This window comes from Kitasatospora sp. NPDC088351 (genome assembly GCF_040685575.1).
GTDB lineage: Bacteria > Actinomycetota > Actinomycetes > Streptomycetales > Streptomycetaceae > Kitasatospora.
Genome location: NZ_JBFBIL010000001.1, coordinates 285,545 through 342,642, shown reverse-complemented (window position 1 = coordinate 342,642; position 57,098 = coordinate 285,545). Strand labels below are relative to the sequence as shown.

45 protein-coding genes, 1 tRNA gene and 3 pseudogenes (2 of these 49 running past the window's edge) are annotated in these 57,098 nt (G+C 72.3%); 17 read left to right on the top strand and 32 right to left on the bottom strand.

Annotation, left to right across the window (positions count from 1 at the left end; translation table 11 throughout):
* The 3 genes from AB0P06_RS01480 to AB0P06_RS01470 form a co-directional block, all read right to left on the bottom strand.
* Positions 1-1,287, bottom strand: partial view of a protein kinase gene (locus AB0P06_RS01480; RefSeq protein WP_363604170.1) — the 5' portion only. It extends 333 nt beyond the left edge of the window; only the first 1,287 of its 1,620 coding nucleotides appear in the window; it begins with the start codon at positions 1,285-1,287; the stop codon falls past the left edge of the window.
* A 399-nt stretch (positions 1,288-1,686) separates the two neighbouring features.
* On the bottom strand, positions 1,687-2,907 hold the full coding sequence (locus tag AB0P06_RS01475) for a hypothetical protein (protein ID WP_363604168.1): 1,221 nt from the start codon (positions 2,905-2,907) through the stop codon (positions 1,687-1,689).
* Positions 2,904-3,746 (bottom strand): RNA polymerase sigma factor, encoded by an 843-nt coding sequence (locus AB0P06_RS01470; RefSeq protein ID WP_363604206.1) that lies wholly within the window; start codon positions 3,744-3,746, stop codon positions 2,904-2,906. The genes AB0P06_RS01475 and AB0P06_RS01470 overlap by 4 nt, the downstream gene beginning before the upstream one ends.
* 392 nt (positions 3,747-4,138) lie before the next feature.
* On the opposite strand from AB0P06_RS01470, the gene AB0P06_RS01465 reads away from it, so the two are divergent.
* The 3 genes from AB0P06_RS01465 (at position 4,139) to AB0P06_RS01455 (ending at position 6,593) form a co-directional block, all read left to right on the top strand.
* Positions 4,139-4,822 carry a hypothetical protein gene (locus AB0P06_RS01465; RefSeq protein WP_363604166.1) on the top strand — a complete coding sequence of 228 codons (684 nt, stop codon included), beginning with the start codon at positions 4,139-4,141 and terminating at the stop codon, positions 4,820-4,822.
* Between the two features lie 161 nt (positions 4,823-4,983).
* Positions 4,984-5,739: a VC0807 family protein gene (locus AB0P06_RS01460; protein WP_363604165.1), complete on the top strand. Its 756-nt coding sequence runs from the start codon at positions 4,984-4,986 to the stop codon at positions 5,737-5,739.
* A gap of 113 nt (positions 5,740-5,852) precedes the next feature.
* Positions 5,853-6,593, top strand: a complete 741-nt coding sequence (locus tag AB0P06_RS01455) for a tyrosine-protein phosphatase (RefSeq protein WP_363604164.1) — start codon at positions 5,853-5,855, stop codon at positions 6,591-6,593.
* A 21-nt stretch (positions 6,594-6,614) separates the two neighbouring features.
* Here AB0P06_RS01455 and AB0P06_RS01450 read toward each other — a convergent pair whose 3' ends face one another.
* Complete coding sequence (locus AB0P06_RS01450; RefSeq protein WP_363604163.1) at positions 6,615-7,187, bottom strand: GNAT family N-acetyltransferase; 573 nt, start codon at positions 7,185-7,187, stop codon at positions 6,615-6,617.
* Positions 7,188-7,217: 30 nt separating this feature from the next.
* Here AB0P06_RS01450 and AB0P06_RS01445 point away from each other — a divergent pair, with 30 nt between their 5' ends.
* From AB0P06_RS01445 to AB0P06_RS01435, 3 genes are all read left to right on the top strand, one after another.
* Positions 7,218-7,664 (top strand): GNAT family N-acetyltransferase, encoded by a 447-nt coding sequence (locus tag AB0P06_RS01445; protein ID WP_363604162.1) that lies wholly within the window; start codon positions 7,218-7,220, stop codon positions 7,662-7,664.
* 63 nt (positions 7,665-7,727) lie between these two features.
* A complete protein-coding gene (locus AB0P06_RS01440; RefSeq protein WP_363604161.1) occupies positions 7,728-8,435 on the top strand; it encodes a class I SAM-dependent methyltransferase in 708 nt (235 codons plus the stop codon).
* 80 nt (positions 8,436-8,515) lie between these two features.
* A complete protein-coding gene (locus AB0P06_RS01435) occupies positions 8,516-9,265 on the top strand; it encodes a Clp protease N-terminal domain-containing protein (RefSeq protein ID WP_363604159.1) in 750 nt (249 codons plus the stop codon).
* A gap of 78 nt (positions 9,266-9,343) precedes the next feature.
* On the opposite strand, the gene AB0P06_RS01430 is transcribed toward AB0P06_RS01435, so the two are convergent.
* From AB0P06_RS01430 to AB0P06_RS01410, 5 genes are all read right to left on the bottom strand, one after another.
* Positions 9,344-9,820 (bottom strand): NUDIX hydrolase, encoded by a 477-nt coding sequence (locus tag AB0P06_RS01430; protein ID WP_363604158.1) that lies wholly within the window; start codon positions 9,818-9,820, stop codon positions 9,344-9,346.
* 99 nt (positions 9,821-9,919) lie between these two features.
* Complete coding sequence (locus AB0P06_RS01425) at positions 9,920-10,351, bottom strand: SRPBCC domain-containing protein (protein ID WP_363604156.1); 432 nt, start codon at positions 10,349-10,351, stop codon at positions 9,920-9,922.
* A 69-nt stretch (positions 10,352-10,420) separates the two neighbouring features.
* Positions 10,421-11,434: a sigma-70 family RNA polymerase sigma factor gene (locus tag AB0P06_RS01420; protein WP_363604155.1), complete on the bottom strand. Its 1,014-nt coding sequence runs from the start codon at positions 11,432-11,434 to the stop codon at positions 10,421-10,423.
* Positions 11,435-11,581: 147 nt separating this feature from the next.
* Positions 11,582-11,854, bottom strand: coding sequence for a hypothetical protein (locus tag AB0P06_RS01415; protein WP_363604154.1), 273 nt, complete (start codon positions 11,852-11,854; stop codon positions 11,582-11,584).
* A 127-nt stretch (positions 11,855-11,981) separates the two neighbouring features.
* Positions 11,982-12,248, bottom strand: coding sequence for a UBP-type zinc finger domain-containing protein (locus AB0P06_RS01410; protein ID WP_363604152.1), 267 nt, complete (start codon positions 12,246-12,248; stop codon positions 11,982-11,984).
* A 243-nt stretch (positions 12,249-12,491) separates the two neighbouring features.
* On the opposite strand from AB0P06_RS01410, the gene AB0P06_RS01405 reads away from it, so the two are divergent.
* Both AB0P06_RS01405 and AB0P06_RS01400 read left to right on the top strand, forming a co-directional pair.
* Positions 12,492-13,253 carry an SDR family oxidoreductase gene (locus tag AB0P06_RS01405; protein ID WP_363604151.1) on the top strand — a complete coding sequence of 254 codons (762 nt, stop codon included), beginning with the start codon at positions 12,492-12,494 and terminating at the stop codon, positions 13,251-13,253.
* 83 nt (positions 13,254-13,336) lie between these two features.
* Positions 13,337-15,916: a lysylphosphatidylglycerol synthase transmembrane domain-containing protein gene (locus tag AB0P06_RS01400; protein WP_363604149.1), complete on the top strand. Its 2,580-nt coding sequence runs from the start codon at positions 13,337-13,339 to the stop codon at positions 15,914-15,916.
* Positions 15,917-15,976: 60 nt separating this feature from the next.
* Here AB0P06_RS01400 and AB0P06_RS01395 read toward each other — a convergent pair whose 3' ends face one another.
* A complete protein-coding gene (locus AB0P06_RS01395) occupies positions 15,977-16,171 on the bottom strand; it encodes a hypothetical protein (RefSeq protein ID WP_363604148.1) in 195 nt (64 codons plus the stop codon).
* A 198-nt stretch (positions 16,172-16,369) separates the two neighbouring features.
* On the opposite strand from AB0P06_RS01395, the gene AB0P06_RS01390 reads away from it, so the two are divergent.
* The 3 genes from AB0P06_RS01390 to AB0P06_RS01380 all read left to right on the top strand — a co-directional run bounded on the left by AB0P06_RS01390 (position 16,370) and on the right by AB0P06_RS01380 (position 18,184).
* Positions 16,370-16,837, top strand: coding sequence for a carboxymuconolactone decarboxylase family protein (locus AB0P06_RS01390; RefSeq protein WP_363604147.1), 468 nt, complete (start codon positions 16,370-16,372; stop codon positions 16,835-16,837).
* 124 nt (positions 16,838-16,961) lie between these two features.
* On the top strand, positions 16,962-17,603 hold the full coding sequence (locus AB0P06_RS01385; protein WP_363604146.1) for a methyltransferase: 642 nt from the start codon (positions 16,962-16,964) through the stop codon (positions 17,601-17,603).
* Positions 17,600-18,184 carry a TrmH family RNA methyltransferase gene (locus tag AB0P06_RS01380; RefSeq protein WP_363604145.1) on the top strand — a complete coding sequence of 195 codons (585 nt, stop codon included), beginning with the start codon at positions 17,600-17,602 and terminating at the stop codon, positions 18,182-18,184. Before AB0P06_RS01385 ends, AB0P06_RS01380 begins: the two co-directional genes overlap by 4 nt.
* A 68-nt stretch (positions 18,185-18,252) precedes the next feature.
* Here AB0P06_RS01380 and AB0P06_RS01375 read toward each other — a convergent pair whose 3' ends face one another.
* The 5 genes from AB0P06_RS01375 to AB0P06_RS01355 form a co-directional block, all read right to left on the bottom strand.
* Positions 18,253-19,311: an NADP-dependent oxidoreductase gene (locus AB0P06_RS01375; RefSeq protein ID WP_363604143.1), complete on the bottom strand. Its 1,059-nt coding sequence runs from the start codon at positions 19,309-19,311 to the stop codon at positions 18,253-18,255.
* Positions 19,308-21,065 carry an NAD(P)/FAD-dependent oxidoreductase gene (locus tag AB0P06_RS01370; RefSeq protein WP_363604142.1) on the bottom strand — a complete coding sequence of 586 codons (1,758 nt, stop codon included), beginning with the start codon at positions 21,063-21,065 and terminating at the stop codon, positions 19,308-19,310. The genes AB0P06_RS01375 and AB0P06_RS01370 overlap by 4 nt, the downstream gene beginning before the upstream one ends.
* Before the next feature lie 76 nt (positions 21,066-21,141).
* Complete coding sequence (locus AB0P06_RS01365) at positions 21,142-22,332, bottom strand: cytochrome P450 (RefSeq protein ID WP_363604141.1); 1,191 nt, start codon at positions 22,330-22,332, stop codon at positions 21,142-21,144.
* A gap of 127 nt (positions 22,333-22,459) precedes the next feature.
* A complete protein-coding gene (locus tag AB0P06_RS01360) occupies positions 22,460-32,038 on the bottom strand; it encodes an amino acid adenylation domain-containing protein (protein ID WP_363604140.1) in 9,579 nt (3,192 codons plus the stop codon).
* Positions 32,039-32,237: 199 nt separating this feature from the next.
* On the bottom strand, positions 32,238-33,107 hold the full coding sequence (locus AB0P06_RS01355; protein ID WP_363604139.1) for a sterol desaturase family protein: 870 nt from the start codon (positions 33,105-33,107) through the stop codon (positions 32,238-32,240).
* A 308-nt stretch (positions 33,108-33,415) separates the two neighbouring features.
* Between AB0P06_RS01355 and AB0P06_RS01350 the strand changes: the two genes are divergently transcribed.
* Complete coding sequence (locus tag AB0P06_RS01350; protein ID WP_363604138.1) at positions 33,416-34,180, top strand: DUF4097 family beta strand repeat-containing protein; 765 nt, start codon at positions 33,416-33,418, stop codon at positions 34,178-34,180.
* Positions 34,181-34,205: 25 nt separating this feature from the next.
* On the opposite strand, the gene AB0P06_RS01345 is transcribed toward AB0P06_RS01350, so the two are convergent.
* Positions 34,206-35,105 carry a phosphorothioated DNA-binding restriction endonuclease gene (locus AB0P06_RS01345; RefSeq protein WP_363604136.1) on the bottom strand — a complete coding sequence of 300 codons (900 nt, stop codon included), beginning with the start codon at positions 35,103-35,105 and terminating at the stop codon, positions 34,206-34,208.
* A 115-nt stretch (positions 35,106-35,220) separates the two neighbouring features.
* Between AB0P06_RS01345 and AB0P06_RS01340 the strand changes: the two genes are divergently transcribed.
* On the top strand, positions 35,221-37,446 hold the full coding sequence (locus AB0P06_RS01340; RefSeq protein WP_363604135.1) for a hypothetical protein: 2,226 nt from the start codon (positions 35,221-35,223) through the stop codon (positions 37,444-37,446).
* Between the two features lie 443 nt (positions 37,447-37,889).
* On the opposite strand, the gene AB0P06_RS01335 is transcribed toward AB0P06_RS01340, so the two are convergent.
* A complete protein-coding gene (locus AB0P06_RS01335) occupies positions 37,890-38,684 on the bottom strand; it encodes a hypothetical protein (RefSeq protein ID WP_363604133.1) in 795 nt (264 codons plus the stop codon).
* Between the two features lie 235 nt (positions 38,685-38,919).
* Positions 38,920-39,191: pseudogene (locus tag AB0P06_RS01330) on the bottom strand (integrase core domain-containing protein); the annotation flags it as partial.
* Positions 39,192-39,354: 163 nt separating this feature from the next.
* Between AB0P06_RS01330 and AB0P06_RS01325 the strand changes: the two are divergent.
* Positions 39,355-39,955, top strand: a pseudogene (locus AB0P06_RS01325) (helix-turn-helix domain-containing protein); the annotation flags it as partial.
* A 28-nt stretch (positions 39,956-39,983) separates the two neighbouring features.
* Here AB0P06_RS01325 and AB0P06_RS01320 read toward each other — a convergent pair.
* The 8 genes and pseudogenes from AB0P06_RS01320 to AB0P06_RS01285 all read right to left on the bottom strand — a co-directional run.
* A pseudogene (locus AB0P06_RS01320) lies at positions 39,984-40,424 on the bottom strand (integrase core domain-containing protein); the annotation flags it as partial.
* A 271-nt stretch (positions 40,425-40,695) separates the two neighbouring features.
* Positions 40,696-41,466: a PaeR7I family type II restriction endonuclease gene (locus tag AB0P06_RS01315; protein ID WP_363604132.1), complete on the bottom strand. Its 771-nt coding sequence runs from the start codon at positions 41,464-41,466 to the stop codon at positions 40,696-40,698.
* A gap of 12 nt (positions 41,467-41,478) precedes the next feature.
* Positions 41,479-43,155 carry an N-6 DNA methylase gene (locus AB0P06_RS01310; RefSeq protein ID WP_363604131.1) on the bottom strand — a complete coding sequence of 559 codons (1,677 nt, stop codon included), beginning with the start codon at positions 43,153-43,155 and terminating at the stop codon, positions 41,479-41,481.
* 240 nt (positions 43,156-43,395) lie between these two features.
* Complete coding sequence (locus AB0P06_RS01305; RefSeq protein WP_363604130.1) at positions 43,396-44,532, bottom strand: hypothetical protein; 1,137 nt, start codon at positions 44,530-44,532, stop codon at positions 43,396-43,398.
* A 9-nt stretch (positions 44,533-44,541) separates the two neighbouring features.
* Entirely contained in the window at positions 44,542-45,216 is a 675-nt protein-coding gene (locus AB0P06_RS01300; protein WP_363604129.1) for a histidine phosphatase family protein, read from the bottom strand.
* 10 nt (positions 45,217-45,226) lie between these two features.
* Positions 45,227-46,222 (bottom strand): hypothetical protein, encoded by a 996-nt coding sequence (locus AB0P06_RS01295; RefSeq protein ID WP_363604128.1) that lies wholly within the window; start codon positions 46,220-46,222, stop codon positions 45,227-45,229.
* Between the two features lie 34 nt (positions 46,223-46,256).
* Complete coding sequence (locus AB0P06_RS01290; protein ID WP_363604127.1) at positions 46,257-47,159, bottom strand: phosphotransferase; 903 nt, start codon at positions 47,157-47,159, stop codon at positions 46,257-46,259.
* A 59-nt stretch (positions 47,160-47,218) separates the two neighbouring features.
* Positions 47,219-47,869 carry an ATP-binding protein gene (locus tag AB0P06_RS01285; protein WP_363604125.1) on the bottom strand — a complete coding sequence of 217 codons (651 nt, stop codon included), beginning with the start codon at positions 47,867-47,869 and terminating at the stop codon, positions 47,219-47,221.
* A gap of 527 nt (positions 47,870-48,396) precedes the next feature.
* Between AB0P06_RS01285 and AB0P06_RS01280 the strand changes: the two genes are divergently transcribed.
* Genes AB0P06_RS01280 through AB0P06_RS01270 form a run of 3 tightly spaced genes read left to right on the top strand, consistent with a single transcriptional unit; the run spans position 48,397 to position 50,633 of the window.
* Complete coding sequence (locus tag AB0P06_RS01280; RefSeq protein WP_363604124.1) at positions 48,397-49,671, top strand: helix-turn-helix transcriptional regulator; 1,275 nt, start codon at positions 48,397-48,399, stop codon at positions 49,669-49,671.
* Positions 49,668-50,219: a flavoprotein gene (locus AB0P06_RS01275; RefSeq protein ID WP_363604123.1), complete on the top strand. Its 552-nt coding sequence runs from the start codon at positions 49,668-49,670 to the stop codon at positions 50,217-50,219. The genes AB0P06_RS01280 and AB0P06_RS01275 overlap by 4 nt, the downstream gene beginning before the upstream one ends.
* 3 nt (positions 50,220-50,222) lie before the next feature.
* Complete coding sequence (locus AB0P06_RS01270) at positions 50,223-50,633, top strand: NUDIX hydrolase (protein ID WP_363604122.1); 411 nt, start codon at positions 50,223-50,225, stop codon at positions 50,631-50,633.
* Between the two features lie 709 nt (positions 50,634-51,342).
* On the opposite strand, the gene AB0P06_RS01265 is transcribed toward AB0P06_RS01270, so the two are convergent.
* From AB0P06_RS01265 to tmk, 6 genes are all read right to left on the bottom strand, one after another.
* Positions 51,343-51,416: transfer RNA gene (locus AB0P06_RS01265), tRNA-Thr, on the bottom strand.
* Positions 51,417-51,497: 81 nt separating this feature from the next.
* Entirely contained in the window at positions 51,498-52,154 is a 657-nt protein-coding gene (leuE, locus tag AB0P06_RS01260) for a leucine efflux protein LeuE (RefSeq protein ID WP_363604120.1), read from the bottom strand.
* A gap of 86 nt (positions 52,155-52,240) precedes the next feature.
* Positions 52,241-53,869, bottom strand: a complete 1,629-nt coding sequence (locus tag AB0P06_RS01255; protein ID WP_363604205.1) for an alpha/beta hydrolase — start codon at positions 53,867-53,869, stop codon at positions 52,241-52,243.
* Positions 53,870-54,087: 218 nt separating this feature from the next.
* The gene (locus AB0P06_RS01250; protein WP_363604118.1) at positions 54,088-55,254 is read right to left on the bottom strand and encodes a hypothetical protein; all 1,167 of its coding nucleotides are present in this window, start codon (positions 55,252-55,254) and stop codon (positions 54,088-54,090) included.
* 254 nt (positions 55,255-55,508) lie between these two features.
* A complete protein-coding gene (locus tag AB0P06_RS01245) occupies positions 55,509-56,720 on the bottom strand; it encodes a DNA polymerase III subunit delta' (protein WP_363604117.1) in 1,212 nt (403 codons plus the stop codon).
* 158 nt (positions 56,721-56,878) lie between these two features.
* Positions 56,879-57,098, bottom strand: partial view of a dTMP kinase gene (tmk, locus tag AB0P06_RS01240; protein ID WP_363604116.1) — the final stretch only. It continues 3,122 nt past the right edge of the window; only the last 220 of its 3,342 coding nucleotides appear in the window; its start codon lies off the right edge, out of view — the gene reads right to left on this strand; the stop codon is at positions 56,879-56,881.

Here is a 57,098-nt window from a genome sequence, read left to right as displayed (position 1 = left end):
GCTCGGCGTCGGCGTCGGTGTCCGGGGCGGGAGCGTCGTGGGGGTGGTGGGCGGCGGGGTCGTCACGGTGGGCGTGGGCGTGGGTGTGGGCGTGGGAGGCGGAGTGGTGACGGACGTCGCGACCGGGTGCGCCACCTTGTTGCCGGTGGTGTCGTTCGCGGGCCCGTCGAAGGCGGTGAGAGCGAGGACGGAGGCCCCGGCGACACCGGCCAGGCCGAGGGCGCCCAGCAGCAGGGGCTTGCGGCGGCTCTCCCGCACGGGCGGCCCGGCCGGGACGGGCGCGCCCGGCGCGACGGCCGGGGGCTGCGCCGGAACGGCCGCCATCACCGAGGTGGCGGCCTGCTGGGGCGGCAGGAAGGTGGTGTGCTGCTGGTCGGAGAAGCCGGCGGGTACCGGCGGCAGCACCTGGGTGTGCTGAGCGGCGGCAGCGGCGGCCAGCAGTTCTCCGGTCGGGTCGCCGACGGCCAACCCGGGTATGGTCGCCAGCAGTTCGGCCCGCGCCAGCGCGGCGTGCGCCGGCCGGTCGGCCGGGTTCTTGGCGAGCAGCCGCAGCACCGCGCCGTCCACCGCCGACGGCAGCCCGGGGCGCAGCGCGGACGGCGGCAGCGGCTGCTCGCTGACGTGCTTGAAGGCGATCGCCACCGGTGTCTCCGCCATGAACGGCGGTGCGCCGGTGAGCATTTCGGTCAGCACGCAGCCCACCGCGTACAGGTCGGTGCGGCCGTCCAGCTGGGAGGCCGTGGCCTGCTCGGGCGAGAGGTACGCCGCCGTGCCGAGCACGGTGGCCGTCTGGGTGAGGTTGCTGGAGGACCCGGCGCGGGCGATGCCGAAGTCCACGACCTTCACGCCGCCGTCGTGCGTGATCATGATGTTGCCGGGTTTGATGTCCCGGTGCACCAGCCCGGCGCCGTGCGCGACCGTCAGCGCCTCGCAGACCGCCGCCGCGATCCCGACCGCCCGCTCGACCGGCATCCCGCCCGGCTGCTGCGCCAGCAGCGCGGCGAGCGAGTAGCCGTGGACCAGTTCCATGACGATGTACGGCGAGCCCTGGTCCACGCCCGAGTCGAAGACCATGACGATCCTCGGGTGCACCAGCATCGCCGCGTGCTGCGCCTCGCGGCTGAAGCGCTCGGCGAAGCGCGGGTCGTCGGCGAGGCCCCCGTTGAGGACCTTGACGGCCACCTGACGGCCCAGCACGTGATCCACCCCGCGCCAGACGGTGGCCATGCCGCCGACGCCGAGTATCTCGACGAGTTCGTAACGCCCGTTCAGCGCCCGTCCGATCACTGGAACCGCTCCCCTCACGTGCCCTGCCCAAGGTCCTGGAGCGCCTCGTGCACCTGTGCACGATAGCCGCCCCGCCGAAACGGACCGCCGGGCGGTGAGGCGGCCGAGGGACCGGGCAGCGATCCCCCGGCCGCCGGCACGGGGTGGTGCGGGTGCGGCCCGCCCGGCTGTGAGCGGGCCGCACCGGCAGGGTCCGGTCCGGGCCGGCGGCGCGTCCGGGGTGCGCCTGCCGATCCGGTCCGGGGCCGACCGGGTGGGCGGCGGGCCCGGGAGGCCGGCCGGCCACCCGGGATCCGCGGGTGGAGAGGGTGGTGCGGGCACTGCGGTGGTGCGGTGGTGCGGTCCGGGTGGGCGGCGAGCCCGGGGGGATTCGCTCGCCGCCCACCCGGAGTTTCGGGGTTACCTCCGGGGTGAGGGATCGTCGGATCGGGGGTGGGGGTCGGAGAGGGGCGGCATCGCCGGCAGCGGGGTTTCCCGGTCCTTGCTTCCGTTGCCTGAGCCGTTGCCAGAGCCGTCGTTGCCTGGGCCGTTGCCGGAACCGCCGTTGCCAGAGCCGCCGTTGCCAGAGCCGCCGTTGCCGGAGCCGTTGCCGGAACCGCCGTTACCGGAGCCGCCGTTCCGGCCGTTGGCCGCGTCGTCCTTCCCGTTCCCCTGTCCACTGCCCTTGTCAATGTCGTTACCGTGGCCGTCACCGCGGCCGTTGCGGTCGTCCTCGCCGCCCCGGCCGTTGCCGTTGCCGTTGCTGTTGCCATTGCTGTTGCCATTGCCGTTGCCGCGCGGCGGTGAGCCGGCGCCCTGGTGGCCGTCGCCGCGCTCGCGCCCGAGCGCCGCCCCGCAGTAGTCCTCCACCCGGTCCGGGCCGCCGGCCGCCTCGACCAGCGCGCCGAACTGCGGGTCGGCGACCAGTTGGCGCGGGCGCTCGCCCTTGCCCACCCGGTCGGCGAACCCCCGGCAGAGGTCAGTCAGCGCGGCCTGGGCCGACAGTCCCCGGGTCTCCGCCGAGGCGGAGGGGGACGGCGAGCCAGCCGACGGCTGCGCCTCGGACGACGGTCCCACGGCCTTCGCCCCACCGCCGGACGACCCGGCGGTGGGCGGCCACGACGCCCCGTCCCCCGGACCGGGCTCGGCGGCGGTGACGGCGGACGCACCGGCGTCGCCCGGTGCGAGCAGCGCGCGGTCCGGCTGGCGGGAGCCACCCCCCAGGGGGGACGGCAGGTTGCCGGTGCCGGCCGCGACCGCGACACCGCCGAGCACGGTGGCGCCGAGCACGACGGCAGCGGCCTTCGTACTGAAGGCCCTGGCCAGCGCGGCGGTCGCCATCGATCGTCTCCGGACGGGTGCGGGTACAGCGGGTACAGCGGCGGATCCGGCGGATCCGGCGGGTACGGGCGCGAGACGGGCCTCCCGGAACGCGGCCAGAGCCGCCTCCTCACCGGCCAGTTCGTCCGCCGTCGCCGGGGCGGCGGCAGCGGCGAGCACCTGGGCAACCCCCGTACGCCCGGTACCGCCGTCCTGTCCGGTGAGCGAGGCGCCCTGCCCGGCCGACGGGCCGCCCACGGCACCGCCGAGCAGGTGCTCAGCAGCATCACGGTCGATCCGACGGGATCGGTTGGTGCTCATCTCATGTCCTTCAGCGTCGCGGCCCGGTGTTCTGTCACACCCTGCGGAGGAATTTTTTTCGCGGCCTGCGCGGCCTGCCCCGCCCCGCCCGACCGCCCGGCACCGGACCGCCCGGCACCCGGCTGGACGACCCGGGGCCCCGACGGCGCGGCGGGGATCCCCACCCCCGCCGCGAACGACTGCTCCAGCAGCTTGGCGAGCCGTCGCAGCCCCCGGTGCGCGGCCATCCGTACGCTGCCGGCCCGCTTGCCCAGCACCCGGGCGGCGCTCTCCGCGTCCAGTTCCATCACCACCCGCAGCAGCACCGCCTCGGCCTGGTCCGGTGGCAGCCGGGAGATCAGCGCCAGCGCGTCCGCGGTGCCGACGGCCGCGAGCGCCGCGCCCGCGGTGTCGTCCCCGGCGGCCAGCTCGGCCAGGTGGTCGAACGGCAGGTCCGCGACCGGACGGCGGCGCCGGGCGCGCAGATGGTCCAGCGCGCGGTTGCGGGCGACGGTGGCGGCCCAGCCGCGGAAGCCGTCCCCGTCACCGGAGAAGGTCCGCAGGTCGCGGGCGATCTGCAGCCAGGCCTCGGAGGCGATGTCCTCGGCGTCCTGGGCGTCCTCCGGGCGGCCCCCGACGAGCACCCGCAGGTAGCGCAGCAGGCCCGGCTGGACGGTCCGGAACAGCAGCCGGAACGCCTCCTCGTCCCCCTCCTGCGCGGCCCGGACGGCCGCCGACAGGTCGACGACCGCGGCCGGGGAGGCCCCGGGAGGCGGGCCCGATGGAGGTACTGGGCCGGACGGGCCGACCGGGCTGCCGGTGCCCGCTCCGGGGCGTTCTGCACTCTGCACCCGCCACATCATGCGCCATCCGGGCGGGCGGGCCGACCTGTCGGGGCGGCTCACCGGACCGGCGTATCGTCCGGCATCCGGAATGCCCCGTACCGGTATGCGGAACGCAGGAGCGGCCGGACCAAGGACCGGCGGGCGCCGGGCAGAAGGTCCCGTCAGCTACTGCCGTTCGCCCGCAGACCCGACTTCCGCCCCCCGCCTACGTTGTCAGTAGGCGAAGCAGTGCACCGGCCCCACCGGCCGAGCCTGATCGGCCGCCCGCCGCCACCCCCCGCCCAGCACGAGGCGCGGCGCCCGTCCGGACGCCGCTCTCCGCACCTCGGACCCGACGGCCCCTGCCCCGACACGACCTCCGGCATGCCCCCGCACGCCGCGTCACGACCCGACCAGGAACGACCGCGATGACGACCGCCCACGAGCTCCACGCACGGGGCCTGCGCGAGCACCTCGCTCCCGCCCTGCGCGGCCTGGGCTTCACCGGGTGGCGCCGGACGTTCAGCCTCCCCGACGAGACCCACTGGGCGCTGCTCGGCGTGGTCGAGAGCCACACCGCCGACCGGGTGCGCTACACCTTCGACCTCGGCGTGATCCGCAAGGCGGACTGGACCGCCGCCTTCCCCGGCCCGCGCCCCGACCCCCGCGCCGTCTACGGCATCGAGACCTGGCGCGCCCGGATCGGCGAGGTGCTGCCGGTCGGCGAGGACGTCTGGTGGGAGGTGCTGCCCGGCCCGCGCTGGCAGGTCGCGCTGGACGACTCGGTCGCCGCCGTCCGCCACTACGGCCTGCCCGAACTGCTGCGCCGGGTCGAGCGGGACCGCGGCGGCACCGGCGAGACCTATCTGTCCCCCGCCGAGCTGGAGCAGGTCAACGGCGTGCTGCTGGCCGCCTCGGTGGCCCGGATCCAGCGCGCCGAACTGTCCGACCGGGTGCTCGTCCTCACCGGCGCCTGGACCAGGGCGGACGCGGTCGCCCTGGCCGTCCTGCGGGGCGTCGCGGACGGGTTCCTCTCGGCGCGGGACGAACGGTTCCGCACGGTGCGCTGCCTGGACACCCTCGGCCGGGAGCTGTGGACCTTCCCGGAGTGAATCCCCAGGTCGGAGGCGTTGTCATGACGCGCACCGTGACAACTGTCATGCGGATCCCGCAGCGGACGACACTGCCCTGACGGAGGGTCGGCTCGGAAGACTGGAGGCACGACGCGGGCACCGGCCCGCAGGCCGAGCACCAGTCCGGGGAGGACCCCACCGTGAGCCAGACCCTCAGCGCCCCCGCTCTCACCAGCACCGCCGTCGCCGCTCCGACCACGACGACGACCACCGCCACCGCCACCACCGCCGCCACCGCGCCGAACCCGGTGGCCGCCGCCCTCCGCCCGCTCGCCCTCGACGTGGCCGCCCCGTTGGCCGGCTACTACCTGCTGCACTCGGCCTTCGGGATGAGCGAGTTCGCCGCCCTCGCCTGGAGCGGCGTGATCCCGGCCGCCCGCACCGTCTTCGGGCTGCTCCGCGAGCGACGGCTCAACCTGTGGGCCTCGATGATGCTGGGCGTCAACCTCGCCGGCCTGGCGCTCACCACCGTCACCGGCGACGCCCGGCTGATGATCGCCAAGGACGGCGCGCTCAGCGGCACCCTCGCGCTGGCCGTCCTGGTCTCCGCGCTGATCGGCCGGCCGCTGATGTCCCCGATGCTGATGCCCTTCGTGACCAGGGGCGACCGCGGCCGCGCCGACGCCTGGGAGCGGCTGGCGGGTGGCCGGGCGGCCCGCTCGCGCTCGTTCCGCCGCTACGAGCGGCTGTTCTCCGGGATCTGGGGCACCGCCCTGCTGACCGAGTGCGCGGCCCGGGTGGTCGGCGCCTTCACCCTGCCGGTCTCGACCATGGCCTGGCTCTCCACCGTGTTCCTGATCGGCGCGATCGCGGCCGGTTCGGTGCTCGGCCAGTCCGCCGCCGAACCGCTGGCGAAGCTGGTGCAGGCCGAGGCCGCGGAGCCGACCACCCGCTGAACCTGCCCGCCCGACCACCCGCACCGCCCGCCGCGCACGGAACCATCCGGGCGCCCCCGGAGTCCTCTTATAACGAGGGGGTAACGGACCCCCGGTCTGAAACGGGGAGCCTGATGAGCCGGACGCACGCGCTGACCACCGCCACCGAGGACCGCACCCTGGTCTGGGACGGTTGCCTCAACGTCCGCGACCTCGGCGGCCTCCCCACCACCTCCGGCGCCCGCACCGCCCGCCGCGCCGTCGTCCGGGCCGACAACCTCGACCGCCTCACCGCCGAGGGCCGGGACACCCTCCTCGACCACGGCGTCCGCACCGTCGTCGACCTGCGCAACGTCGAGGAGTACAAGCCGCTCCTCCCGCTCCCCGCGGGCGTCGAGCTGGTCCGCGTCCCGCTGGACGACCTCGCCGGCCCCGCCTGGTGGAAGACGTACGGGCACCTGGACGGCACCCCGCTCGCGCTGCGCCCCTACCTGGACCACTGCCCGCGCGCCGCCGCCGAACTGATCACCACCATCGCCGGCGCCCGGCCCGGCGGCCTGGTCGTCCACTGCGGCGCCGGCCGCGACCGCACCGGCCTGGCCGCCCTGCTGCTGCTCGCCCTCGCGGGCGTCGAGCCGTCCGAGATCGTCGCCGACTACCTGCTCAGCGCGCCGAACGTCCGCCCGCTGTACGGGATGCTCGGCCTGCCGGACCAGTACCGCCGGATCGACGCCGTGCTCGCCGAGGCCGGTACCACCGCCGAGGCCGCCCTGTACGCGGCCCTCGAAGGCTTCGAACCGGCCGGCTACCTGCTCGCCGCCGGCGTCGACCCGTCCGATCTCACCGCCGTCCGCACCCGCCTGCTCGACTCGTAGCGCCCTACTCGTCGTAGCGCACTACCAGAGCCGGTCGATCTCCCCCGGGTGGAGGGCGATCCGGCTGCCGGGGAAGTCCGCGCGGTGCCGGACGGCGTGCCCGCTGAAGAACCCCGCCATCGTCACCTTGTCGAAGCCGGCGCCGTCGCTGGGGAACGGCTCCTCGGGCGTGCCGCCGACCAGCACCGTGCCCGGCAGCGGCTCCCAGCCGGCGCTCTCGTAGAACCCCTGGAGCCCGCGGTCGCAGGTGAACAGCGCGAGGTCCGCGCCGCTCTCCCGGACGGCGGCGCGGGCCGCCGACACCAGATGCCGCCCGTGGCCCCGGCCGCGCCGCGCCCGGTCGGTGACCACCCCGCTCAGCCCGCTCGCGGCGTACGTCCGTCCGGCGTGGGCCAGTTGCTTGGAGAGCACGTCGAGCGCGGCCACCACCCGGTCGCCGTCCAGCAGCAGCATCGACAGTGGCCGCAGCGCCGGGTCGTGCACCGGGACGGTCGACGGCGCCGGCGGTCCGGGCCAGGCCTGGTCCTGCAACTCGGCGACCTGGAGCTTGAGTTCGCCGGGCACCTCGGCCTCCGGCAGTGCGAGTACGCGCATGCTCCCCCCTCGTCTGCCAGACTCCCGGGCGTGATCTTCCGGACCGCCACCCGTCAGGACCTGCCCGCCATCATCGCGCTGCTCGGCGACGAGGAGCGGGTGATCGACCCGGCCACCGTGCAGGTCGACGAAGCCTACGCCCGTGCGTTCGCCGCCGTGGAGGCGGACGCCCGCAACGAGATGCTCGTCCTCGACGAGGGCGACGGCACCGTGCTCGGCTACCTCCAGCTCACCCGCATCCCCGGCCTCGGCCGGCACGGCCAGGAGCGCGCGCTGATCGAGGCCGTCCGGGTGCGGGCCGACCGCCGGGGCGCCGGGCTCGGGCGCGAGCTGCTGACCAGGGCCGTCGCGCGGGCCCGCGAGCACGGCTGCACCCTCGTCCAGCTCACCAGCGACAAGCGCCGCACCGAGGCCCACCGGTTCTACGCCTCGCTCGGCTTCGCGCGCAGCCACGACGGCTTCAAACTGACGCTCTGAGGCCCGGGTTCGCCGGATTTAATCGCTCGCCCGCCGCCCGGGGCGGCGGCGATACTGCACCGCATGGCGGACTTCTCCGACTTCGACACTCGCGACTACCCGATGGTGGACGTCCGCACCGGCTACGCGCGGTGGGTGGAAACGTACGAACGGACGGTCGAGGACGCGATGGACCTCGCGGTGCTCGACCGGCTCACCGCGCCCGCCTGGGCGGAGGTCGGCCGCGCCGCCGACCTCGGCTGCGGCACCGGCCGGACGGGCGCCTGGCTGCGCGGGAAGGCCTCGGCGGGCCTGGTCCTGGACGGCGTGGACCTGACGCCCGAAATGCTGGCGGTCGCCCGGGAGAAGGCCGTGCACGACAGCCTCGCCGAGGCGGACGTGGCCGACACCGGCCTGCCGGGCGGCGGGTACGACCTGGTGATCTCCTCGCTGATCGACGAACACCTGGCCGACCTCGGCCCGTTCTACCGCGAGGCGTGGCGGCTGGCCCGCCCGGGCGGCCGGTGCGTACTGGTCGGCCTGCACCCGTACTTCATCATGGCGGCCGGCATGCCCACCCACTTCACCAGCGCCGCCGGGGAGTCCATCGCCATCACCACCCATGTCCACCTGGTCAGCGACCACCTCACCGCCGGGCTGGCGGCCGGCTGGACGCTGGTGGAGATGGCCGAGGCGGTCGTGGACGACGCGTGGATCGCCCTGAAGCCCAAGTGGGAGAAGTACCGCAGCCACCCGGTCTCGGCGGCGTACGTCTGGGAGAAGAGGGCCTGAGACGGGGGCGGCCGAACTCAACTCGCCATAGCGTCAACCGATGGTTGACGATCCGGGATCGACAACCTACGGTTGACGCTATGGAGAATCCCGTTGTTCCCAAGACCACTCCGCTGCGCCTCGACGACCTGATCGACGCGATCAAGAAGGTCCACAGCGACGCGCTCGACCAGCTCTCCGACGCGGTCATCGCCGCGGACCACCTCGGCGACCTCGCCGACCACCTCATCGGCCACTTCGTCGACCAGGCCCGCCGCTCCGGCGCCTCCTGGACCGACATCGGCCACAGCATGGGCGTCAGCAAGCAGGCCGCCCAGAAGCGCTTCGTCCCCAAGGACCCGGGCGCCCCCGCCGACCTCGACCCCAACCAGGGCTTCAGCCGGTTCACCGACCGGGCGCGGAACGTCGTGATGGCCTCGCAGGAGGAGGCCAGGGCGGCCGGCAACGCCGAGATCGGCGCCGAGCACCTGCTGCTCGGCCTGCTCGCCGAGCCGAAGGGCCTGGCCGTGAAGGCGCTCGCCGCCCAGGGCGTCACCCCGGAGGCCGTCCGGACCGCGGCGACCGCCGCGCTGCCGGCCGCCGCCGGGGAGGTGCCCCCGCTGATCCCGTACAACGGGCAGGGCAAGAAGGCGCTGGAGCTGACCTTCCGGGAGGCCCTGAAGCTCGGGCACAACTACGTCGGCACCGAGCACATCCTGCTGGCGCTGCTGGAGCTGGAGAACGGCGCGGGCGTGCTGGCCGACCTGAACGTCGACAAGCACGAGGCCGAGACCTTCACGGCGGAGGCCATCGCGGCCTTCGTCGCGGCACAGGCCACCGGACAGCAGTGACCGGCGGATCCGGCCCCGGCGGCGGCGTCCGCCCGGGGCCGGAAGCCGCGGGCCGGACACCGCGCCGGAAGCCGCGGGTCAGAAGCCGGACACCTGCGTGGTGACGATCCGCACCCGCCCGTCGGCGGCCGCCTCGATCGCCGCCCGCAGGCGCAACGACCGCGCGGGACCGAGGAGTTCGATCGCCTCCTGGTCCGTGACCCAGCGGTGGTCGTCGAGTTCACCGGCCGGGACGGTCACGGGGGTGCCGTCCGGGACGGTGCCGAAGTCGAACAGGAAGTGCTGGGCCGGGTGGTCGAGTTCGGCCGACGCGTGGGTCCAGGAGATGGCCAGCAGGTCGCCGGCCTCCCCGACGAGGCCGGTCTCCTCGATCAGTTCCCGCGCGGCGCACTCGGCCGGCCCCTCCCCCAGGTCGATCGTCCCGCCCGGGAACTGCCAGTGCTCCCGGTAGCCGGCCTTCACGATCAGGATCCGCCCGGACTCGTCCCGCAGCACGCACCCCGCGGCGGCGTAGATCCGCGGCAGGGACGCCAGCCACTCTTCACGGGACTTCAAGGGCTCAGCCGACACAGCGGGCCTCCTACGGCGCGGGGGGAATTCCGCGCCCCACTCTGCCACCCCCGCCCGCCAGGACGGGCGGGGGTGGACAGGCCCCTAGGCGGACAGGTGCTCGACCAGCCGGTCGAAGCTGGAGTTGAGGCCGGCCTCCGCCTCCGGGCCGCAGTACATCTGCGGCACGGCGGTCTGGTGCAGCACCACCTCGGTACGGCCCTCGCCGAGGTCCCGGAAGGTCAGGGTGGAGCGCATCCCGGTGCTCCCCTCGGCGATGGCGATCAGCTCGCCCGCCCGGATCTCGGTGATCTCGCTCGTCATCGGGTACCGCTCCCCGGTCGCGTCCATGACCATGGTGCTGTCGTAGCGCCCGCCGACCCTCGGCTCGATGGTCACGGTGTCCAGCGGGACGTGCGTACCGACCGGCCCCCAGAAGCGGACGAACTGCTCGGGCTCGGTGTACGCGCGGAAGACGGCGTCCGGGGTGCCGGGCAGCTCGCGGGTGATGGTCAGTTCGCCGAGGTTCTCGGTCATGGTGTGCTCCTGGTGTTCATGGTGCGGTGGGTCGCTTTCACAGGGGTGGACCGGGGGCGCGCACGAAACTCATCGCCCCTCGGGAAAGTTTTTTCGAGAAGTTTCCCCGGAGCCGGTGAGCCGGGGCGGGAGCCCGAAGAGCGGGAAGAGCGTGTCGGTGTCGAGGAAGTTGGTGAGACCGGTGATCCGCCCCTCCGACACCTCCGGCACGATCAGCGACCACGGCTCGTGACCGCCCGCCGGGCCCGGCCGGTACTGCCCGAACGCCGGGCCGCCGTTGGCCGTCACCGGGACGAGCCGCGAGCCCCGGCAGCCGTGGCCCGGACCGAGCATCCACGCCCGGAGCTCGGCGCGGCCCCGCAGCCACAGCGCGTACGGCGGCATGTTGAGCGTGACGTCCTCGTGCAGCAGCGCGGCCAGCCCGTCCATGTCGTACCGCTCGAAGGCGGTGACGTAGCGGGCGAGCAGCGCGCGGTGGTCGTCGTCCAGGTCCGGGGCCGGGCGGGCCGCGGCGCCGTCCGCGGCGAGCACCGCGCGGGCCCGCTGCAACGCGCTGTTGACGGAGGCCACGGTGACGCCGAGCAGTTCGGCGACCTCGGCGGCCCGCCAGCCCAGCACCTCACGCAGGATCAGCACCGCCCGCTGCCGGGGCGCGAGCCGCTGCAGCACGGCGACGAACGCCAGCCGCACCGAATCCCGCTGGGCGGCCACCTCGGCCGGGTCCCCCGTCTCGGGCAGGATCCGGCCGTCCGGCGCGGGCCCGATCCAGGTCACCTCGGGCAGCTGGGCGTCGGTCGCGGTGGCGACGGTGGAGGGGCCGGCCAGGTCCATCGGGCGGGCGCGGTTCCGGCGGCCGTTCAGCGCGTCCAGGCAGACGTTGGTGGCGATCCGGTACAGCCAGGAGCGCAGCGCGGCCCGGCCCTCGAAGCCCTGGTGGCCGCGCCAGGCGCGGACCATCGTCTCCTGCACCGCGTCCTCGGCCTCGAAGAGCGAACCGAGCATCCGGTAGCAGTAGCCGGTCAGCTCCGTCCGGAACCGCTCCAGCCGGAGCTCGACCGGCTCCTCCGTCATCAGGTCGGTCATCGCACGCCCCCCAGGTCCGCCGCACCACCGGTGATCGGCCCGAACGTACCGCGGCACACTGACAATCACCCCGGGGAACACCGCTGAGCGCGCGTCAGGGGCGGGAACCCGCGGACGGCCCCCGCCCCTGACGCAGGACGCCCTCGCTCAGTGCGCGGAGTGCTTCTCGGCCCCGCGGTGGCGGTGGCCCTTGAGTTCGGCGTGCATCGCGGGGGCGGCGTGCGGGGCCGCCGCGCCGGCCTCGCGTCCGCCGTGCCGGAAGGCACCGCCACCGCCGTCCGCGCCGGTGTCGAGGCGCGGGGCGCTGGTGCGCAGCTGCGGTACGAGCGGCTTGGGGGTCATCGCCATCCCCCGGCGTTCCAGCAGTTCCTGGGTGCCCCGGCGCAGTTTGCCGCTGCTGCTCGGGGTGTGCCTGGTCATCGTCGGCCTCCCGTCGGCGGTCGCCCGCCACCCGGGTGGTGGCCGGGGCGACCACACGGGCGTTATGTCCGCATTTCGATCGGGTTACACCTGAACGGAGCAAGGGCCGCCGCCCGGGCGGGGCCGCTCAGCCCATCAGCTCGTGGACGAAGCACCAGCGCCAGTCCTCCCCCGGCTCGTAGGAGCGGATCACCGGGTGGGAGGTGTCGTGGAAGTGCGCGGTGGCGTGCCGCTGCGGCGAGAAGTCGCAGCAGCCGATGTGGCCGCAGTCCAGACAGAGCCGGAGGTGCACCCAGTCCCGCCGGCCCTGGGCGAGGCACTCGGCACAACCGTCCACGGGCGGGATCGGCGCGATGTCCAGGGGGGCCGCGGTGAGGTCTTCGCAGGCGCTCATGAACGCAGGGTAGTGACGGCGGGCCCGGCCCGCGCTCCAAGACACGCCCCGGGCCGCTCGCTCGGCGGCGGCCGGGGCGCCGGAGGCCGTCCGGCCCGGCCGGGTGGTACCGGCCTTCCCAGGATCCGCCGGCCCAGGACCGGCCTTCCCCGGAACGACACGGCCTGGGCGGGCCGTCCGGGCGCGAGCAGAGTGATCCCCGTCAGCCCCGCCGGAACGATCCGCATACCCCTGGAGCACCCGATGAGCCACCCCGCACTCGCCACCCGTACCGCCGTCGTCACCGGCGCCGCCAGCGGGATGGGCGCGGCCACCGCCCGGCTGCTCGCCGCGAACGGCGCCCGGGTCGCGCTGCTGGCCCGCCGCACCGAGCGGCTGGACGCGCTCGCCGCCGAGATCACCGCCGCCGGCGGGCAGGCGCTCGCCGTCACCGCCGATGTCACCGACCAGGCCTCGGTGGACGCCGCCGCCAAGGCCGTCCACGACGCGTACGGGCCGGTCGACCTGGTGGTCAACAACGCCGGGGTGATGCTGCCCAACCCACTCACCGACGGCCGGATCGACGAGTGGACCCGCATGATCGACACCAACCTGACCGGCGCGCTGCGGATCGTCCGCGCCTTCACCGCCGACCTCGTCGCGGCCGCCGCCGAGAGCCGCACCGCCGACCTGGTCAACGTCTCCTCGATCGCCTCGCACGTCTCCTTCCCCGACTACGCCGTCTACGGGGCCACCAAGGCCGCCGTCACCCAGCTGTCCGCCGCCCTGCGCACCGAGCTGAGCCCGCGCGACGTCCGGGTCAGCGCCGTCGAACCCGGGCTGACCGACACCGAGCTGGCCGGGCACATCGACAACCCGGTCCTGCGCGAGCAGCTCGGCGGGCTGTTCACGATGGTTCCGGCGCTGACCGCCGACGACATCGCCGACCTGATCGTCTACACCGTCAGCCGCCCCCGGCACGTCAACCTGCGCCACCTGGTCGCCCTGCCGACCCGCCAGGCCTGACGGCCGGACGGGGACGACGGGCGGGGAACCCGGCCACCGGGTTCCCCGGCGGCTCCGAACGCGGCCGTGGGAGCATGCCACCCGTGGCGATCGTGACGGGGAGAACAGACAGCGACACCGGTGGTATCCGTACCGCCGGAACCGCCGGGGCGGCCGACCCCGGGGGCCCGCCCGCCCCCGGCATACCCGGTGGCGGCCGGGGCCCCGGGGAAGTGGCGCCCGGCACCGGCCGGATCCGGCAGCCGGCGGCCCTGATCCGGCTGCTGGTCGGCCTCGGCGCGATCGTGCTGACCCTGCTGCTCGCCGACTACGCCCGGGCCACCACCGGCGGTATCGCCGCCGACGTCGCCCAGGCGGCCCGGCTGGTGCCCCGGCCGCTGGCCAGACTCGCCGGCGGGCTGTCCACCGCCGCCGTCCTGCTGGTCCCGGCCTCCTCCGCGATCCGCCGACTGCTCGGCCCGGACCGGCGCCGCGCCCTCCAGCAGGTCGCCGACGGGCTGCTGGCCGCCGTCCTCGCGTTCGGCCTCACCCTCGCCCTGGACCTGTGGGCCGACGGCCTCGCCCCCGTCTCACTGCTCGCCGCGCTCACCCAGGACCTGCCCGGCGGCGTCCTCGGCCACACCGACCCGGTGTACGGCTACCTCGCCCCCGTGCTCGCCTTCATGGCCGCCTCCGGCGCCCGCGAACGGCGGCTGCCGTGGACCGTCCTCGCCGTCTCCGGCCTCGCCGGGCTGGCCGGCGGGTACGCCACCCCGACCGCCCTGCTGCTCGGCCTGCTGATCGGCTGGACGGTCGCCCACGGCACCCTCTACGCCGTCGGCACCCCCGACCCCCGGCCCCGGCCCTCGCAGATCCTGCACAGCCTGCGCGGAGCGGGCCTGCGCCCGGTCACCGCCCGCCCGGACGGCCCCGACCGCTACCTGGTCCGCCAGGAGGCCGGCCGCCCCGACCTCGACGTCCAGGTGCTCGACCGGCAGGCCGTCACCGCCGCCCTCGTCCGGCGCACCTGGCGCCGCCTGCGGCTGCGCACCGCCCCGCACCCCCGGGCCCTGCGCTCGCTGCGCACCGGGCTGGAGCACGAGGCCCTGATCTCGTACGCGGCCCTCGCGGCCGGCGTCCGCACCCGCCGGATCGCCGCCACCGTCGGGCTCGGCCGGGACACCGCCCTGGTCGCCTACGAGCACCTGGCCGGCCGCACCCTGGACCGGCTCGCCGACGACGAGCTCACCGACGAACTGCTCACCGACGCCTGGACCCAGCTCGCGCTGCTCCAGCGGCGGGAGATCTCGCACCGGTCGCTGGTCCCCTCCTCGGTCCTGGTCGACGAGGCGGGCGCGGTGCACCTGGTGGACCTCGCGGACGGCGACATCGCGGCGAGCGAACTGGTGCTCCACTGCGACCTCGTCCAGCTGCTCACCACCTTCGCGCTGCGGACCGGCGCCGAGCGGGCCGTACGCACCGCCGTGGCGGTGCTCGGTCCGGACGCCGTCGGCGCGGCGCTGCCCCTGCTGCAGCCGATCGCCCTGGCCCGTACCACCCGGGACGCCCTCAAGCGGGCCTCCGCCGCCGCCCGGGCCGGTCGCAACGCCGCCACCGCCACCGCCGGGGACGCCGTCGGGCCGGGCGACGCCGCCACCCCCGCCCCGCAGCCCGTCGAACTGCTGGACGAGATCCGGGCCGAGGTGCTGCGCACCCAGCCGCAGGCGCCGGTACGGCCGGTCAGGCTGGAGCGGCTGCGGCCCCGCACCCTGCTGGCGGTGGTCGGCGGGGTGGTGGCCGGGTGGCTGCTGCTGCCCCAGCTGTTCGCGAGCGAGCAGAACCCGATCTCCGCCGTGGCCGACGCCGACCCGGCCTGGCTCGCGCTGGCCCTGGCGGCCGCGGTGGCGAGCCACTTCACGGCCGCACTGGGGTTCATCGGCTTCGTGCCGGAGCGGCTGGTCTTCCGCAACGCCGTGTTCGCCCAGGTCGCCGGGGCCTTTGTGAAGCTGGTCTCGCCGGGCGGGGTCGGCGGGGTCGCGCTCAACACGCGCTTCCTCCAGCGGGCCGGGATCCCGACCGCGCAGGCGCTCTCCAGCGTCGGCGTGGGGCAGCTCTTCGGCCTGGTGCTGCACCTGCTCCAACTGGGCGCCTTCGTCTATCTGATGGACCTGGAACCGGGCGGCTCCGAACTGGACGCGCTGCGGATCGTGGTGGGCGGGCTCGCCGCGGCGGCCGTCCTGCTGGCCGCGGTCTCGGCCGTACCGCCGACCCGCCGCTGGCTGGCCACCCGGCTGCGGCCGCTGACCTCCGAGGTGCTGCCCCGGCTGCTGGAGCTGCTGCGCAGCCCCGGGCGGCTGGCGGTCGGCGTCGCCGGCCAGCTGCTGGTGTCGATCTGCCTGGTCGCCTGCCTCTACTGCTGCACCCGGGCGGTCGGGCGGGAGCCGGCCTTCGCCTCGGTCGCGGTGGTGTTCCTGGTCGGCAACGCGGTCGGCAACGCGGCGCCGACCCCGGGCGGGGCCGGCGCCGTGGACGGTGTGCTGGTCGGAATGCTGGAGCAGACCGCCGCGATGGAGGAGGGCGGCGCGCTGGCCGCCGTCGCGCTCTTCCGGCTGCTGACCCTCGTGCTGCCGGTGCTGCCGGGCTGGGCGGCGTTCGCCTGGCTCCAGCGGCGCGGGGCGCTCTGACCCCGGGGACACTCCGGCCTCAGGGGCACTCCGGCCCCGGGGCGCTCACACCGCCGGCCGCTACGACCGGTACTCGTCCTCGTCCAGCTCGACGATCCGGCTCTGCTCGGCGGCGTCCGCGACCTCGGTGGCCGGATCGGCGCCCAGGGCGCGGCGCTCGACCAGCTCGTCGTACTCGTCGCCCTCGGCGGCCTCGTCCTCCGGCTCCACGGCCTCGGCGACCTCGTCCAGGTAGTCCTCGTGATTCTGCGGCATGGTGTCCGTCCTCACTGCTCGGAGGCTCCCACGGGCCCGTTGGAGGTACTGGAAGTATCCGCCGTCGGTGGCACGGACGCGATGTGCGGCCCGGCGCTCGGCGTGTTGTCCGAGCCCTCCCGCGCCCCGGAATTGACCCATGGATCCCGTCGGGAAATGCACCATGGACGGGGTGCACCGGCCTCCTAGGGTCGAAGCATGACGACGAACGAGACCACCACCGCCACCGCCCGCCTCGACTACGCCCGGACCGCCCCCAAGGCCTTCCGCGCGATGATCGCCCTGGACGCCGCCGCCCGCGAGGGCCTGGACCCGGCCCTGGTCGAGCTGGTGCAGATCCGCTCCTCCCAGCTGAACGGCTGCGCCTACTGCCTGGACATGCACGTCAAGGACGCCCGCAGGGCCGGCGAGAACGACGAGCGGATCTACCTGCTGCCGGTCTGGCACGAGGCCCCGGCCGGCGTGTACAGCGAGCGCGAGCGGGCCGCCCTGGCGCTCGCCGAGGAGATCACCCGGATCAGCGGCGGCGTCTCCGACGAGGTGTACGGGCGGGCCGCCGCGCACTTCGAGGAGAAGGAGCTCGCCCAGCTGATCTCGCTCTGCTTCACCATCAACGCCTGGAACCGGATCAACGTGGCCACCCGCAAGACCCCGGGTACCCGGTAGCACCCCCGCCCAGCTGCGCGGATGCCGGGCCGCAGGCCACCGGGGGTACGATCAGTGCCGTACCAGCAGGGCTTACCCACACCCACCCGGTGGCCCCGAGGCCCTTACGAACGACGGGGAAATCATGTCCGGCTCGCACTACTTCACCGGTGCACCCGAGGTCGCCAGCGAGCGCCGGCCGATCACGGTCACCCTGCCGGACCTCACCCTGGAACTGACCACCGACACCGGGGTGTTCTCCCGCTCCCGGCTGGACCCGGGCACCCGGATCCTGCTGGAGCACGCCCCGCAGCCCCGGGTGCGCGGCCCGATCCTGGACGTCGGCTGCGGCTACGGCCCGATCGCGCTGACCTGGGCGAGCCGGCGCAAGCGGCTGCCGGTCTGGGCGGTGGACGTCAACACCCGTGCGCTGGAGCTGGTCAGGCTCAACGCGGACGCCCTGAAGCTGGGCAATGTGCAGGCCGCGCTGCCGGAGGACGTCCCCGAGGACCTGCGGTTCGCGGCGATCTACTCCAACCCGCCGATCCGGATCGGCAAGGCGGCGCTGCGCCGGCTGCTGCACCAGTGGCTCGGCCGGCTGACCCCGGACGGCTCGGCGTTCCTGGTCGTCCAGCGCAACCTGGGCTCGGACTCGCTGATGCAGTGGCTGAACGACCAGGGATACCCGACCACCCGCGTCACGTCGGTCAACGGGTTCCGGATTCTTGAAGCGCGGCCCCGCCCGGAGGGCGCGGGCCCCGAGAGTGGACGAGGTACGACGTCGTGAAGCAGCTCCGCGGGACCGACCTGAAGCGACTGCACCGCCAGTGGCGGCGCAGCAGCGGGTTCAGGCTGGCGATGATCCTGGAGAACCTGCAGTCGCCGTTCAACGTCGGCTCGATCGTCCGGACCGCCGCCGCGATGGGCGCCGAGAAGCTGTATCTGACGGGCGACACCCCGTCGGTGCGCTCCTCGGGCGCGCAGAAGGCCGCGATGGGCACCGACAAGTACCTCAAGGTCGAGCACTTCCCCACCGTCGCCGAGGCGGTGGCCGCGGCCAGGGCGGACGGCTTCAAGGTCGTCGGCCTGGAGCTGGCGGACGAGGCGGTGCCGCTGTTCGCCGCCGAGCTGACCCCGGCGGTCGCCTTCGTGCTGGGCCACGAGGACCGCGGCATCACCCCGGACGCGCTGGCGCTCTGCGACTCGGTGGTGTTCGTCCCGCAGCTGGGCCGGGTCGGCTCGCTGAACGTCTCGGCGGCCGCGACGGTCGCCTGCTACGAGGCGCGCCGCCAGGGCTACGCGATCACCGGCACCCCGGACGGCAGCGACCCCGACGGCGGCGACCTGGGCGGCCTCGACGAGGACTGACCCGGGGCCGGGCGCCCCGGGTGAAACCCGGGCGGGAGAGGGCCCCGCGCCCTCCCCCGCCCGGGGGTTCACACCTCGACCAGCACCTTGCCCCGGTTGGCCTCCCGGTTCGTGTAGAGGCTCCGGTAGGCCTTCGGGATCTGGTCGAAGCCCTTGTGGACGGTCTGGTGGTAGCGGATCTCCCCGTTCCGGACCAGCCCGCCGAGGTCCTCGTGCATCTCGGCCAGCTTCGGCTCGGTGAACCACTCCTGGGCGAAGATCCCGCGGATGGTGGTGCGCGGGAACATGATGTACGGCAGCAGCCGGGGCCCGGTCAGCTCACCGTTCACCGTGGTCGCCCACTGCCAGCAGACGGCGACCCGGCTGTCCACGTTGAGCATGGTGAACACCGCGTCGGTGACCGTCCCGCCCAGGTTGTCGAAGTAGCGGTCGACGCCGTCGGGCGCGGCCGACAGCAGCGCCGCGCGGACCTTCTCGGCGTCGTCCGCCTGGTCGTAGAGCACCACGTCGTCGAAGCCGAGCGACTTCAGGTACTCGGCCTTGCCCGGCGAGGCGGTGGTGCCGACCACCCGGCCGGCGCCGGAGCGCCTGGCCAGCTGGCCCACCAGCGTGCCGACCGAACCGGAGGCACCGCTGATCACCACGGTGTCGCCGGGCCGGACGTCCAGGAACGTGGTGAGCGTGCCCCAGGCCGTCATGCCGGGCGCGCCCATGATGCCGAGCGCGGTGGAGAGCGGCAGCCGCTCGTCGTAAAGGGCCGGGTCGAGCCGGCGGTAGGCCGGGAAGACCATCGGGAAGATGCCGGTCTGCCACAGCTCCTCGGCGCCGTTGTGGACGACGTGGCTGCGCCAGCCGCCGAACCCCTGGACGAGCTCCCCGACCTCGAAGGCGGCCTCCGGACCGGCCTCCAGCACCTCCATGATCGAGTCCGCGCCCATGTGGTGGCCGATCGGCGTCTCCAGCGCGAGCCCGTTCTGGTACGGGTCGACGGAGACGTACCGCGTCCGGAACAGCATCTCGTCCGGCCGGAGGTCGATGTCGGCCTCCTCGACCACCTTCCGGTAGATCCGGTCGACGTCGGGCACGCCGTCGAGGTGCTCGCGGACCACCCACTTCTCGATCTTCATGCCAGGGCCCCTGTCGATACGGCGTCGGAGGAATCGGTACTGGACGGGATCTTCTCGACCGGCCCGGCCTGGTGCGGCGGCCGGCCGACGGGGAGGATCAGATGGGTGGGCAGCGGTGCGCTGTCGTCGATCTCGGCGGTGAACTCCCGCCCGTCGTCCCGGCAGACGAACTGCATCACGTGCCGGCCGGCGGCGGCGGCCCGGATCAGACCGCCGATGGTGGCCCAGACCCCGGAGAGGTAGAAGTCCGAGAGCCCCGGCAGCACCGGGCCGTTCTTCTTGATCTCCTCCTCGACGGTCTCGCTGCCCTCGACGAACGGGTTCCAGCCCGGGAAGGTGCCGTCGTAGACGCCGGTGTAGCGGACCTGGGTGAGCGGGGTCGAGACGTCCGCGACCGCGACGGCGGCCTTGAAGCCGGGGAAGCGCTCGTCCAGGAAGGAGACGATGCCGTTGCGGACCTTGCGCTTGGCCGCCATGTACTCCCGGCCGTGCTTGACCGGCAGGGTGTGCAGCTCCTCGCCGCGCCGCACCCGGGAGGACTGCTCCGGCCCGTCGTGCAGCGCCCGCCAGGGAGCGATGTCGGAGAAGTAGGTGGCGAACACCACGGTGCTCTCCCGGGGCGCCAGCTCCGGGTAGTGCCGGGTGCGGAACTGCACGTTCATGCTCGGGCAGCGGATTCCGGCGAGCTCGCCCGTCTGCTGCTCCGTCAGCAGGTAGGTGGTGCACGGGTCCCCCTCCGGGAAGGGCTTGCGCAGCCCCAGGAAGAGCGAGACGTATCCGGGCGACAGCTGGCCCGGCTCGTCGATCAGCGAGGTGTAGAGCCGCCGGTAGGTGTCGTTCAGATAGCGGCCCTTGAGCAGCTTCATCACCGTGGTGTGGCCGTCGGCCGCGGAGACCACGATGTCGGAGCGGAACACCCGGCCGTCGCTGAGCCGGACGCCCACCGCCCGGTCGTCCTCGACCAGGATCTCCTCGACCTTGGCGTTGTAGGTGATCTCGCCGCCGAGCTTCCGGTAGCGCTGCTCGATCGAGCGCGCCAGGCCGAGCGAGCCGCCCTCGGGCACCCCGGCGGCCTGGTTGGCGTGCGAGGCCAGCTGGAAGTAGAACGGCAGCACCGGGAAGGCCGGGTGCCTCTCGTAGAGGATGAAGTTGAACGCCTCGCGCAGCAGCGGCTCGCGGAAGCGCTGCGAGTAGTCCGTCATCAGGACGGTGATCGACTTGCGGATGGTGTTGAAGTACGGGAGGAACGAGGCCAGCATCCGCCAGCGCTCGATCCGGCCCATCAGCCCGACCGGCTTGAGGAACGGGTAGACCGCCAGCGCCCTGCGGAAGGTCCGGATGCCGTTGCAGAACTCCCGGATCGGGGCGGCGTCGGCCGGCGAGATACCCAGCAGATGGGCCTCCAGCCGGTCCGGGTCGGAGTAGAAGTACACCGCCCGGCCGTCCCGGCCGCGGACGATGTTGAACACGTCGAAGTGCCGCATCTCCTTGCCCTGGAGGGCGCCGAGCTCCAGCCAGATCTGGTACATCTCATTGCCCGGGCCGTTGCCGAGCAGCCAGCTGATGCACCAGTCGAAGGTGAAGTCGCTGCGGTCCCAGCCGGTGCAGGACCCGCCGGGGATCTCGTGCATCTCGAAGATCTGGGTGCGGTACCCGTTCATCCGGGCGTAGCAGCCGGTGGAGAGCCCGCCGAGGCCGCCACCGATGATGATCATCGTCTCTCTGGTCCGTCTGTTCTCTGTGCCCTTGGGCATTCCGAGGCCTCCTCGTCGTCCTTGCCCCTGCTCGGTGGCGGTCACCGGGGGTTGGTGGTCACCAGACTCACCGGGCTCACCAGGCGACCGGGAGCGCCTGCAGCCCGTTCACCATCGCGTCCGCTTTCCAGCGCAGTTCGTCCTCGGGGACGGCCAGCCGCAGGCCGGGCAGCCGCCGCAGCACCGTCTCGATCGCCACCTGGAGCTCCAGCCGGGCCAGATGGGCGCCGATGCAGTAGTGCACGCCGTGGCCGAAGCCGATGTGCGGGTTGCCGGGGCGGTCCAGGACGAGCCGCTCCGGCTCCTCGAAGACCTCCGGGTCGCGGTTGGCGGCGGCGGTGGCGATCATCACCGCGTCGCCGGCCCTGATCGTCACCCCGCCCAGCTCGACGTCGGCGGTGGCGTACCGGGGCAGGCTGAATCCGGTGAGCAGCGGCACATAGCGCATCAGCTCCTCGACGGCCTTCGGGATCAGCTCCGGCTGCTCCCGGAGGCGCCGCAACTCCTCCGGGTTGACCAGGAGCTGGTAGAAGAAGTTGCCGATCTGGTTGGTGGTGCTGACGAAGCCGGCGATCAGCAGGTCGCAGGCGATCGAGAGCAGTTCCTCCTCGCTGATCAGGCCCTGCTCGCGGCAGGCCCGGACCAGCACGGTGAGCAGGTCCTCGCCGGGCTCCCGGCCGCGCAGGTCCAGCACGCCGGCCATGTACTCGATGAACGCCTGGCCCTCGGCCGCGAGCACCTCGCCGGGCGTGACGGCGGAGAGCACGGTCTCGGCCCAGTCCCAGAGCATCCGGTGGTCCTTGGCCGGGATGCCGAGCACCTCGCAGATGATGGTGGTCGGCATCGGGATCGCGAAGTCCTCCACCAGGTCGGCCGGCTGACCGGCGGCGAGCATGCCGTCGATCAGCTCCCCGGCCAGCTCCCGGGCCCGGGCACGCAGCCGTTCGACCCGGCGGGCGCTGAACTCCCGGGCCACCAGCGAGCGCAGCCGGGTGTGCTCGGGCGGCTCGGTGGAGAACAGGCCGGCGCCGCTGCGGGCGACCGGGCGCATCCGCGGCTGGTCCTGGCCCATCGCCTCGGCGAGGCTGAAACGCGGGTCCGCCAGGACGGTCCGCACGTCCTCGTAGCGGGTGACCAGCCAGGCGCCGTCGCCGTACGGCAGGCTGATCCTGGCGAGCGGCTGGTCGCGCAACTCGGCGTAGCGGGGGTGCAGTTCGAGACCGAGCGGCTCGAACGGGTAGGACAGCGGCTGGTGCTGCCTGGGCATGAGGTGGTCCACCTCTCGTGTGGGACTGCCAGGACTGCCGGAACTTCCGGAACTGCCGGGGATTTCGGGACGGCCGGGGCTTTCAGGGCCGCCGGGGCTTTCGGGACGGCCGGGGGCGCGGGTGGTCTCAGGAGGCATGGACGGCGGCTCCGGTGAGGATGTCGCGGGCCAGACCGGCGTTGCGGCCGATGAACTCGCGGTCCAGCATCTCGGCATGGGCGCCGAAGCCCTTGAACACGGCCGTCCCGGTCGTCGAGCTGCCGTGCCAGGCGCCGCGCTCCCCCGCCGCGTACAGGGCCACCTTCTCGTCGTCGGAGATCACGCTGACCGGCGCGGTGATCACCCCGAGGTTGGGCGTCCGGCTGCAGAACCGCAGGTAGTCCTGGGCCTGTTCGCGGGTTTCCTGGGCGACGATGTCCGAGCCGGTGTGCCGCTGGAGGTGCTCGGCCAGCTCCCGCTCGAAGGCCTGGACGTGCTCGTCACCGAGGGTGAAGGACTCCGGGATCCGGTGCGAGTCCATGATCACCACATTGGGGACGGCCCGGCCGCGCAGCTCCAGCTCCTTGGCCACCTCGAAGGCGAGGTTCCCGCCGAGCGAGTAGCCGAGCAGGGCGCAGGGGCCGTCCGGCTGGACGGCCTCGACCAGGTCGGCGTAGCGGGCGACCTTGTCGTCGCCGGCCACGTAGTTGAAGGCGACCATCCGGTACTCCGGCAGGTGCGCCGCGAACTGGCGGTAGACCAGGCCGTGTCCGCCGGCCGGCGGGAAGCAGAAGAGGGTCTGCTGCTGCTCCTGGTTGAACCAGAGGTAGGGCTGGGCGCCCTCGATCCGGCCGGTGATGATGTGCTCCACCGTCCTGGCCATCCCGTGCAGGGTGGTGACCTTGAAGAGCTGGCTGACCGGGATGCTGATGTTGAACTCGCTCTGCAGGCCGTGGATCAGCTCGATCAGCTTGATCGAGCTGCCGCCGGACTCGAAGAAGTCGTGCTGGAGGCCGACCTCCTCGATCCCGAGCAACGCCCGCCAGTGCTCGGCCATCCGGACCTCGTAGAGGGTGACCGGAGGCTCGGCCGCCTCGGCGCCCGCGTCGGCCCGCGGCGCGGGCAGCGCGGCGACGTCCACCTTGCCGTTGGCGGTGAGCGGCAGGGCGGGCAGCTCGGTGAAGTGGGCGGGGATCATGAAGGTCGGCAGGTAGCCGGCCAGGTGGCGGCGGAGCTCGCGGCGGTCCAGCGTCCGCCCGGGGGCGGGCACGCAGTAGGCGCAGAGCACGTTCTCGCCGCCCGGGTCGGGCCGGACGGTGACCACCGCCTCGGCCAGCTCGGGCCACTCGGCGAGCTGGGTCTCGATCTCGCCCAGCTCGATCCGGTGGCCGCGCACCTTGATCTGCGAGTCGGCCCGGCCGAGCAGGTGCACTCCGCCCTCGGTGTCCCAGCGGGCGAGGTCCCCGGTGCGGTAGAGCCGGACCGGCTCGGTGCCGTCGGCGCCGCCGAGCGGCAGGGTGACGAAGCGGCGGGCGGTCTGCTCCTCGTCGCCGACGTAGCCGAGCGCCACACCGGAGCCGCCGATCCACAGCTCCCCGGGGACCCCGGGCGGGACCGGGCGGCCCTGCTCGTCCAGGAGGTAGAAGGCGCTGTTGGGGAACGGCCGGCCGATCGGGACCATCCGGCTGGGCTCCAGGGTGTCGGCCGGGCCCTCGAACCAGGCGCTGTCGATGGTGGCCTCGGTCAGGCCGTAGGAGTTGACCAGCCTGGTCCGCGGACCGCAGAGCGCCCGCAGCCGCTCGTACTCCTCCACCTTCCAGACGTCCGAGCCGACCACCAGCAGCCGCATGAAGTCCAGCCGCCGGCCGGCCCGCTCGCAGTGGCTGATCAGGGTGCGCACCACGGCCGGGACGAACTCGCCGGCGTCCACCCGCTCGGCGCGCATCACCTCGTACAGCCGGGCGGTGTTGAACAGCAGCTCCCGGCCGACCAGCACCAGGGTGCCCCCCGAGCAGAGCGCCCGGACGACGTCCCCGGTGAAGACGTCGAAGGAGAGGCTGGCCATCTGGAGGTGGACCCGGGCGTCGGTGTCCAGCCGGTACTCGGCACGCCAGGCCTGGTAGGCCGAGGCCAGGTTGCGGTGGCCGACCCGGACGGCCTTGGGGCGGCCGGTGGAGCCGGAGGTGTAGATGACGTAGGCCGGGGCGTCGAGGTCCGCCGGCTGGTTGGTGAAGTCCGGGGCCGGCCCGTCCGGTTCGGCCGTCCGCTCCAGTTCGGCCGTCCCGACCACCCGGGCGGGCAGCCCGCCGAACCGCTCGGTGTCGCCGACCACCAGGGCGGCGCCCGCGTGCTCGACCATGTAGGCCAGCCGGTCGGCCGGGTGGCCCGGGTCCAGCGGCAGATAGGCGGCGCCGGTGCGGAGCACGGCCAGCAGGGCAACGATCTGCCCCGGCGACTTGTCCAGGCAGAGCGCCACCACCGAGCCCGGGCCCGCACCCAGCGCGCGCAGCCGGGCGGCGGCCCGCCGGGAGCGCTCGGCCAGCTCGCCGTAGGTCAGCCGGGCGGTCGGGCCGGACTCGGCGGGGGCGGCCACCGCGAGGGCGCCGGGGTCGGCCGCGGCCGCCCGCAGGATCAGCTCGTGCACCGGCTCGTCGTGGGCGACCTGCCGGTCGGCGCCGCTCCACTGCCGCAGCACCACCGCGCGCTCCGCGCTGCCGAGCAGCTCCAGCCCGGTGGCCGGCTCCCCGGCGCCCGCCCGGGTCAGCCCGTCCAGCAGGTTGACGTAGTGCCCGGCGAGGCGGGCCATCGTCGCGGGCAGGAAGAGGTCGGTGTTGTACTTGAAGACGCAGTGGAAGCGGTGCTCCGCCTCGTCCTCGTAGGCGGACAGGGTGAGGTCGAACTGCCCCTCCTCCTCGGGTAGTTCGATGTACTCCAGGCGGTAGCCGTACTTCTCGGTGGCGACCTTGTGGGTGAGCAGGATGAACATCGCCTGGAAGACCGCCGAGCGGCTCGGGTCGTGCTGCAGACCGAGCTTCTCCACCAGCAGGACGAACGGGTACTCCTGGTTGTCCAGCCCGCCCAGCACGGTGGTGCGCACCTGGGCCAGCAGCTCGGCGACCGTCGGCGAACCGGCCAGACTCGCGTGCAGCGGCAGCGGGTTGACGAAGTAACCGTAGACGCCGGCGAACTCCTCGTCGGTGCGGCCCGTCACCGGGCTGCCGACGATGATGTCCTCCTGGCCCGAGTAGGCGTGCAGCAGCAGGTAGTAGGCGCTGAGCAGCACCATGAAGACGGTGACGTTGTGCTCCCGGGCCAGCGCGTGCACCCGGGCGCTGAGCTCCTCGTCCAGGACGAAGAACTCGGAGGCGCCGTTGTGGGTCTGGACGGCCGGGCGCGGCCTGTCGGTGGGCAGGCTGAGGATCGGCACCTCCGCGGGCAGGTGCGAGCGCCAGTAGTCGAGCATCCTCGGCGCCTCGCGGCCGGCCAGGAACGCGTTCTGCCGGTTGAGGAAGTCCAGGTAGCGGGCGGCGACCGGGGGCAGTTGGGGCGCCCGGCCCTGTCGCAGCCCCTCGTAGACGGCGAGCAGCTCCTCGATGAAGGTGAAGGTGGAGATCGCGTCCGAGATGATGTGGTGAACGGCCTTCATGATCACCCAGCGCTCCGGCCCGCGTTTGAACAGCCGGAACCGCACCAGCGGATCGCGCTCCAGGTCGTACGGCTTGCGGTACTCCCGCACGATCATCGCGTGGATGTCGTCCCACTCCAGGCCCTGCACGTCGAACACGCCGAAGTCCGGCTCGACGGCGGCGGAGACCCGCTGGACGGCCTGGCCGCCGTCGAGCACGAAGTTGGCCCGCAGGCTGGGGTGGCGCTCGACCAGCGTCCGGAAGGCGGTGGCCATCAGCTCCGGCTCCAGCTCCACCCGGACCTCGACCGCCCCGCCGATGTTGTAGGCGAAGCCGTCCGGGTTGAGCTGCTTGAGGAACCAGAGCGCCTTCTGGTTCTGCGTCAGCGGGTGGTTCGACTCGTCCTCGTACCGGACCACCTCACCGCCGGCACCGCCGGTGCCGTCGTCCTCCAGCAGCTCGGCCAGCCCCTCGTAGAGCTGGGCGACCAGCTCCCGCACCGGCGCGTTGCCGAGCAGCGCCACCACCGGCAGGGCGGTGCCGAGTTCGGTGTTGAGCCGGGCCCTCAGCTCCATCGCGAGCAGCGAGTCCAGGCCGAGGCCGCTCAGGCCGGTGGCGGGCTCGATCTGTTCGGCGGGCACCCGGAGCACGGCGGCGGCGAGCGCGGCGAACCGCTCGGTGAGCAGCGCCCGGCGCTCCTCCTCGCCGGCCGCCCGCAGCTCCTCCAGCAGGCTGCTCCGCGGGGCCGGGGCGGCCTCGCGGGCGGCGGCGGCCAGCTCGGCGACCAGCGGCGGCGGGGCCGGGTACCAGGAGAGGAAGGTCGGCCAGTCGACCACGGTGGCGACCAGCAGCTGGGCGCGGTCCTGGCCGAGCACCCGCTCCAGCACCGCCATCCCGGCCTCGGGGGCGAGCGAGCTCATGCCCCGGCTGTTGCGGTAGTGGTCGATCAGGCCGAGTTCCTCGATCATGCCGGTGGCCCACGGCCCCCAGTCCAGACTGAGCGCGGGCAGGCCGAGGGCCCTGCGGTGGTGTGCGAGCGCGTCGAGGAAGGCGTTCCCGGCGGCGTAGTTGGTCTGGCCCGCGGTGGTCAGCAGCGAGGCGATCGAGGCGAACAGCACGAAGTGGTCGAGTGGTTCGTCCGCCAGCTGCCGGTGCAGCGCGAAGGCCCCGAGCACCTTGGGGCCGTGCACGGCGTCGAACACCTCGCGGTCCAGCTCCGGCACCAGGGTGTCGCGGACCTGCCCGGCCAGGTGGAAGACGCCCCGGATCGGCGGCGAGGCCAGCGCCCGGTACCCGGCCAGCCAGGCGGCGAGCGCGCGCTCGTCGGTGACGTCCAGCGCCACCGGGACGGGCTGGGCACCGAGCGCCTCCAGCTCCCGCAGGAAGGCGACACCGCGCCCGGCGGGGCTCTGCGGGTCGAGGTCGCGCCACTGCTCGCGCGGCGGCAGCGGGCTGCGGCCGGCCAGGATCAGCCGACGGGCGCCGCGCCGGACCAGCGTGCGGCAGAGCAGCCGGCCGAGCGCGCCGAAGGCGCCCGTCACCAGGTAGCTGCCGTCCGGGCGCAGGCTGGGCGGCAGCGGCCCGGTCAGCCCCTCGGCCGGGCGCAGCCGGCTGGTCAGCCGGCGGCCGGCGCGCAGCGCGATCTCGTCCTCGTCGGCGCGGGCGAACTCGCGCAGCAGCGCGGCCGCCTCGTCGGCCGGCGCCCCGACCGGGCCGAGGTCGATCAGCTTGCCCGGGTGGCCGGGCAGCTCCTGGTGGCGCAGCACCCGGCCGATGCCCCAGGCGGGGGCGCCCAGCGGTTCGACCGGCTCGCCGGGGGTGGTGGCCTGGGCGGCCCGGGTGACGATGTGCAGCCTGCTGCCGGGCAGTTCGGCGGGCAGCAGGGCGGCGAGCGTGATCAGGCTGTACGCGCCCGCGGCGGTGTGGCCGGCCACGGTGGCGTGGTCGGCGTCGGCCAGGACCGGCCGGTCGAGGTTCCATAGGTGGACGACGGCGGCCGGATCGGGGGCGCCGCCGGCCCGCCGGTCGGCCAGCAGCCGGCCGAGGTCCGCGGCGGAGCCCGGCTCGACGGTGGACTCGTGCCCGTCGGCCGAGCGGTGGTAGCCGGTGCCCGCGCGGACCAGGTGGCAGCTGCCGCCGCGCGCGGTGATCCGGGCGGCCAGCTCGTCCGCGACACCCCCGGCGTCGGCGAACAGCAGCCAGTGGTCGGGGTGTTCGGCGAGCAGGTCGGCGTGGTCGGGCTCGTCCGCGAGCGGTGTCCAGGCCGGTTCGGCGAGCCAGCCGTCGATGGTGGCGAGGCCGACGGCGGTGGAGGCCTTCTCCACGTCGGCGGCCCGGAAGCCGCCGACCCCGCCGAGCGGGGCGCCGTTCCCGTCGTAGACGGCGATGTCGCCGACGATTTCGTCCCCGCTGTCGCGGGTGACGGTGGCGTGCACCCAGAGCGGCTGTTCGCCGACCGCGTCGAGGCGGACCTCCTCGATCGAGAGCGGCAGCTTGATGCCGGTGCCCGCCGGGCCGGCGGTGAGCAGCTGCGGCGTCAGCAGGGTCTGGAAGAAGGCGTCCATCAGCACCGGGTGCACATGGTGGCCGCCGCCCTGCCCGGCGATCGCGGCCGTCGGGCGGACCAGCGCCAGCGCCTCCCCGGGGCCGATCCAGACCTCGGCGATGCCCCGGAACGCCGGGCCGTAGTGGTAGCCGAGGGCGGCCAGCCCGGTGTAGCAGTCGGGGCCGGCCAGCCGGCGGGCGGCCCGGGCGCGGACCAGGTCGGCGTCCAGCCGGTGGGCCGGGCGGCGGCGCTGGCCGGGGCGGATCGTTCCGGCGGCGTGCACGGTGCGCTCCGGCCCGTCCCCGGTGAGGGTGCTGACGGTGAAGCCGCCGTGCTCGGCGGAGACGGTCAGCTGGACGGCGCGGCTCTCGTCGTCGGGCAGGAAGAGCGCCTTGCGCAGCTCGATGCCGGCCAGGGCGGCGTCGGTGCCGCCGGTCAGCGCGCGAACCGCCTGGACGGCCATCTCCAGATAGCCGGCGGCGGGAAAGAGCACATTGCCCTGGATCCGGTGGTCCTCCAGGTAGGGCAGTGCCTCGGCGTCGAACCGGGCCTCCCAGGCCGGTTCGGCACTGGCCAGGCGGCGGCCGAGCAGCGGGTGGTCCAGCAGACCCCGGCGGACCTGCTCGACCGACCGGGGCTCGACCCAGTGGCGGTCCCGCCTGAACGGGTAGCGCGGCAGCGGCACCGGCCGGCCGGCGGGCTGCAGGACGGACCAGTCCACCTCGACGCCGAGATTGTGCAGGGTGGCCAGCGAGGCGGTGAAGCAGGCCCGTTCGTCCTCCTCCCGGCGGATCGAGGGCAGGGTGCGGACCGCCGGCCGGTCGGCGTCGCCGGGGCGGGCCTCCACGGTCTCCTGGATCGCGCGGCCGAGCACGGGGTGCGGCCCGATCTCCAGGAAGAGGCTGTACCCGTCGTCGGCGAGCCGCTCCACGGCCTGCTGGAAGCGGACGCTGTCGCGGACGTTGCGCCACCAGTAGGCGGCGTCCAGCTCGGTGCCGTGCGCGGTGCCCTCCCGGCCGGTGAGGTAGAGCGGCACCTGGGCGGGACGGGCCTTGAGGTCGGCGAGCGCGTCGAGCAGTTCGTCCTTGATCGGGTCCATCTTGGCGCTGTGATAGGGCACTTCGACGGTCAGCGGACGGGCGAAGACCTGCTCCGCGGTGAGCGCGGCGGCCAGCTCGGCCAGCGCGGACTCGTCCCCGGCGAGGGTGAGCGAGGTCGGGCTGTTGATCGCGGCCACCGAGACGGCGCCGCCGTACGGGCGCAGCCGGCGGACCGCCTCGGCCTCCGAGAGGGCGACGGCGAGCATGCCGCCGGTGCCGGCCAGCCGCTGCTGGAGCCGACTGCGGTGCACCACGACCTTGACCGCGTCGGCCAGGTCGTAGACACCGGCCTGGTGGAAGGCGGCGACCTCGCCGGTGCTGTGGCCGACGATGGCGTCCGGGCGGACGCCCCGGCTGCGCCAGAGGGCGGCGAGACCGGTCTGCAGGGCGAAGTTGGCGGGCTGGGCGAGCCAGGTCTCGGCCATCCGGGAGCCGGCCTCGTCGGCGGCGAGCTCGTCGAGCAGCGACCAGCCGGCGAGTTCGGCGAGGTGCTCGGCGCAGCGCTCGACGGCCTCGCGGTAGACCGGCTCGGTCTCGAACAGCCGGCGGCCCATCGCCCACCACTGCGGGCCCATGCCGGTGAAGACCCAGGCGAGTCGGCGGTGCCGGGCCTCACGGCGCTGGTCGGCCAGCACCCGGGGGTGCGGCTCGCCGCGCCGGTAGGCGGCGAGCGCCTCGTCCAGCGACGCGCGGGAGTCGTACACCACGGAGAGCCGGGCGTCGAGGTGCTGGCGGCGGTGGGCCAGGGTGTGGCCGAGGTCGGCCAGGGCGACGGGGGTGCCGCCGTAGCCGCCGGCCAGCTCGGTCTGGATGCCGGCGGCCAGCTCGGGCAGGGCGGCGGCGTCGCGGGCGGTGAGCGGCAGGACGGTGCAGCCGGTGGGCCGGTCGTCGGTGGGCTGCCCGGCGGTGGGCTGGTCGGCGGTGGGCTGGTCGGCCGGCTCGGGGGCGGCCTCCAGCAGGACGTGGGCGTTGGTGCCGCCGAAGCCGAAGGAGTTGACCCCGGCCCTGGCGGGGCCCTCGTGGGCGGGCCAGGGGGTGGGCTCGACCGGGATCCGGTACGGCAGGGTGGCCGGGTCGATCGCCGGGTTGAGCCGCTCCAGGTTGATGTGCGGCGGGATCACCCGGTGCTTGAGCGCCAGCGCGGACTTGATCAGCCCGGCCAGGCCGGAGGTCGACTCGGTGTGCCCGATGTTGGTCTTGACCGAGCCGACGTAGCAGATGTCGCCCGGGCGGCGGCCGACCGCGAGCGCGCGGGCGAGGGCGTTGGCCTCGATCGGGTCGCCCACGGGGGTGGAGGTGCCGTGCGCCTCGACGTACTGGAGGCTGCCGGGGACGATGCCGGCCTCGGCGCAGACCCGCTCGATCAGGGCGACCTGGGCGTCCGGGTTGGGCACGGTGATGCCGTTGGTGCGGCCGTCCTGGTTGACGCCGCTGCCGATGATGACGGCGTGGACCGGGTCGCCGTCGCGCAGTGCCTCCGAGAGCCGCTTGAGCGCGACCACGGCGACGCCCTCGGCCCGGACGTAGCCGTCCGCCGAGGCGTCGAAGGTGCGGGAGCGGCCGTGCGGGGAGAGGAAGCCGCCCTTGGTCTCGGCGATGGTGTACTGCGGCGCGATGTGCAGCAGGGTGCCACCGGCCAGCGCGAGGTCCGTCTCACCGCGCAGCAGGCTCTGGGCGGCCAGGTGGACGGCGACCAGGGAGGAGCTGCAGGCGGTGTCGAGGGAGACGCTGGGGCCGCGGAAGTCGAAGCAGTGCGAGATCCGGTTCGACACCATTGTCATCATGGTGCCGGTGGCGGTGTGGGCGGCCAGGGTCTCGAAGGAGAGGTCCGAGAACTGGACGATCTTGTAGTCCAGGGTGAACGCGCCGACGTAGACGCCGACATCGCGGCCGGCCAGCTCGCCCGGCTTCTGCCCGCCGTCCTCCAGCGCCTCCCAGGCGACCTCCAGCAGCTTCCGCTGCTGCGGGTCCATGTGGTCGGCCTCCCGGCCGCTGATCCCGAAGAACGCCGGGTCGAACTCGTCGAAGCCGTCGATGTAGCCGCCCCGGCCGCCCACCAGCCGGCCGGGCTTCGCCTTGTCCCGGCTGCCCAGGGTGGCCACGTCGTAGCGGCTGCGCGGGGTCGGCGTGAGGCAGTCCTTGCCGTCGACCAGGTTCCGCCAGAACGACCGGTGGTCATTGGCTCCGCCCGGCAGCCGGCAGCCGATCCCGATGATCGCGATCTTCTCCGGCTCGCCGGTGGAGACCGCGGAGGAGGCGGGGCCGGTGGGAGCGGCGGTGACGGCGGTGGCGATGACGGAGGCGGTGGCGGTGGCGGGAGTGGGAATGGGAGTGGGACTGAGGGCGGCGGGAGTGGCCAAGGTGGCGGAGGCGGAAGGGCCCGAGGTGTCGGGGCGGCCGGTGGGGTCTGGGGAATCAGCGGGGCCGGGGGATGCCGCAAGGCATGAGTCCGTCATGGTCGAGTCCTTGTGTCGCTGCGTTTCGCGCGCGCGGAAGAGCCGTGGGAGGCCACGCGGGCATGGGGACGGAGGCCGCGCTCCGCTCCCGGACGGGCCGAGGGCCGGCCGGCCGGAGAACCGGAGAAGAGGGCCAGGAGAGAGGCAGAAAGGAGACAGGGAAGGCGCGGACGAAGGGACGGTTCGGGGTGCGGCGCGGTCAGGCCGGCGCGTCGTCGGCCCGCGCCGGGCGTCTCCAGGGCTGGAGATGACTGGCGATCACCGCTTCCGTCCGGGGGAAGTCGGACGGGTACTGCAGCCCCACCGCGATCGGGCGACGGCCGGGGTGCCAGGTGAAGCTGCCGAAGGCGTGGTCCCAGACGGAGAGATCGGAGCCGTAGTGTCCGGCCTCGGCCAGGTCGACGCTGTGGTGCAGCCTGTGCTGCTCGGGCCCGGCGAAGACGTGGTTGAGCAGGCCGATCCGGACATCGATGTTGGCGTGGACGAAGTAGCCCTGGGCCACCACGAACAGGCCCACCACGAACACCGACTCCGCGGAGAAGCCGGCCAGCGCGAGCGACAGCTGGACGACGCCCTGGGTGAGCAGCACGTCGACGATGTGGTTGACGCCGTTGTTGGCGACGTTCACCTTCTCCGGCACGTGGTGCACCCCGTGCAGCCGCCAGAGCCACGGATTGGTGTGGCACCAGCGGTGGACCAGATAGTTGGCGAGCGAGCCGAGCAGCATCGCCGCCGGGATCTCGGCCCAGAGCGGCAGTGCCGGATGCGGCGGTGCCAGCCAGCCGACGAGGGCCTGCACCGGCACCTGAGACAACCCCCCGCCGATCATTGTGAGGACGAAATAGACGCCGTACCAACCCCATTCACCGGCGCTCGGCTGCCACTCCGGCTCGTAGGGGATCATCCATTCGAGTAGGGTCAGATATCCGATGGTGCCGACCAGGAAGATCTGGCTCGCCCGGCCGAGATCCCATCGCCAGCGCAGGGCTGCGACCGATATCGACAGAAGTATGATCAGCAGGATCGGGTACGCGACATGCCGCAGCACCGATCGTAGCTGCCCACCCATGGCGACCCCCTTCGCGATCCACCACCGAACGATCACCGAAAGCATTCGTTCTGATACTAACGGTGGCTGGAAGATGATGCGAGGGATTTCCGAAAAGAATCACAAGCAACGGTAATTGTCTGATGATAAGCGGGCGCATTATTCGTCAGATAATGCCCCCTGAAAGTCTTTTACAAGAATAGTCAGATGACCGGCCCGCTCGGATCGGGCGCCCGGCAGCAGCCGACGACTGCCGGACAGCGAGACACCGGCCGATCTCTCCCGAACGGCAGATGTCGACGCCCCGGGCCGGCCGCGAGCATGGCGGCATGAAGAAGCCGACCGCCATACCGGCCTGGGTGGCCGCACTCCCAGCCCTGGCCGCCGCCCTCACCGGCTGCGGTGTCACCGACGACCTGGCCGCCCAACCCCGCAGCGATTCCCAGGACTTCGCCGTCCACGGCGATCAGTTCACCGTCGAGACCGACCAGGACGTGACACTGCTGCCCGCCGACGGGAAGGCCGTCAGGGTCGACCGCCACCTGACCGGCCGGGCCGCCCAGGACGGCAACGCCACCTGGGTGCTGGACGGCACCACCCTCAGACTCTCCGCCACCTGCAGCGGCATCGCACTCAACTGCCAGGCCGACCACACCGTCCACGTCCCGCGGAACATGGCCGTGACCGTCCGGGGCACCGGCCCGGCAGGCGTCACCGCCAAGGGGATCGACGGCAGACTCGATGTGACGACCGGGCAGGGCGGCGTGGACATCGACACCGCCTCCGGGCCACTGCGCGTGCGCACCCGCTCGGGCCACATCACCGCGAACGGCCTGACCTCTCCCGAGGTCGACGCGGCCAATGACCACGGCAGCGTGAAGCTCGCCTTCCGCACCACGCCCACCGCCGTCAGCGCCGGTTCCACCACCGGCAGCATCACGGTGTCCGTACCCAAGGACGGCACCCGGTACCGCGTCTCGGCCGCCGCCGGCTCCTCCCGCCCCCACGTCGACGTGGACCAGGACCCGGGCTCCCCCCGCACCATCACCGCCACCTCAAAGGTCGGCGTCGTCCGCGTCAACACGAAGGACTGACCGCCGGAACCCGATCCCCCACCCCTCACCCGACGGCCCGCGCCGCACCGTGGAACACCTGCCGAACGTGCCACTCCCGATGCCGGCCCGCGACCGCCGGAAGGCCCGGCTGCGGCCCGATCACCGACCGCCCGGCAAGCGCCAGCACCTGCTGCCGGCTGGCCTCGCCCCGCCCGACGAACCGCTGGGAGACCAGGATCCGGTGGTCCTCCCCCAGCCCCATGACCCCCTTGTCGAAGAGCTTGTGGTGCAGCGAGCAGAGACAGAGTCCGTTGTCGACGGTGTCCGGCCCGTCGTACGACCACCAGCGCACATGCGCGGCCTCCAGCCCGACCACACTCCCGCCGAGCGCCCCGTCGTACCCGCAGAACGCACACTGGAACTCGTAGGCGGTCAGTATCAGTTCACGCATCCGCCGATCACGCTGCCGCCGCGAGCCCCCGCCCCCACCACCGGGCACCCCGGTCTCGACCCCCTCCAGATCGAGCCCGACCGCCTCGCACAGCTCGACGTGCAACGACGGCGGAAAGTAGCTGTCCAGCAACACCCTGACCAGCCGCCCCAACAACGACGGATCCCTGGCAAGCGCCGCCCGCAGCCCGGCCGCCAGCCTCCCGGTGGCACCACTGGCCCGCAACTCCCGCACCCCCGTCCCCGGACTCCCCTCCCCCCGGTCGGTCCTGACCTCCCACACCCCGTCACTGACCAGATGGTGAAACGGATACGCCGGCGTCGTGGCATGCGGCGGCCCGTACTCCACGAGCAGCCGCTTCAACTCCCCCTCGACCACGCTGTACCGCAGCCCGCCGCCGGCATCCTGCTGATAACTCCCCAGCGCGTACAACAACAGCAACGGCTTGTGCGGCGCCCGCACCTCATTGCTCCCCCACCGCCGCAGCGCCCCCACCCGATCAAGCCAGTCCATACCCGCCACCGTAACCCGCCCCCTGACACCTCTGCCCCTACGCGAAGGGCCGGCAGACACTGACGCGGCATCAGACATCCACTCCTGCGGCGAGCCCGCTTGACACTCCCGACATATGACGACTCATCAGGCAGCAGGTGGCCGAAGTGCCGCGAGGCGGCCCGACGGCCGCCCGGGGTCTTACGTCCGCACCTACACCTACGACGACCACGGCAATGAGACGTCGGCCGGCGACGCCCGAGGGTTCACCACCGTCAAGTCCTACGACAGCACGGACAACCTCCGGTCCGTGATCGACCCGAGCGGACTCCGGACCGCCTACGTCTACGACGAGGCCGGCCACATCGCGACCCCCGGCGGCACCAACACCGGAAGCGAGGGCTTCGGGCTGCTCACCAGCGTCGTCCGCCAGCCGGTCAGCGAGTCGCTGCCGGCTCGGACGACCGCCGTGTACCACGACGACGCGGCCCACCCGGGCGACACGACCCGCATGGTCGATCCGCGCGGCAATGTGAGCCGCAAGACCTACGACCCGGTCGGCGCTGTCACCAGCGCGACCGACGAACTGGGCAATGTCACCAAGTACGGGTACGACACCGCCCGAGGCCTGTTGACCTCGGAGGTGGCACCGAATGGTGTCGCCGCCGGTACGTCACCGGGCTGCACCACACCGGCCAAGGGCTGCACGACCTACTCCTACGACGCGTGGGGCAACCGGACCGGCGCCGTTGACCCGCTCGGCCACGCCACCACGTCCGCCTTCGACGCGGACGGGCACCGTACGTCGATGACCGGCCCGAACGGCAACACCACCCACTACACGTACGACGTCCTCGGGAACCAGACCAAGGTGACGCGGCCGGACGGGACGGTGCTGAGCACCGACTACAACCCCGACGGTACGGTCGCCAGGACGGTCGACGGGCTCGGCGCGGCCACCGTCTACGCGTACGATGCCCAGAAGCGGCAGACGCTGCGCACCGATCCGCTGGGCCGTGCCACCGTGAACGCCTACGACGCAGCCGGACGACGCACGGCGTCGACCGATCCGAGCGGACGCGTCACCACCTTCACCTATGACGCGAACAGCCAGCCCACCTCGGTGGCCTACTCGGACACCGCCACTCCGCCAGTGACTGCGATCGGCTATGACGCGGCCGGTCGGCAGAGCTCGATGGCCGACGGCACCGGCACCTCCCGGCGCGCCTACGACGCCTTCGGCGAGCTGGTCTCGCTGACCGACGGCGCCGGAGCGGTCACCGGCTACGGCTATGACGAGAACGGCAACAGGACCTCGATCACCTACCCCGGTGGAAGCTCCCGGACGGTCACCCGCACCTTCGACAAGGCCAACCACCTGGCCTCGGTCAAGGACTGGAACGGAAAGACCACCGGGTTCGGGTACGACGGCGCCGGCCACTGGACATCCACGGCCTTCCCGAACGGAACCGCCGTCACCACGACGCTCGACGACTCCGGGCAGCCGCTGGCCGACCGGCTGACCAACAGCACCTCGAAGCTGGTCTCGCTCACCTACACCCGGGACAACACGGGCCGCGTCAACTCGGACACCCCGAGCGGTGTGCCGGGCAGCGCCCAGACCTACCAGTACACGGCGCTGAACCAGCTCAAGTCCGCCACCGCGGGGTCAGCCACGACCGACTACGCGTACGACGCCGCGGACAACCCCATCCGGACCGGAGCCACCGGCCAGGTCTTCGACGCGGCCAACCAGCTCTGCTGGAGCACGCCGGGCTCGGTGCCGGCCATGCCGTCCTGCACCGCTCCGCCGAGCGGCGCGACCGCGTACACCTGGGACCCACAGGGCAACCGCACGACGGCGACCACCGGGAGCACGGTCGTCAGCCACACCTACGACCAGGCGAACCGTCTGACCGGTGTGAGTAGCGGCGGGACCACCAGCACCTACACGTACAACGGCGCCGGCCTGCGGACACAGAAGACCACCGGGACGACAGCTGTCTCCTGCACCTGGGACGCGGAGGAGATCCCCAACCTGCTCTCCGACGGCTCATCCTCGTACATCTACGGACCGGATGACCTACCGGTCGAGCAGATCACCGGCACAGGGACCCTCTGGTTCTTCCACGACCAGCTGGGCTCCACCCGCGCCCTGACCGACGCCGCGGGCTCGGTGGCCGGAGCGTACGCCTACACGCTTCTGCTGGAGGGCCGCGACGGGGCGCGCTGCCGGATCCCGCTGCTGGCCGTGCGGCGGCGGGACCGGCAGCGGCTCGTCGCCGCCCTCGAACGGACGGCCCCGCCCGGCGTCGTCCGAGAAGACCGAGCTCTGCGTGACCTGCTGGGCTTCCCGAGCTGACAGTTCCGCTGGAGGTCGTAGCCGGGTTGGATCCGCAGGTTCTTACCGGTCCTCAAGGCGGTCCAGCGCTCACGCAACGGGCAGTCGATGCAGCGGCGGTCGAAGTTCGCGGTGCCGGCGAGTGTGGGGGCCGCGGTCGGGTGACAGCGCGACGGTGTAGCCGGCCGTACCGCAGGCGGGCGCATTCGGAAGTCCCCGAGGGCCAAGCCGCCCGTAGTGCCGGGCCGTTGGGCGGGCTGGAAGAACAATGTGTGTCCGGCCTCGCCGAGGGCCTGGCGCGCGGTTCCGGTGGAGCAGAAGGTGTCGCCGAACGCCTCGACGGGCCTGTCCTCGTAGGCGAGCAGGTCTACGGCGGTGTTCGCCTCTGCGACCGCCGGCGGGCGGTTGTGTCCGCGAGCTCGCGAGTGCCGCCTGCGGCCGTTGGCGCCGCTCGACAGATCCGATTAACTCGAACCGGTGCCGAAGGAGCGCAGTTGGTAGTAGTCGCCGCCGTACGAGGCATCGCGTGCTTTCTGCAGCACGGTCGCGACCGGGCCGGAGCGGTGGAGCGGGCTGTCGATGACGGTGCCCTGTCCGGACGCGAAGGCGTTGGCTACCCGGGGTTCCATGGCGTCCAGCCAGGCCGTGGCGGACGCCGGCGCCGCCCCGGGGTGGTCCAGGCTCGCGCAGTCGTGCAGAAAATCGGCGCGCTTCGTGGCCGAGGCCGTCACAGAACAGGACAGGGAGATCAGATCTCCGTCGAGGCTCCACACCGCGGCGATCGACGTCGCCACCTCCCCGCTCCGTTTGACGCCCGACGTGTGCCAGACGGTCGGCCGGCCGGGAAACTCGACCTTCTGCCGGGTGTCCAGGGTTATGCCCCAGGTGGCGGCGAAGCGGTTCAGGTATGACTCGCCGGTGTACCCGCGCTTGATCACCTGGCTTTTGACGACTGGGACAGCGGTGCCCGGCGCCGGTTCGCTGGGCCAGTCCGTCAGGCTCTGCGAGTCCGGGGCGGCACTGGACGAGCCCGCCGAGCTCGCCGGGCCCGCCGGGGCCGGTGAGTCGGGAACCGTGCCGGACGGGGTGACCGAGCCCGTCGGGGACGACGAGCCCGGGCCCTCACCCGGGCTGATTCGGGTGGCGGCTTCGGCTCCGGGCCGGTTCGGGTCCTTGTCGTGCGAGGTCGAGCATCCGGCCAGGACGGCGAGGATCGCGGCGGCCGCGGCTGCGCGCGTCAGGGGGTGGGTGGGGCTCAAGGACGGCTCCTTCGGGCTGGCGGTGTCGTGCGGTTGGCCGGAACGGCCCCGGGACGCCCAAACGCGTCCCGGGGCCGCTTGCGGGTCAGGCCGGCTGTGGGCTTGACATCGCGTCAGTCTTTCCAGCAAAGGGCGGTACTGGATGGGGGCGAGGCCGGAACGAAGGCCATGGCATCGAACGCCATGGCTTCGCCACCAGTCTGGATGGAGGGGCCCCGGAGTGTGGACACTAGTGCTATGCGGCGAGTGCCGGCGTAGCTGATCGTTGTTCGAACTCGATCGGGCTGAGGCAGTTCAGCGCGGATTGCCTCCTGCGGGTGTTGTACCGGGTGATCCACCGGAAGACCGCCAGGCGGGCGGCACGGGCTCCAGCCCAGCGCTTCGCGCCCTGCAGAGTCTCCCGCTCCAGGGTCGCGTCGAACGCCCGGCGGCCGCGTTGTCCGCGCTCGTGCCGACCGCGCCACGGCTCCTGGCCACACCCAGCTCCCGGAAGATCAGGGCGAATTCATTGAACCCGGCTGTGACCCGCGATTCACATCCGGCCTCTCGCGGTCCGGTGGGCCGGCGGACTCCCGGGCCCTGGTGCCGCATCAAGCAACTTTCGCCCCGTTGTGATTGTGATGTGCCATCCGGAGGATGCTCCGGACGGCACATGTGCGCCAAGCTGTGCGCCGAGGTGACGTTCACCAGCGCGGACCGGGTCCGGGACGTGATCCACAACTTCAACGCCGACGGCTTCGAATCGCTCTATCCGAAGTACCGGGGTGGACGGCCGAGGACGTTCACGCTGCCCGAGCGCCGGGAGATCAAGAAGATCGCCAAGTCCAGGCCGACCGAACACTGCCCGCCGTTCTCGACCTGGAGCCTGGCCAAGCTGGCCGACTTCCTGGTTACCGGGGGTGGTCGACGACATCAGCCACGAGGGCCTGCGGGTCCTGCTCCGCGAGGAAGGCGTCTCCTTTCAACGCGTGAAGACCTGGAAGACCTCCCGCGACCCGGACTACGCGGCCAGGAAGGCCCGGGTCGAGCACCTCTACGCGATCGCCGACGGTGAGGTCATCCCCGAGGAAGGCGAGCCCGAAGTCGTCTTCTGCCTCGACGAGTTCGGGCCGCTCAACCTCCAAGCCCACCCCGGCCGGAAGTGGGCGAAGCGCGGCGGCCGCCACAAGGACCCCGACCGCGAGCCCCGGCCACGGGCGACCTACACCTGCCCGCACGGGGTTCGGCACCTGTTCGTGGCCTACGATCTGGCCAGGGACCAGCTCTACGGTCTTTGCCCCATCTCATGGACACTTGGTCCTATGCCACCAATCCCAGCCTATCCATGCGGGATGACTGCTGCTCGAACTCGACGGGACCGAGGTACCCGAGCGCGGAGTGGCGTCGCCGTCGGTTGTACCAGGCGAGCCAGGAGAACATCTCGCTGCAGGCCTGGGACCGGGTCAGCCGACGTGAGCCGTGGAGAAGTTCTCGCTTGAGCAAGGCGAAGAACGACTCCGCCATGGCGTTGTCACAGCTCGATCCGACTCGGCCCATCGGGCGGCGTATCCCGTGCTCGCGGCAGGCATCGGCGAACGCGGCCGACGTGTACCGGGCGCCGTGGTCCGGGTGAAACACCACCCCGCGCACGTCCCCGCCCCGGACACCGGCCGCCGAGCGGACCGCGTCGACCGCCAGGCCGGAACGCATGTGCTCTACCAGCGACCAGCCGACCACCCTGCGGGAACGCATGTCACGCAGGCGATCCTGTAGCGCGCTGCCAACGCCTGCCGGCCGGTCAAGGAACAACAAAGACCCAGGTCACGGGCTATGTGACCTGGGCCTTCACTGAGCCGCCTGCGGGATTCGAACCCGCGACCTACGCATTACGAGCCCGAGAGTGATCATGCTGGCTGGTGTCGCCGTAGATCACTTGGTGATGAACCCGCAGGTCAGGACGCTGCACTGTGATCCGAGATCTTGCTCGAACCGGCATGTGCTGCCCCGTCCGCTCACGCATCGCTCACGTAAATCAGCCTTGGCCGAGGTCCCCGAACAGGGGGCTATGGGGCCAATGTGGCTTCGGCAGTCCCAGCTCCTGCAGGTAGCCGATCCGCGCGTTTATGGCAGCAGAGAAGTGCCTCCAGTCCAAGCTGGCGACCGGCTCGTTCGGCTTCGGGTCGGTCGCGGATGAGGTGACGTAGCAGACGGCATCGTAGAGTTGTTCGGCCATCAACCGCTGGCAGAAGATGCCGAAGCGCTCCTGGTAGGACTTGCCGTGCCAGATGTCCTCCACCGGTAGAGCCCCCGCAGCCGGCTTCACGGGCCGCCTCGACCCGTCCTCGTCCTGCATGATGAAGAAGTAACCGAGCCAGGGCTTCTCCCCGGGGTAGAGGTCGGCCAGCGCTGCCCTTCGAAGGTCGACGGCGCTGCCGAGGGCTTCCTCCACCCGGTTGTTGTAGTTGTTGCCGAAGGACGGCCCGCCCAGGGCCTTCATCTCGAAGGCAGCCACCAGCGTGTTCTCGTAGGCGACGACGACGTCCCACTGCTTCTGGGGCCTGTAGTAGCCAGGGAGCTCCAGACGCTGGGACTTGGTGACCCGGATGCTCTCAGGCGGATAGCCCGCTTCGAGGAAGAACTTCGCCAGGAGGGCCGCAATGGAATCGAAGTGCTTGCCACCTCTGACGGAACCCGCAGTGCCGGCGCCGACCGCGGCCTTGATCGCCGACTGTTCGTTCTGGGCCTGTTTGACACCCCAGTACGCCGCGACGGCGTCCTCGAAGTCCTGGCGGCTGACCGTCAAGATCGGTTCCTCCTAATCGGGAAGCTCGGTGAGCCCGTAGACACGCAGTGCTGCCTCGGTGGCCGCCTTCACGTCCCGCTTGTCGAAGGCGTCTGCCAGGGCAGCACGGTCCTCCTCGGCGAGGGCCGCCGGGTCTGGCACACGGATCTTGCGGAGGTACTGCGCCTGGAAGCGAAGCGTCCCCCCACGCATCTTGACCGCGTATGCCTCCACGAACGCCTCGGCCACCTTGGAGAGGAGCAGGCCACCGAGCACGCGCATGTCCCAGACGTCCGAGACGATGAAGTACAGGTTGTGGTGAGGGTACAACTTCCCTTCATCGAGCACCGGATGGATCGTCAGTTTCATATCCGGGAAGAGAAGCTTCGACCGACTCGTCAGTCTGTGGTCGACCTTGTCGATGGTCTTGTACCAACGGTCGGGCTGCTTGACGGCCACATACCGCTTGCGCAGAGCGCCGCTGTGCTGGCGGAAGTAGGCACCGAGCTTCGGATAGGCGGCAAGGTCGACGAGTTCGCCCTGGGCGTTCCACGGATTGACCAGGCGGGAGCCGCTCCAATTGATAAGGCCGCTGGTCGTGTCTCGGACCATGGCCAAGGGCAGGAGCCGGTCCGGCTCGACCAGTTCGGGATCATCAGTGATGAAGACCTTGTCAGCACCGGTCGCGATACCGATGCCGACGCGCGTCCCCGTGGTCATGTCCTCCAGCAGCCCAAACCGGTCGTTGAGGTCTTCGAGCACGGCGAGCCTGGCAGGTGAGGCCGCCGGCCAGGAATCCTCGCCAGGGAACCAGTGCGGTAGCGGGGCTGCCTGAAACGCGGCCGTGGCGATCGGCTTCCGATCCTTGGCCTCGTACCAGGCGAGGAAATCGCGGGCCTCTGGCTCCCCGAACGTGCGGGTCGTGTCAGCGGCAACTGCGCCGCCCTGCGCCTGGCGGGAAATGATCGTGATAGCGGGGTACGCCGAGACCTGCTCTTGGAAGGCGTCCACGTCGTGCATCACCAGTGCCAGGTCCATGCTGAACTGCCTGGTCACCAGATGGCGGAGCTTACGGCCGTACTGGTTCCTCATCCAGCGGTCTGCGCAGATGAAACCGAGCCGACCCCCTGGCCGCAGGCTGCGGAGTGCCACCTCGTAGAAGCCGATGTAGGTATCCGCCCGGCCTCCCATCGTGGAGCAGGCGCTGCGGTAGGCGTCCATCCGGTCGTCGGGGACGTCCTCCAGCCTGATGTAGGGGGGATTGCCGACGACGAAATCCGCACGATGCTCGGCGTCGGCCTGGAGAAGGTAATCGCCCTGCTTCACCCAGTGCGAGGCAACATTCCGAGCGTCACTCCGCTCCCACCCGTCATCGTGGAGCCGTTGCTCGACGACTGCACGGCTCTCGGCCACGTTGCGCCCGAGCAGGTCGAACGCCTGGACGGCATCCACCGCGTCGGTGATCGGACGACCATGGGCTCGACACGAGGCACTGATCCGTGAAGCGATCACGCCGAGGAACGCTCCGGTACCACAAGCAGGCTCGACTACCTTCAGCTGCGCGAGGTCTTTGGCCGGCGCGTAACCGAGCAGATCGAGGATGAGCTCGACGACCCAACGGCGGGTGAAGACCTCGCCATGCTCGACTGCTTCTGCGGGAACCTCAGGCAGGGCCTGCTTGTCGATGTCGAAGAGCGCGAGAGTTGCCACGGCTCGACCCTACAGCGGGCACTTCGGCGGCCGCCCCAAGCTCGACTACGATCAATTGACAGTGCGTTCCGCAGGTACCACTCTCTGTATCCGCGAGTGAGGCACGCTGGGGCTCGTTCGGGTCGTTGCAGTACGCATGCCTACCCAAGAGCGACGGTCCTCCTCGTGGGTAGGGCGTCCAGGAGAGGCACTCCCGGAGAGCGTTCATGCAGAGAGCAACGGGTACGCCGGACCTGCTCGTCAGATCTCCGCAGCGGCAGCCAGCGCGGTCTCATGGGCAGCCATCACGCTGGCCAGCGCCTGCTTGTTCGTGATCCATTCCGTGTCACCGGCGGAGACCGAGCGCCGAACGGCTTCGAAGACAGCCACGTCGAGTGCAACAGGCTTGGCCAGGTGTGCCCGCATGTATTGCTTGAAGAGCGCGGGCAGCTGGTCCGGCCGGGTTCCGGTCTTGGCCCGCAGGGAGAAGAGCGGTAGGAACCACTCTTCGAAGCCGCCCTTGATCACCTGGGTGGCCCGGTATGCCTCGTACAGCGGCTGCAGGCTTGCCGTGTGGTCGTAGGGGAGGTGACCGTGCAAGGCGTACTGAAGGCGAGTGCCGCCGTGTTCGCGGAAGTGCTGGCCATGGGCGGCGATGTGGTTGGCCGCGTTCTCGGTGATGGTCATGACGGCCGTGTCCGCTTCGTGCCGGCGGGCTGCGGCGAGGACGGTGGCGTGGATACCGACGCGCGGGTCGAGGACGAGGCCGTTGAGGCCGAGGGGCGAGAGGTCGATGCCGTGGTCACGAGTTCGGGAGAGGATCAACCGCTCAGCGACGTTGGCGGCGGTGTGCTGCAGGTGCTTGGGCTGCTGGCGGTGGCTGGCGTGGATGTCCGAGCGGTCGAGGACGGGGCGGTCCTTCGCGAGCTCGGCGACGAGGTGGAGGCCCGTACGGTCTTCGGTGTCGGTGCTGCCGCAGGCGTTGCAGGGATGGCCGCCGGTGCCGGTCATGTGACCGCAGGCCCGGCACGTGGGGACGGTCTCGCGGCTGATGGTGAGGGTGCGGGCGCGGAGGTTGTTCTCGATCATCTCCAGGGCGAGGCCGACGACCTCGACGTCGGTGTCGGTCATGATGCCACCCACCGGGGGCTGCCCGGGCGGGTACTTGTCGGCTATCAGGTCGGCCTCGAAGCGCTGGCGGGGGATCCTCGGGCCGTTGGCCTCACGGTGGCGGAGGTCCCCGGCGAGGGTGACGGTGTTCCACAGGTGGGGTGCGGGCGGTAACCCGAGGATGGCGTTGAGCGCGGCGGCGAGGCGGATGCCGACGGCCTTGCCGGGGCGGGTGGCGAAGGTGAAGGGCCCGTTCTGGACGGGCCCATTGAGGAACAGGTGTCGCACGGGCTCCTCCTAGATCGGCGGGGTCGTGGTTCCCATCCGAGTGAACCGGCCGTCGTTTAGCTCGTAGTGGAGGATCGCGGCGTTGGGCATCTTGCCCTTCCGCTCCTCAGCGAGGATCTCGGTCAAGGTGCAGGATTCGAGCAGGGATCGAAGGGCCACTGCGGCGGTCTGGTGGGTGAAGGCGACAACGGTGCGCGATTCCTGGAGTTCGGCCTGGGCGAGGGCGACGAACTCGGCGGCCCGCTTGAGCACGCCCTCGGCGAGCGACTCGCCGCCGCCCGGCGCGGTCCAGATGTGCTTGCGCAGGCGGCGGTCCTCGGCGAGTGCGGGGTAGCTGTCGTAGAGCTCGCGTTTGGTCATGTAGGTGGCGTCGCCGTAGTGCTGCTCGTCCAGGAGCGCGGTCTGCCGGGGCCAGCCATCGGGGAGGGCCGGCAGGGCGATCGCGGCGGTGTCGATCGCCCTGCGGTAGGTCGAGGTGTAGACGTGGGGCCCGGGGCCCGCGAGCTGCGGGAGGACCTCGGCGAGCCACTGGGCCTGCCGGAAGCCGCGCGGGGTCAGGCCGACGATGGTGCGGGAGATGGCATGGGCGGCGGCTCCGCTGTAGGGGCGGGGGTCCTGGTAGAAGCCGTTGTACTTGTCGGCGTTCTCGACGGACTCGGCGTGTCGGATGACGAGCAGGGGCAAGACGAGGCTCCTATCCGGCGAGGTTGGCGACGTAGGAACCGCTGACGGTCCAGGGGGTGAGTTCGATGCCGAAGCCGCTGTGTTCGCCGTCCTGGGTGTGGACGAGCTTGCCGGACAGGTGCACGGTGTCGCCGGACCTGAAAGCGCCGGTGTAGGCGCCGAGGTACGAGCGCATGTGGGTGATCCGGCGGGCGAAGGAGTCGGCCTCGTCGATGGTCGAGCTGAGGATGGTCTTGACCTTGATCCCGTAGACGGCCGGGGTGGTGAGACCTTCGGCGTGGTCGGTGATCTTGGCGAGGAGCGAGATCTCGCCGATCTCCTTGGAGGAGATCCGGGCGAAGGTCTTGTCGCGGTCGGAGCGGATGGGTTCGCAGTTGATGTGCGCGCCGGCGTTGGCGGTGAGTCCTTGGAGCTTGCGGCGTTCCTGCTTGATGAGGGCGTCGAATGAGCTGCCCTCCATGTACTTCGCCCGGCGGATGTACAGCCGGGTGAGGTCGTCTCCGTCGTACGGCCGGATCAGGTCGGTCTGCTGGAAGAGCTCCTGGGCGGCCTGGTAGCCCTCGGGTCCGTAGCAGACGAGGTCGATGTCGGAGCGGTCGTTGAAGCAGCCGACGAGGAAGGAGCCGGTGACGCCGATCAGGCCCTGGGCGTCGTTCGCGGTGATCCACTCGGTGATCGCCAGGAGGTCCTTGCCTGCCGGGTTGTCGGCGACCGCTCCGGGGTCCTCGTGGATGGCGGCGAGGGCCTGGCGGCAGGAGTAGTGGACGGCCACGTCCTCGCGCGGGATGCCGGTGATGACGCAGCCGAGGGTGTCGGAGTAGACGTAGCACTCCGGCCTGCCGGCGAGGATGCCGAAGGACTTCGACACGACGCTGTTCTGCCGGTAGGTCCGGTCGAAGAGCCGACGGTCGCCCTTCTCGTCAGGGTGGTACTTGACGTAGCCGAGGTAGTGGCTGCCGGGGTGGCTGTCGCCGATGACCTTGAAGACGACTCCGTGGTGGTCCATCAGGTAGTCGCGGTCGCGAACGGTGGGAACCGGCCTACCGGTGTTCAGCGGCGAACCGTTCCAGAGTGGGGAAGGTGCCGGTGTCGATCGTGTTGGACGACTCATACTGATCAAGTCCCATCGTGAAGAGGGTGCGGCGGTACTGCCACTTGATGTGCTTGTCGTGCCGCGTGGGGTCGGTGGGCCGCATGAGGGCGAGGAAGAAGAAGCACTTGACGAGCAGGAAGTCGCCCAGGTGCTCGCTGACCCGCTGCCCGATCAGGGACGCGGTGGTCTCGTCGAGGGCCGCGGTGTAGGCGGTGCGCTGTTCCGGGGTGATGCTGTAGCCCTTGCCGCCGCCCTTGAAGGCCACGATGTCGAGCGCGGGGTAGACGTCGTAGCCGAGCGGGACCGGTCCGTGGTGCTGCCAGTCGATGACCCCGGCCTGGAGGACGTTGGGCAGGCCGTAGTCGAGATGCCCGTGCACCATCGGGAGCCGGGCCAGCCGGTCGAGGGCGTGCTTGACCGCCTCGTGGACGCGCGGGGTGTCGAAGTCCGGGTTCTCCTCGAAGACCTCGGCCGCGAAGGCCGCCTTCTCGAACCACTGAGTGGCGGGGAGGGGGTGCCTCGCCTGGGCCTGCAGGAGCTTCGATGCGACGGCCGCCGCCGTGCTGATCACCTGGTAGCTGACCTGACCGTTCTGCCTGGCGTCGGCCAGCGCCTCCTCGTGCAGCGAGCTGTCGCCGATGGCGCGCTCGATGACGAAGTAGCTCTCGTTCTCCGAGCCACTGTCGACGATCTCCGGCACCGGGTAACCAAGGCCGGCGGCCAGCTGCTGGAACTCGGTCTCAACCCGCAGATCCTCGCCGCCGGTCCGCTTGTAGAGCAGGCCGTCGGTGGACCTCCACACCGCGCCCTGTGTGGCCGTTCTGTCCTTCACAAACTCCCAGTCACTCATCCATCCATCCTTCCGTAGAGCCGAGTTGGGGTGGAGCAGATACGGCTGTGTCGGGCAGGTCACCTGGGGTTGGGCCGGCCGCCCCCGGGGGAAAGGGCGACCGGCCCCGTCACCGCCCGGCCGGTGTGCCTGCATCGGTACGGGCGGAGTCGGTGGGCACGTGGCGAGCGGTGCTGCGAGAACCACCTGTACGCGCGGGCGCTTGGCCAGGCGGGCACGTGGGGACGGGGCCTGGGACGGTCGGTGCGGACGAGGCTGGCGATGAGCGCCGCCCTTCGGGTCGAACGAGGGTGCTCGGGTACCGCGACAGCGGGCACCGCCAGTTCAGCCCAGACCTTCTTGCCATGGGTCGTCGGCTCCGCGCCCCAGGTCTCCGACAGACCCTCGATCAGCAACATGCCGCGACCGGTAGTCAGTTCGTCGTTGCCGAAGTTGGCGGCCCCGGTGGGCATCCGGCGCGACGGGTCGTACACCTCGATCACCACACGGTCCCCGTCCGGTGACAGGTAAATTCCGGCAAGCAGTCTCCCCGGCGCGTGGATGACCGCGTTAGCGAGCAGCTCGTCGGCGACCAGAGCGATGTCGCCAAGCGAAGTCGGGTCGATCCCCCACGAGCGGGCGACTCGGACGACGGCTTCCCGGGCTGGTGGGACGTGGTCGCGCCTGGTACCGATGAACGAGATACGTCGGGCGTGAGTGGAGGAGATCACTGGTCACCATCGCAGGCTTGGACCGCGTCGACAACGCTGTTGCAGGGCCAGGGGCCGCAGCCGTCGCTGCACCGGCCGTCCTCGAACTGGTGGCGGTCGAGGACCTCTCGGGCGTGGGTGCTGGCGGTGGCGAGGCCCTCGCGACGCGCGGCGGCGCGGTCTGCGGGGCTCGCGGTTGTGTTCGACGCCCGGCCGTCTTCCGAAGCGAGAGGAACAGCCACTGCGTCCCGCTGGTGCGTGGTGGCGCCCCTCTGTGCGTCCGAGCGAAGGGTCATCGGCGCTTCTCCTTAGCCACTGGGTAAAGCCGCGCATGCGCGAGACCGCAGATGGGCCTCGGTCATGCGGGAGCGGGGAACCGCAAGCCGCGAGGGTGGTCGAGCTGCTGACGACCAGACAACTCCATCTCGATGCACAACGGTTAGGGCATGGGCTCCGCGTGCATGATCCATGCAGATCGTGCATGACGGGTTGTCCTGGTGCGGCTACGCTCGGCTCACCAGGCAGGATCAGCATTGGCAGGAGAAGCCATGTCGCAGACGGCCAAAGGACACTCCGCAGCGGGCGGGATCGGAGAAGTAATCCGCCGCGCACGGGTGTTGAGTGGGCGGTCGCAGGCGGACGTGGCCACCGAACTGGGCTACCACCAGTCGAAGATCAGCCGGTTGGAGAGCGGCAAGGGGACGCAGGACATCGATGTCCTGCGCGCTGTCGCAGCCGTGCTCGACATCCCGCTGGGAAGCCTCGGCCTGTCCTCCCATACCAGTGCGGACAGCAGGACGGACGACATGCACCGTCGCAATTTCTTGGCCGCGAGCGTCGTCGCGCTCGCGGCCCCGACACCTACTCCTCGCGTGGGGATAGAGCTGGTCCAGGCACTGCTGCCCGGACCCGTTCCAGCTGAGCACGCGCCACAACCCCTGGCCGCACTCGCATCCCGGCTCTCCCAGGCGCGGAGGCTCTTCTACACCTGCCGGTACGCCGAGCTCGAAGGCGCGTTGCCGTCGCTGATCGCCGACCTTCGCCAGGCCCAGGACGCCTCCCGCGGCGGCGATCAAGCCCTGTCCGGGCTCCTCGCGACGGCGTACCAGACCGCGGTGAGCCTGCTGCTCAAGCTCGGAGACCACGGCAACGCCTGGCTGGCGGTCGGCCGTGCCATGGCCGAGGCCGAGCGGAGCGCCGACCCCGTGGTGATGGCCTCCAGCGTCCGTGTCCAGGCGCATGTCCTCGCGCGCGACCGGCACACCGCGCCGGCCGTCACCCTCATCCGGCACACCGCCGACCAGCTCTCCGGCAGCTACGACCGGCGCCCGCCTGAGTACCTCGCCGCGCTGGGGCTCATGCTCCTTCGCGGCGTTACGGCGGCGAGCGCCGGCGGCGACCGTGCCACGACCGCCGAGTTTCTCGCCGAAGCTCAGGAGGTCGCGCGCTACGTCGACCTCGACGGCCCCGAAGCCTGGGCGAACTTCAGTCCGACCAACGTCGCGCTCCACTCGGTGAGCGCCTCGGTAGTCCTCGGCGACGCGGGAACGGCGCTGGAAGCCGCCCAGCCGCTGATGCGCAGGCGCATCCCGGTCCCCGAGCGCCGGGCGGCACTGTGGGTGGAGGCTGCACGGGCCTACAGCCAGCAGGGCAGACTGGCCGAGGGATACAAAGCGCTCAGGATCGCGGAGAGCTGTGCCTCGGAGGACATCCGTCGACGGCCCAGCGTGCTGGAGCTGGCCGGTGACATGGCCGCTCGCGACCGGCGCGGTGCCGTCCCGGAGCTTCGCCGTTTCTGCCAGGAGTTGGGAGTCCAGGTTTGACCGAGCACCGCGAGCCGTTCCTCTATGTCGTCGTCTGCGCGTCGGGCATCGCCGACGGAGTGGGCGAACTGATCACCGCTGCCCATGCCGAGGGCTGGGGAGTCGGCGTGATCGCGACCCCGAACGGGCTCGGATTCATAGACCAGGAAGCCGTCGAAGCCCAGACCGGCTACCCGATCCGCTCAGCCTGGCGAACGCCGAGCATCCCCCAGCCACTGCCCCCGGCCGACGCGATCGCGGTCGCCCCGGCCACCTTCAACACCATCAACAAGTGGGCCGCTGGCATCTCGGACACCCTCGCGCTCGGCATCCTCTGCGAGGCGTACGGCCTCGGCATCCCGGTGGCCGTCCAGCCCTACGTCAACTCCGCCCAAGCCGCGCACCCCGCGTACGCGGAGAGCCTCACCCGCCTCCGGTCGATGGGCGTCCTGCTCGGCGACTACGTCCCCCACAAGCCCAAGGCCGGCGGGGGCCGTGACAAGTACAACTGGACCCATGTCCTCGACCTGCTCCGCCCCGTGGCGGCCTCAGCGGCGGAGAGGGATTAGCCGATGCTCCCGCCTTCAGAGGGGCCGCCAGGTGTCGCTGCCGCGATCGTGATCCGAGAGGGTCGGGTGCTGATGGTCCGGCGCTGGGTCAGCGAGGGCCGGCTCTTGTGGCAGTTCCCGGCAGGCAAGATCGAGCCCGGCGAGTCTCCCGAGCAAGCGGCTGTCCGCGAGACTGCGGAGGAGACGGGGATGAACGTGGCTGCCATCAAGGTCCTCGGCGAGCGCGTTCACCCAGAAACTGGCCGGTGGATGTCGTACACGGTCTGCGAGATCATCAGCGGCGCCGCTGCCGTCGGTGACCCACGAGAACTGGACGCACTGGCGTGGGTGGCGCTTCCAGAGATCCCCGAGTACGTGCCGTACGGGATCTTCGAGCCGGTGCAGGCATATCTGAACGCCACGCTCAAGAACTGACGGAGCCCCTGCGGGCGGCCATCAGCTGGTGGCCGCCCGCAGCGCTGTCGGCGCTCGGGCGAGGCCCGGCGTATCTGCTTCTCCTTGCCGGGTTGGCGTTCGGCGGGTGCGGTTGTTGGCAGCCTTGGTGTCGGTCTGCACGGCGGGTGTCGTGAGTGCGGTCGTCGTGGTGGCGCGACGGCCGCTGCGAGTGAGCGCGATGCGGGCGCGTTGGTCGATGCGGTCGTTGGTGGCGTGGTGCAGGCACCAGAAGAGGACTTCGACGGGGTCGGTCGGCGCCGGTCAGCTCCCATTGCTGGGCGGCTTCGGTGAGGGCTCGGCAGGGCGATTGGCCAGCGGAATTCGACCTGGGCGAGGACGGTGGCCTGCACATGGGCGGCGAAGCGGTCAGTCGTCCTGCGCGCGAGGGTGCGGCGGCTCGCAGTTCGGCTCGGGCGTGGGTAGGGGTGGTGAAGGCGGAGAAGTACCAGCGTCCTGCCCGAGATCGCCAAGGATGCCGCCGAGGCCGCCGCGAAGCTCGCCCCTCCAGCGGAAGGCCGCGAAGAAGGAGAAGTCCAAGGCCAAGAAGGCCAGGGGTCGGACCGAGATCAACACCCGTGCTCACGCATCGCTCACGCAAGCGGTCCTGTAGCACGCTGCCGACGCCTGACGGCCAGCCAAGGAACAACAAAGGCCCAGGTCACGGGCTATGTGACCTGGGCCGATTCTGAGCCGCCTATGGGATTCGAACCCATGACCTACGCATTACGAGTGCGTTGCTCTGGCCAACTGAGCTAAGGCGGCACCGTTGACGCAGTGCAGCGGCAACGGCGGCAAGTCTACACAGGTTCGGAGGTGATCCGTACCGGGTAACAGTGGCGGGGCTCAGGTCGAGGAGACGGCGAGCTTGGCGGCGAAGCCGGCGAAGAGGACGGCGACGCCGCTGGTGAGGCCTGCGGAGAGCCGCTTGCGCCGGCGGAAGGCGGTGGCGAGGGTGGTGCCCGCGAAGATCAGCATGGAGAGGTAGAGCAGGCTGAAGGTCTGCAGGACGCCGCCGAGCAGGGCGAAGGAGAGGGCGGGCCGGCCGTAGGACGGGTCCACGAACTGCGTGAAGAAGGAGAGCAGGAAGAGGATCGCCTTCGGGTTCAGCAGGCTGATCACCAGGGCCCTGCGGAACGGGCGCTCGACGGCCTCCGGGGCGGGCCCGGCAGCGGTTGCGGCGGGGTCGTCGGCACGGCGTTCGCGCCAGAGCTGGCGAGCGGCGCGAAGCATGCCGATGCCGATCCAGAGCAGGTACGCGGCGCCGCCGAACTTCACCACGGCGAAGACGGCCGGGTTGGCCTCCAGCAGCGAGGCGGCGCCCAGCGAGGTGAGGCTGATCAGAGTGAGGTCTCCGACGAAGACGCCGGCGGCCGCGGTGTAGCCGGTCCGGACGCCCTTGCGGGCGGCGACGGACAGCACGTACAGGGAGTTGGGGCCGGGGAGAAGGACGATGACGAGGGCGCCGAGGACATACGTCGCCAGGTCGTTGACTCCGAGCACGGTGCGCTCCGATGAGGGTGTGGGGTGCGGCAGGGGGTGGCGGGCGCTCATCGTAACTTCGCACCGGGCGGCGGTTGAAGCGAATATCAGCCCCCGCAGCGCTTCCCCTTCTCGGGCGGCCCGCCCCTCAGCAGATAGGCGTTGACGGCGTCGTCCACGCAGGCGTTCTGGCGGCCGTACGCGGTGTGGCCGTCGCCGTCGTAGGTCAGCAGGTGGCCGGACTGCAGTTGCCCGGCCAGCGACTGCGCCCACGCGTACGGGGTGGCCGGGTCGCGGGTGGTGCCGACGACGACGATCGGGGGAGCGCCGGCGGCCCGGACTGTGTGCGCGGCACCGGTGGCCTTGACCGGCCAGTAGGTGCAGGTCAGCGCCATCCAGGCCATGTCGCGGCCGAAGTGCGGCGAGGTCCGCTCGAAGGCGGGCACCGCCTGCTGGGCCTCCGCCGGGCCGGTGAACGGTGCGGGCAGGTCGAGGCAGTTCACCGCCGTGTTGGCGAACATCAGGTTGGGGTACGAGCCGTCCGGGCGGCGTCCGTAGTACGAGTCGGACAGCTTCAGCAGACCGGTGCCGTCGCCCGCCTTGGCCTCGGCGAGCGCGGCACGCAGATCGGGCCAGAGGAAGTCGGCGTACATCGCCTGGATGACGCCGGTGGTCGCCCGGGACTCGGTCAGCAGGCGGCCGGAGTCGGGGGTGACCAGCGGCTGGGTGTCGAGCGACTTGAACAGGGCGGTGAGCTGCTCGCCGACCTGCTGCTCGGTCCGGCCGAGCGGGCAGTCCTCGTGCTTGGCGCAGTCCTTGGCGAAGGCCGCCCAGGCGGTCTCGAAGCCGCCGGCCTGGGTCAGGTTGCCGTCGAGCGAGTCGAGCGACGGGTCCATCGCGCCGTCCAGCACCATCCGGCCGGTCCGGGTGGGAAAGAGCCCGGCATAGGTGGCTCCGAGGAAAGTGCCGTAGGACTTGCCGACGTAGTTCAGCCGCTCGTCGCCGAGCAGCGCCCGCAGCACGTCCATGTCGCGGGCCGCCTCGACGGTGCCGAGGTGGCCGAGCTCGGCACCGGCCCGCTCCTCGCAGCCCTCGGCGAACTCCTTGTCCGCGGCCACCAGGGCGTCCGTCTCGGCCTGGTCGTCGGGGGTGGTGTCGACGGCGGTGTAGGCGTCCATCCGCTGATTGCTCAGGCAGGTCACGGGGCTGCTGCGGCCGACCCCGCGCGGGTCGAGGCCGACCAGGTCGTACCGGGCGCGCACGCCGCTGTCGTACGTCCCGGCGACGGCCTTCACGTAATCGACCGCCGAGCCGCCGGGGCCGCCGGGGTTGAGCAGCAGCGAGCCAAGCCGGCGGCCTGATCCCACCGATCCCTCGGGTCCCTTCGACACCCCCGACGCGCCCGGCGCCCCCGGCTCGACCGGCTCGGCCCGGACCCGGACGGCCGCCAGGACGAGGTCCCCGCCCGCCGGGTGGTCGTAGTCCAGCGGCACCCGGAAGGTGGCGCACTCGAAGCCCTCGTCGCACGGCTGCCAGGCGAGCCGCTGGCCGTAGTACGACGCCAGCGCGGCGGGCACGGCCGCGGGCAGCGGCTCCAGCGGCGTGACCCTGGGGCGGGACGCTCCGGCGGAGGGGGAAGCCGGGCCGGAGCCGGAGCCGGCGGCAGCGGGCCCGGCGGCGGCCGAGGGGGGCGCCTCCGGCCCGGAGGAGGCGGAGCTGCACCCCCCGGCCAGCATCCCGGCCGCGGCCAGCACGGCCGCCAGGGCGTGCCTCGCCACCGGAACACGTCGCACGGCCGGAACGCGTCTCATGCCCGGAGCACGTCCCACGGCCGGGGCCTGCCTCGCGACCGGGGCGTGCTTCGTGGCCTTCATCTGGTCCCCTCAGGTGTTCGAGTCCGGTGGCCCCGGGACCGCCCGGGTACCGCGAAGCGTGGTGGCCGCCGCAGCGGTGATCAGGATGCCTTGGCCAGCGTCTCGGCCAGGTACTGGGCCGCCTGCCGGACCAGCCGCAGCCGTTCCCGCTCCGGCGAGTAGTCCTGCACATTGTCGGAGATCCGCACATCGGCGCGGGCCGCCGAACCGGTGCCGCCGCGCAGCGCGGCCTGGAGCTTGCGGGCCGCGTCCAGCCCCGCGCTGTCCGCCTTGGCGGCGGCCAGCAGCAGCCGGGGAGCGGCGTCGGCGGGCGCCTCGGCTCCGGTCCGGGCCAGCGCGGCGGTGTCGTACCGCCCGGAGATCGCCGCGGCCGCGCCGTACAGATCGGGGCGGGCCAGCCCGGCGGCCGCGGCGCAGGGCGCGCCGCCCTCGACGCCGAGGGCGGCCCAGGAGGCCGGGCCGGGCGGCAGGGTCCGGAAGGCGGCGGCGATGGCCGAGCGCAGCGTGGCGTCGTCGGCGACGGCCTGCGGGGCGGCGGCGACCAGGTCGCAGGGGTGCGCGGTGCCGTTCGGCGCCTCGGGGGCGACCAGGATGAACGGGCGGGCCTTGCCGGTCTGGACGGCGGAGCTGAGGCCGTCGAAGACGTCGGGGACCTCGGCGTCGGCGGTCTTGCGCGGGGTGGCGGCGTGCATCACCACCACCGGGAAACGGGCGTTCTGGTCATTGGCGTACTGCGCGGGCAGCCAGACCCGGACGTTGCGCGGCTGCCCGTCCGGGCCGAGAACGACGGACTGCAGCAGTTCGCCGCCGCTCGGGTGGCCGACGCTGTCGAACCGGCTGACCACCTGGGCGGCGGCGGGCGGAGGAGCGGCCTCGGGGACCGCGGCGGGGTCGGGGGCCGGGACCCCGGCTGCGGGCGGCGCTGCCTGCCGGGCGCCGCCACCGACGGTCCCGGCGCCCCAGTCGGCCTCGTCCTCGACGGCGAGCTGTGCCCCTTCCTGCCCCGAGTCCGGTCCGCCGAGGCTGCCGAGCACCCCGAAGGCCGTCAGCAGGGTCAGCGCCGTGACGCAGACCCCGCACGCCATCGCCCCGAGCGTCCGAAGCAGCATCGGCCGCCGGTCGCTGGTCAGCTCGTACGTCTCGGCGGCCCGCAGGTCGCGCCAGCGCAGCAGCGCACCGCGCGCCAGCCAGACACCGCCCACGGCGGCCGCGGCCAGCAGGGGAACGACGAGGAGCGAACGGACCATGGGACGCACCACCTCGGGACGAGGGCCGGACACCGGACCGGCCGGCGCCGTACGGGACGCGACGGCCCCGGCGTCGGGGCGCAGTCGGCCCCCAGCGTGCAAGACGACCCGACGGTCACACGCGGGTGTGCCCGGCGCGTACCGCCCGTTCACTCGAAGGTGGGACAACGGATAGGACGTGAAGCCGTACCCGGCGGCCCGACGGCCCAGCAGCCCGGCCGGACCGGCGAGGGCCCGGTGGTCCCGGACCGGCCTCAGCCCGCCCGCAGGGCCACCGTCATCGCCTCGACGGCGAGCAGCGGGTCGACGTTGCGGTCCAGCGCCCGCCGACAGGCGAGCACCGCCTCGATCCGCCGCAGCGTGCCCTCCGGCGGACCGGCCGCCGCGACCCGGTTCAGGGCCTGGCGCTGGTCCTCGTTGGCCAGCGCACCGGTCGAGCCGAGCTGGAGGGCGAGCACATCCCGGTAGAAGCCGAGCAGGTCGAGCAGGGCGACGCCGAGCGTCTCCCGGCGGGTCCGGGTGGCACGGCTCTTCTGCCGCTTCTCCAGTTCCTTGACCGCCCCGGCCATGCCGCGCGGGGCCTTGCTGCCCTCGGCCGCGCCGTACGCGGCCTTCAGGTCGTCGGTCTCCTTGGCGTCCTGCGTCTCCGCGAGCGCCTCGGCGTCGGCCTTGGCGGTGTCGACCAGGCGCTGGGCGGCCGCCAGGCAGCCGCCGATGTCACCGACCTCCAGCGGGATGCGCAGCACCTCGGTCCGGCGGTTGCGCGCCTGCTCGTCGACGGCCAGCCGGCGGGCGCGGTCGACGTCCCCCTGCCCGGCGAGCGCGGCCAGCCGGGCCGTCTCCGGGTCGACGCCGTCGCGGCGGACCAGCGTGTCGGCGACGGCCTCGGCGGCGGGCGTCCGCAGCACCAGCAGGCGGCAGCGTGAGCGGATGGTCGGCAGTACGTCCTGGACCGAGGGCGCGCAGAGCAGCCAGACGGTGCGCGGGGACGGCTCCTCCACGCCCTTGAGCAGGGCGTTGGCGGCGGCCTCGGTCAGCCGGTGGGCGGCGTCCACCAGGATCACCGACCAGCGGCCGCCGGTCGGGTAGCTGGAGGCGCGCAGGACGAGGGCGCGCATGTCGCCGACGCCGATCGACAGACCGTCGGTGCGGACGTACTTGACGTCGGCGTGGCTGCCCGCCATCACGGTGTGGCAGCCGTCGCAGAACCCGCAGCCGGGCGTGCCGCCGAGCGCGAGGTCCGGGCTGGTGCACTGCAGGGCGGCCGCGAAGGCGCGGGCGGCGGTGGTCTGGCCGGCCCCGGGCGGGCCGGTGAACAGCCAGGCGTGTGTCATCAGGGAGGCGTTGGTGCCCGGCTCCGGTGCGGCACCGCGCCCGGCGGCGACCGCCGCTCCGGCCGCCCGGGCGGCGGCGGTCAGCTGTTCGACCACCCGGTCCTGACCCACCAGGTCGTCCCAGACGGCCACTGCTGCTCCCAAGCTCGGTACGGCTGCGCTCCCGGCGCTCTTCCCCGCCGTCGAGCATACGTGCCCGCCACGACAGCGGGCGGCGCCGCCGGAGACCCGCTCCGACCGCACCGCCCGCGTCCTACGCCCAACGCCCCGGGGGCCGACCCCCGGCCGGGTCAGCCCCGGCGGCCCCAGCGACGGCCCTTGCCCTTGCCCTCACCCCTGTCGCCACTCCGGGCCCCGCCGCCCTGACCACCCTGGCCGCCCTGGCCGCCGTACGGCGCACCCTGGTCCTGCGGGCCCTGCTGGTCGGCCGGGCCGCCCTGGTTCCAGCGGGCCCATTCGTCGCGCGAGCCGAGCAGGGTGTCGGTGAGGCTCGGCAGGTCGTCCATCGGG

Excerpts from the sequence above, each read along its gene's own strand:
- AB0P06_RS01415 (WP_363604154.1), bottom strand. The coding sequence starts at position 11,854 with ATGACCAGGCACACCCCGAGCAGCAGCGGCAAACTGCGCCGGGGCACC.
- AB0P06_RS01360 (WP_363604140.1), bottom strand. The coding sequence starts at position 32,038 with ATGACGGACTCATGCCTTGCGGCATCCCCCGGCCCCGCTGATTCCCCA.
- AB0P06_RS01450 (WP_363604163.1), bottom strand. The coding sequence starts at position 7,187 with ATGCGCGTACTCGCACTGCCGGAGGCCGAGGTGCCCGGCGAACTCAAG.
- AB0P06_RS01425 (WP_363604156.1), bottom strand. The coding sequence starts at position 10,351 with ATGACCGAGAACCTCGGCGAACTGACCATCACCCGCGAGCTGCCCGGC.
- AB0P06_RS01345 (WP_363604136.1), bottom strand. The coding sequence starts at position 35,105 with ATGGACTGGCTTGATCGGGTGGGGGCGCTGCGGCGGTGGGGGAGCAAT.
- AB0P06_RS01470 (WP_363604206.1), bottom strand. The coding sequence starts at position 3,746 with ATGTGGCGGGTGCAGAGTGCAGAACGCCCCGGAGCGGGCACCGGCAGC.
- AB0P06_RS01340 (WP_363604135.1), top strand. The coding sequence starts at position 35,221 with ATGACGACTCATCAGGCAGCAGGTGGCCGAAGTGCCGCGAGGCGGCCC.
- AB0P06_RS01405 (WP_363604151.1), top strand. The coding sequence starts at position 12,492 with ATGAGCCACCCCGCACTCGCCACCCGTACCGCCGTCGTCACCGGCGCC.
- AB0P06_RS01390 (WP_363604147.1), top strand. The coding sequence starts at position 16,370 with ATGACGACGAACGAGACCACCACCGCCACCGCCCGCCTCGACTACGCC.
- AB0P06_RS01255 (WP_363604205.1), bottom strand. The coding sequence starts at position 53,869 with ATGCTGGCCGGGGGGTGCAGCTCCGCCTCCTCCGGGCCGGAGGCGCCC.
- AB0P06_RS01455 (WP_363604164.1), top strand. The coding sequence starts at position 5,853 with ATGAGCCGGACGCACGCGCTGACCACCGCCACCGAGGACCGCACCCTG.
- AB0P06_RS01420 (WP_363604155.1), bottom strand. The coding sequence starts at position 11,434 with ATGACCGACCTGATGACGGAGGAGCCGGTCGAGCTCCGGCTGGAGCGG.
- AB0P06_RS01370 (WP_363604142.1), bottom strand. The coding sequence starts at position 21,065 with ATGCCCAAGGGCACAGAGAACAGACGGACCAGAGAGACGATGATCATC.
- AB0P06_RS01355 (WP_363604139.1), bottom strand. The coding sequence starts at position 33,107 with ATGGGTGGGCAGCTACGATCGGTGCTGCGGCATGTCGCGTACCCGATC.
- AB0P06_RS01280 (WP_363604124.1), top strand. The coding sequence starts at position 48,397 with ATGTCGCAGACGGCCAAAGGACACTCCGCAGCGGGCGGGATCGGAGAA.
- AB0P06_RS01475 (WP_363604168.1), bottom strand. The coding sequence starts at position 2,907 with ATGAGCACCAACCGATCCCGTCGGATCGACCGTGATGCTGCTGAGCAC.
- AB0P06_RS01290 (WP_363604127.1), bottom strand. The coding sequence starts at position 47,159 with ATGAGTGACTGGGAGTTTGTGAAGGACAGAACGGCCACACAGGGCGCG.
- AB0P06_RS01365 (WP_363604141.1), bottom strand. The coding sequence starts at position 22,332 with ATGCCCAGGCAGCACCAGCCGCTGTCCTACCCGTTCGAGCCGCTCGGT.
- AB0P06_RS01295 (WP_363604128.1), bottom strand. The coding sequence starts at position 46,222 with ATGGACCACCACGGAGTCGTCTTCAAGGTCATCGGCGACAGCCACCCC.
- AB0P06_RS01395 (WP_363604148.1), bottom strand. The coding sequence starts at position 16,171 with ATGCCGCAGAATCACGAGGACTACCTGGACGAGGTCGCCGAGGCCGTG.
- AB0P06_RS01350 (WP_363604138.1), top strand. The coding sequence starts at position 33,416 with ATGAAGAAGCCGACCGCCATACCGGCCTGGGTGGCCGCACTCCCAGCC.
- AB0P06_RS01385 (WP_363604146.1), top strand. The coding sequence starts at position 16,962 with ATGTCCGGCTCGCACTACTTCACCGGTGCACCCGAGGTCGCCAGCGAG.
- AB0P06_RS01270 (WP_363604122.1), top strand. The coding sequence starts at position 50,223 with ATGCTCCCGCCTTCAGAGGGGCCGCCAGGTGTCGCTGCCGCGATCGTG.
- AB0P06_RS01250 (WP_363604118.1), bottom strand. The coding sequence starts at position 55,254 with ATGGTCCGTTCGCTCCTCGTCGTTCCCCTGCTGGCCGCGGCCGCCGTG.
- AB0P06_RS01375 (WP_363604143.1), bottom strand. The coding sequence starts at position 19,311 with ATGAAGATCGAGAAGTGGGTGGTCCGCGAGCACCTCGACGGCGTGCCC.
- AB0P06_RS01440 (WP_363604161.1), top strand. The coding sequence starts at position 7,728 with ATGGCGGACTTCTCCGACTTCGACACTCGCGACTACCCGATGGTGGAC.
- AB0P06_RS01435 (WP_363604159.1), top strand. The coding sequence starts at position 8,516 with ATGGAGAATCCCGTTGTTCCCAAGACCACTCCGCTGCGCCTCGACGAC.
- AB0P06_RS01410 (WP_363604152.1), bottom strand. The coding sequence starts at position 12,248 with ATGAGCGCCTGCGAAGACCTCACCGCGGCCCCCCTGGACATCGCGCCG.
- AB0P06_RS01465 (WP_363604166.1), top strand. The coding sequence starts at position 4,139 with ATGACGACCGCCCACGAGCTCCACGCACGGGGCCTGCGCGAGCACCTC.